Source organism: Paenibacillus septentrionalis, assembly GCF_042659865.1.
Classification (GTDB): Bacteria; Bacillota; Bacilli; order Paenibacillales; family Paenibacillaceae; genus Pristimantibacillus; species Pristimantibacillus septentrionalis.
Map to the genome: position 1 here is coordinate 478295 of NZ_JBHSTE010000002.1, position 57671 is coordinate 535965.

General features: G+C 44.8%; 53 protein-coding genes and 1 other RNA gene (2 of these 54 running past the window's edge). 2 read left to right on the plus strand and 52 right to left on the minus strand.

The annotated features are described in order from the left end of the window. The 5 genes from ACFP56_RS07270 to ACFP56_RS07290 all read right to left on the minus strand — a co-directional run. A protein-coding gene (locus tag ACFP56_RS07270; protein ID WP_379232769.1) for an ABC transporter ATP-binding protein crosses the window boundary here: on the minus strand, positions 1-80 show its start. 706 nt of this gene lie to the left of the window's left edge; 80 of the gene's 786 nt are visible here — the first part of the coding sequence; it begins with the start codon at positions 78-80; its stop codon lies beyond the left edge, outside the window. A 148-nt stretch (positions 81-228) separates the two neighbouring features. After that, a complete protein-coding gene (locus tag ACFP56_RS07275) occupies positions 229-2229 on the minus strand; it encodes a stalk domain-containing protein (RefSeq protein WP_379232771.1) in 2001 nt (666 codons plus the stop codon). Between the two features lie 151 nt (positions 2230-2380). Further along, positions 2381-2836 (minus strand): hypothetical protein, encoded by a 456-nt coding sequence (locus ACFP56_RS07280; protein WP_379232773.1) that lies wholly within the window; start codon positions 2834-2836, stop codon positions 2381-2383. A 5-nt stretch (positions 2837-2841) separates the two neighbouring features. Beyond that, positions 2842-3054 carry a DUF1540 domain-containing protein gene (locus tag ACFP56_RS07285; RefSeq protein WP_379232775.1) on the minus strand — a complete coding sequence of 71 codons (213 nt, stop codon included), beginning with the start codon at positions 3052-3054 and terminating at the stop codon, positions 2842-2844. A 53-nt stretch (positions 3055-3107) separates the two neighbouring features. After that, positions 3108-3611 carry a YpuI family protein gene (locus ACFP56_RS07290; protein ID WP_379232777.1) on the minus strand — a complete coding sequence of 168 codons (504 nt, stop codon included), beginning with the start codon at positions 3609-3611 and terminating at the stop codon, positions 3108-3110. Positions 3612-3760: 149 nt separating this feature from the next. Here ACFP56_RS07290 and ACFP56_RS07295 point away from each other — a divergent pair, with 149 nt between their 5' ends. Then, positions 3761-5620 carry a S8 family peptidase gene (locus ACFP56_RS07295; RefSeq protein WP_379232779.1) on the plus strand — a complete coding sequence of 620 codons (1860 nt, stop codon included), beginning with the start codon at positions 3761-3763 and terminating at the stop codon, positions 5618-5620. Between the two features lie 73 nt (positions 5621-5693). On the opposite strand, the gene rnpB is transcribed toward ACFP56_RS07295, so the two are convergent. The 35 genes from rnpB to ACFP56_RS07470 all read right to left on the minus strand — a co-directional run bounded on the left by rnpB (position 5694) and on the right by ACFP56_RS07470 (position 44865). Further along, positions 5694-6094: RNase P RNA component class A (rnpB, locus tag ACFP56_RS07300), an RNA gene on the minus strand. 102 nt (positions 6095-6196) lie between these two features. Then, positions 6197-7315 carry a Nif3-like dinuclear metal center hexameric protein gene (locus ACFP56_RS07305; RefSeq protein ID WP_379232782.1) on the minus strand — a complete coding sequence of 373 codons (1119 nt, stop codon included), beginning with the start codon at positions 7313-7315 and terminating at the stop codon, positions 6197-6199. Further along, the gene (locus ACFP56_RS07310; RefSeq protein ID WP_379232784.1) at positions 7291-8064 is read right to left on the minus strand and encodes a tRNA (adenine(22)-N(1))-methyltransferase; all 774 of its coding nucleotides are present in this window, start codon (positions 8062-8064) and stop codon (positions 7291-7293) included. Before ACFP56_RS07310 ends, ACFP56_RS07305 begins: the two co-directional genes overlap by 25 nt. After that, positions 8064-8912, minus strand: coding sequence for a hypothetical protein (locus ACFP56_RS07315; protein WP_379232786.1), 849 nt, complete (start codon positions 8910-8912; stop codon positions 8064-8066). Before ACFP56_RS07315 ends, ACFP56_RS07310 begins: the two co-directional genes overlap by 1 nt. A gap of 78 nt (positions 8913-8990) precedes the next feature. Next, a complete protein-coding gene (rpoD, locus tag ACFP56_RS07320) occupies positions 8991-10121 on the minus strand; it encodes an RNA polymerase sigma factor RpoD (protein ID WP_379232788.1) in 1131 nt (376 codons plus the stop codon). Between the two features lie 23 nt (positions 10122-10144). Further along, positions 10145-11995 (minus strand): DNA primase, encoded by a 1851-nt coding sequence (gene dnaG / locus ACFP56_RS07325; RefSeq protein ID WP_379232790.1) that lies wholly within the window; start codon positions 11993-11995, stop codon positions 10145-10147. Positions 11996-12034: 39 nt separating this feature from the next. Next, a complete protein-coding gene (locus ACFP56_RS07330; RefSeq protein ID WP_379232792.1) occupies positions 12035-12499 on the minus strand; it encodes a YaiI/YqxD family protein in 465 nt (154 codons plus the stop codon). Between the two features lie 72 nt (positions 12500-12571). After that, positions 12572-13384 carry a pyruvate, water dikinase regulatory protein gene (locus ACFP56_RS07335; RefSeq protein ID WP_379232794.1) on the minus strand — a complete coding sequence of 271 codons (813 nt, stop codon included), beginning with the start codon at positions 13382-13384 and terminating at the stop codon, positions 12572-12574. A 49-nt stretch (positions 13385-13433) separates the two neighbouring features. Next, positions 13434-15518 (minus strand): glycine--tRNA ligase subunit beta, encoded by a 2085-nt coding sequence (gene glyS, locus ACFP56_RS07340; protein ID WP_379232796.1) that lies wholly within the window; start codon positions 15516-15518, stop codon positions 13434-13436. Then, positions 15518-16399 (minus strand): glycine--tRNA ligase subunit alpha, encoded by an 882-nt coding sequence (gene glyQ, locus ACFP56_RS07345; RefSeq protein ID WP_379232798.1) that lies wholly within the window; start codon positions 16397-16399, stop codon positions 15518-15520. Before glyQ ends, glyS begins: the two co-directional genes overlap by 1 nt. Before the next feature lie 305 nt (positions 16400-16704). Further along, positions 16705-17448, minus strand: coding sequence for a DNA repair protein RecO (recO, locus tag ACFP56_RS07350; protein WP_379232801.1), 744 nt, complete (start codon positions 17446-17448; stop codon positions 16705-16707). A 40-nt stretch (positions 17449-17488) separates the two neighbouring features. Further along, the gene (locus tag ACFP56_RS07355; protein WP_379232803.1) at positions 17489-17647 is read right to left on the minus strand and encodes a YqzL family protein; all 159 of its coding nucleotides are present in this window, start codon (positions 17645-17647) and stop codon (positions 17489-17491) included. Between the two features lie 147 nt (positions 17648-17794). After that, complete coding sequence (gene era, locus ACFP56_RS07360; RefSeq protein ID WP_379232805.1) at positions 17795-18706, minus strand: GTPase Era; 912 nt, start codon at positions 18704-18706, stop codon at positions 17795-17797. Further along, on the minus strand, positions 18703-19125 hold the full coding sequence (cdd, locus tag ACFP56_RS07365) for a cytidine deaminase (RefSeq protein WP_379232807.1): 423 nt from the start codon (positions 19123-19125) through the stop codon (positions 18703-18705). Before cdd ends, era begins: the two co-directional genes overlap by 4 nt. A gap of 42 nt (positions 19126-19167) precedes the next feature. Then, a complete protein-coding gene (locus ACFP56_RS07370; protein ID WP_379232809.1) occupies positions 19168-19515 on the minus strand; it encodes a diacylglycerol kinase family protein in 348 nt (115 codons plus the stop codon). Beyond that, on the minus strand, positions 19515-20012 hold the full coding sequence (gene ybeY, locus ACFP56_RS07375) for an rRNA maturation RNase YbeY (protein WP_379232812.1): 498 nt from the start codon (positions 20010-20012) through the stop codon (positions 19515-19517). Before ybeY ends, ACFP56_RS07370 begins: the two co-directional genes overlap by 1 nt. A 1-nt stretch (position 20013) precedes the next feature. Further along, a complete protein-coding gene (locus tag ACFP56_RS07380; protein ID WP_379232814.1) occupies positions 20014-22266 on the minus strand; it encodes an HD family phosphohydrolase in 2253 nt (750 codons plus the stop codon). Between the two features lie 29 nt (positions 22267-22295). After that, entirely contained in the window at positions 22296-23255 is a 960-nt protein-coding gene (locus tag ACFP56_RS07385; RefSeq protein ID WP_379233304.1) for a PhoH family protein, read from the minus strand. A gap of 18 nt (positions 23256-23273) precedes the next feature. Beyond that, positions 23274-24467, minus strand: coding sequence for a sporulation protein YqfD (yqfD, locus tag ACFP56_RS07390; protein ID WP_379232817.1), 1194 nt, complete (start codon positions 24465-24467; stop codon positions 23274-23276). Positions 24468-24497: 30 nt separating this feature from the next. Then, on the minus strand, positions 24498-24776 hold the full coding sequence (gene yqfC / locus ACFP56_RS07395) for a sporulation protein YqfC (RefSeq protein ID WP_213513543.1): 279 nt from the start codon (positions 24774-24776) through the stop codon (positions 24498-24500). 442 nt (positions 24777-25218) lie between these two features. Beyond that, entirely contained in the window at positions 25219-26718 is a 1500-nt protein-coding gene (locus ACFP56_RS07400) for a glycoside hydrolase family 32 protein (RefSeq protein ID WP_379232820.1), read from the minus strand. A gap of 21 nt (positions 26719-26739) precedes the next feature. Next, positions 26740-27576, minus strand: a complete 837-nt coding sequence (locus ACFP56_RS07405) for a carbohydrate ABC transporter permease (protein WP_379232823.1) — start codon at positions 27574-27576, stop codon at positions 26740-26742. Continuing rightward, positions 27576-28460 carry a carbohydrate ABC transporter permease gene (locus ACFP56_RS07410; protein ID WP_379232825.1) on the minus strand — a complete coding sequence of 295 codons (885 nt, stop codon included), beginning with the start codon at positions 28458-28460 and terminating at the stop codon, positions 27576-27578. The genes ACFP56_RS07405 and ACFP56_RS07410 overlap by 1 nt, the downstream gene beginning before the upstream one ends. 81 nt (positions 28461-28541) lie before the next feature. Continuing rightward, complete coding sequence (locus ACFP56_RS07415) at positions 28542-29885, minus strand: ABC transporter substrate-binding protein (RefSeq protein ID WP_379232828.1); 1344 nt, start codon at positions 29883-29885, stop codon at positions 28542-28544. Positions 29886-30012: 127 nt separating this feature from the next. Further along, positions 30013-30987: a LacI family DNA-binding transcriptional regulator gene (locus tag ACFP56_RS07420; protein WP_379232830.1), complete on the minus strand. Its 975-nt coding sequence runs from the start codon at positions 30985-30987 to the stop codon at positions 30013-30015. A 245-nt stretch (positions 30988-31232) separates the two neighbouring features. Continuing rightward, positions 31233-31730, minus strand: a complete 498-nt coding sequence (locus ACFP56_RS07425; RefSeq protein WP_379232832.1) for a hypothetical protein — start codon at positions 31728-31730, stop codon at positions 31233-31235. Between the two features lie 50 nt (positions 31731-31780). Further along, a complete protein-coding gene (gene floA / locus ACFP56_RS07430; protein WP_379232834.1) occupies positions 31781-32764 on the minus strand; it encodes a flotillin-like protein FloA in 984 nt (327 codons plus the stop codon). 12 nt (positions 32765-32776) lie between these two features. After that, on the minus strand, positions 32777-34174 hold the full coding sequence (locus tag ACFP56_RS07435; RefSeq protein WP_379232836.1) for an NfeD family protein: 1398 nt from the start codon (positions 34172-34174) through the stop codon (positions 32777-32779). Positions 34175-34318: 144 nt separating this feature from the next. Beyond that, complete coding sequence (locus ACFP56_RS07440) at positions 34319-34762, minus strand: GatB/YqeY domain-containing protein (protein WP_379232838.1); 444 nt, start codon at positions 34760-34762, stop codon at positions 34319-34321. 15 nt (positions 34763-34777) lie between these two features. Next, on the minus strand, positions 34778-34951 hold the full coding sequence (gene rpsU, locus ACFP56_RS07445; RefSeq protein ID WP_251666757.1) for a 30S ribosomal protein S21: 174 nt from the start codon (positions 34949-34951) through the stop codon (positions 34778-34780). Positions 34952-35055: 104 nt separating this feature from the next. Continuing rightward, positions 35056-35400: a histidine triad nucleotide-binding protein gene (locus tag ACFP56_RS07450; protein WP_379232841.1), complete on the minus strand. Its 345-nt coding sequence runs from the start codon at positions 35398-35400 to the stop codon at positions 35056-35058. A 68-nt stretch (positions 35401-35468) separates the two neighbouring features. Beyond that, positions 35469-36104, minus strand: a complete 636-nt coding sequence (locus ACFP56_RS07455) for a hypothetical protein (RefSeq protein ID WP_379232843.1) — start codon at positions 36102-36104, stop codon at positions 35469-35471. A 31-nt stretch (positions 36105-36135) separates the two neighbouring features. After that, complete coding sequence (gene addA, locus ACFP56_RS07460; protein ID WP_379232846.1) at positions 36136-39966, minus strand: helicase-exonuclease AddAB subunit AddA; 3831 nt, start codon at positions 39964-39966, stop codon at positions 36136-36138. A gap of 4 nt (positions 39967-39970) precedes the next feature. Continuing rightward, positions 39971-43459, minus strand: a complete 3489-nt coding sequence (gene addB, locus ACFP56_RS07465; RefSeq protein ID WP_379232849.1) for a helicase-exonuclease AddAB subunit AddB — start codon at positions 43457-43459, stop codon at positions 39971-39973. Between the two features lie 50 nt (positions 43460-43509). Continuing rightward, a complete protein-coding gene (locus ACFP56_RS07470) occupies positions 43510-44865 on the minus strand; it encodes a class I SAM-dependent rRNA methyltransferase (RefSeq protein WP_379232851.1) in 1356 nt (451 codons plus the stop codon). A gap of 124 nt (positions 44866-44989) precedes the next feature. On the opposite strand from ACFP56_RS07470, the gene ACFP56_RS07475 reads away from it, so the two are divergent. Continuing rightward, on the plus strand, positions 44990-45961 hold the full coding sequence (locus ACFP56_RS07475; RefSeq protein ID WP_379232853.1) for a Na/Pi cotransporter family protein: 972 nt from the start codon (positions 44990-44992) through the stop codon (positions 45959-45961). Positions 45962-46053: 92 nt separating this feature from the next. Here the strand turns inward: ACFP56_RS07475 and mtaB are convergent, their stop codons facing one another. The 12 genes from mtaB to lepA all read right to left on the minus strand — a co-directional run. Continuing rightward, positions 46054-47430, minus strand: a complete 1377-nt coding sequence (gene mtaB, locus ACFP56_RS07480; protein ID WP_379232856.1) for a tRNA (N(6)-L-threonylcarbamoyladenosine(37)-C(2))-methylthiotransferase MtaB — start codon at positions 47428-47430, stop codon at positions 46054-46056. Between the two features lie 5 nt (positions 47431-47435). Then, on the minus strand, positions 47436-48212 hold the full coding sequence (locus ACFP56_RS07485) for a 16S rRNA (uracil(1498)-N(3))-methyltransferase (protein ID WP_379232858.1): 777 nt from the start codon (positions 48210-48212) through the stop codon (positions 47436-47438). Between the two features lie 33 nt (positions 48213-48245). Next, complete coding sequence (locus tag ACFP56_RS07490; RefSeq protein ID WP_379232860.1) at positions 48246-48911, minus strand: site-2 protease family protein; 666 nt, start codon at positions 48909-48911, stop codon at positions 48246-48248. Continuing rightward, positions 48912-49892 (minus strand): 50S ribosomal protein L11 methyltransferase, encoded by a 981-nt coding sequence (gene prmA, locus ACFP56_RS07495; RefSeq protein WP_379232862.1) that lies wholly within the window; start codon positions 49890-49892, stop codon positions 48912-48914. A 192-nt stretch (positions 49893-50084) separates the two neighbouring features. Further along, positions 50085-50258: a YfhD family protein gene (locus ACFP56_RS07500; RefSeq protein ID WP_379232865.1), complete on the minus strand. Its 174-nt coding sequence runs from the start codon at positions 50256-50258 to the stop codon at positions 50085-50087. Positions 50259-50487: 229 nt separating this feature from the next. Then, a complete protein-coding gene (gene dnaJ / locus ACFP56_RS07505; protein WP_379232867.1) occupies positions 50488-51615 on the minus strand; it encodes a molecular chaperone DnaJ in 1128 nt (375 codons plus the stop codon). 117 nt (positions 51616-51732) lie between these two features. Beyond that, positions 51733-53568, minus strand: a complete 1836-nt coding sequence (dnaK, locus tag ACFP56_RS07510) for a molecular chaperone DnaK (protein ID WP_379232869.1) — start codon at positions 53566-53568, stop codon at positions 51733-51735. Between the two features lie 109 nt (positions 53569-53677). Next, positions 53678-54244 (minus strand): nucleotide exchange factor GrpE, encoded by a 567-nt coding sequence (gene grpE, locus ACFP56_RS07515; protein WP_379232872.1) that lies wholly within the window; start codon positions 54242-54244, stop codon positions 53678-53680. A gap of 27 nt (positions 54245-54271) precedes the next feature. Beyond that, entirely contained in the window at positions 54272-55306 is a 1035-nt protein-coding gene (hrcA, locus tag ACFP56_RS07520) for a heat-inducible transcriptional repressor HrcA (RefSeq protein WP_379232874.1), read from the minus strand. Between the two features lie 131 nt (positions 55307-55437). Beyond that, the gene (locus ACFP56_RS07525) at positions 55438-55908 is read right to left on the minus strand and encodes an N-acetyltransferase (RefSeq protein WP_379232877.1); all 471 of its coding nucleotides are present in this window, start codon (positions 55906-55908) and stop codon (positions 55438-55440) included. Between the two features lie 96 nt (positions 55909-56004). Continuing rightward, a complete protein-coding gene (gene hemW / locus ACFP56_RS07530; protein WP_379232879.1) occupies positions 56005-57159 on the minus strand; it encodes a radical SAM family heme chaperone HemW in 1155 nt (384 codons plus the stop codon). A 123-nt stretch (positions 57160-57282) separates the two neighbouring features. Beyond that, positions 57283-57671 carry the final stretch of a translation elongation factor 4 gene (lepA, locus tag ACFP56_RS07535; RefSeq protein WP_379232882.1) on the minus strand. 1429 nt of this gene lie beyond the right edge of the window, so the window shows 389 of its 1818 coding nt (coding positions 1430-1818); the start codon falls outside the window, past its right edge; it ends in the stop codon at positions 57283-57285.

The window sequence follows — 57671 nt, forward strand, 5'->3', positions numbered from 1 at the left end:
TTTATCTGCCAATTAATATCATGAAGGATCGTGCGTTCTTCACGTTCCCAATGTACCTGCTGTATATCAACAATCATCATCTATATATGCCTCCTGTGAATCAAAGCTTTTCCCTATTTTACCACGTTCGGGGAGTCGTCACTACTTTTTGCGAAATGGAATAAAAGCAGCAGGCTAACCTCGAATTTCTCGGGGTTAGCCTGCTGTCTAAACTTTAATATTAAGCACCTATGACGTTGATACTATAATTCTGCCTTTTTTACTATCGTAGCTTACTTTCCCACCTAGCTTTTCATTGACAAAACGCAGTGGAACAAATGTTGTACCCTTAACGGTTACAGGTGCAACCTCCAATTGACTGCTAGTCCCATTAACCGTAACGGTTTTGCTACCCTCAGCAAGTACGATCGTGGAGTTTCCTTTAATTGTAATCGTTTTGTTCGTTCCATTCCATTTTACATCTGCTCCAAGAACATTGCTAATAAATCGCAGCGGTACTAATGTGCGCCCCTGACTTGTAAATGGCGCAACTGGAAGCTCCAGCTTGCCTTTTGAGGTGTACACGTACTTTTCATTCATATGCATTGCAATTTGATTAGCATTGAGCGCTTCTACCTCTGCACCAATTGTCAACGTTGCCTGTTTGGTAGAAGCGACTCTCCCCTTGGAATCATACACCGCGACCGTTAGTTTATGCTTGCCCTGCGTATAGTTTTTCGGGTCGATCTTGAATTGATACGGATATTGTTTCTTCTCAGCTACTTGCTTACCGTCAATTGAGAAGACAACCTTCCCAATATATGGATCATACGTTTTTATCCATGCCGTAATGGTTGCTTGCTTGCCACGAGCAGCTTGATCTTCAATGGATACAACACTTTGCTTCAAAGCAGCAGGTGCCGCATTTAGTGAAGGAACCTTGCTCAAGTAATAAGGGTCCTTTATCATCGCCTTATATGCATTCAGTACAGAGCTGTTTTCTGTTAGGCTGAAGTTATTAAGACTGCGCTCTGCACTATGAGAATCCGTTAACGTGTTCAAACTAAACCAGTTAATATTTTTCAGTCTCGGATATTTTAATTTTGCTCCATGATACATCATATTCATTTTCGTTATTGCAAAATTAACCGTAGACGTGTTGCCTGCCTTGCTAAAATGCGTTGCCCCATACTCGCTAACCATAATTGGTTTGCGGTCAGCATATGCGTTGTATACATAATCCAATGAATCAAGCGGATTCACTTGATCAGCTGGGCTCTTTACATCACCATTGAAAAACTTTACGGAATAAATGCTTAAACCGACCCAATCGACAACATCGTCACCAGGATAATAATCATGAATGTTTCGCTTCGGGTTAGCTGCTGGTGACCACACCATTGCAACGTTAGGTGCTTCCTCCTTCATTACCTTCGCTACTAACCGAAACTTTTCAATATACAATGCGGGATTGCCGTTCCATTTTACCCAGCTTCCATTCATTTCTGATGCAAATCGTAAAAAAATCGGCACACCTGCTGCTTGTGCATCACGCGCGAATTTCCGCAATACTGCGTCATCCTTAACTTCGCTCAGCCCTCCTTCAGGCTGAACTGCTAAGTGAATCGCGCCCCCTGCTTCCTTTACCTGTGAGGCCCAAATATGAGGGAAATTTGCTCCGTAACGATGATAGTTAAAATATATTGCATGCTGTTTTCCTGATAATTCGTTGAATGCTGCGAATTTCTCTCCCTTTTTACTTTCTACACCGCTGTCCTTCTCAATAAAAGCACCAATGTACATGCCAGTCTCAGGCTCAAACTTTGCCAGCTTGCCTGACTGCTCCATAATTGGAATCTGATCCTCAATATACAGCTCTACTTCAGTATTCAGCGCATCTGCCATTGCCATAACAGCAAAATATGTATTCATATCACCACTTTTTAAGCCCAGCTGATAATGAATGGACGCTTCCTCGTAATAGGTATTGGCTGCATTTTGGAATTGACCATCCTGTTCATAGGCTTCAGCCAGCTTTCTCAAATAGCTCGCATTTTTCGTTTGCTTTACTGCTTCTTTAAGCTGTGCGATAGCTTCTTTGTACTTGCCTTTGTTCATAAGGTCTACACCCTGGGTATAATGCTTCCAATGGTGGGTTGTTGCAGCTTGTACAGAATTAATCGGCACGTAGGCAGCAACTAATAATACAATTAAACATGTATTAACCAATAATTTCCAAGTGAGTTTCATGTATGCTCCTCCTTCTTAGGGCGTGTCTGAGAACTCTGAGGCCACTGAACGGGTTTCAGACATGTCCTAATCAAAATTATAAATTACTACATTAAATTAGCATAGAAAAAAATAATCCGCTTTAGCACAGAGGCTAAAACGGATTATTTCTCTACAAATTATAAAAGTAACCGAAAACTGACATTATAATAGCGATAACCGATAACGTACCCGATACCCATGCAATGGCGCGTGTTCCTTGTCTATAAGCCATTACGGAGAGCAGTAAACCCGACACCCCTGTCCAAAATGGCCATACAAACAATGCGATAAAGGATACGACTAGAGCAATTATTCCAACATACCAGCTTACTACAGATTGAGCATTTGCTGGACGTTCATCATGCCCATCATCATCATACCTTGACAAGCGGATGTTTTGATCGGCTCGCAGCTCCTCATAGGTCAAGTCTGCACCCATTTCAGTGTTGACACCGCCATGCTCTAACGGTGGAAGCGGCTTATGCTGAAGTACGATCTCATCGTTTTGAGCGAGCAGCGCTTTTTGATTCGTTACAGGTAGTTGATCACGATAAACTTTATTGCCGCGTGAAAAGCGTGGGCTCACCCTGATCACCCCTTCCGAACGAAGGTTAGGCAGCACGTTTCAGCAGATTGCTTGGCAACATCCTTATGACCCGGTTCTGCTAATTCTGCTGAAAATTCTTCCTTGTAGTTCATTTTAGAGTGCGCATCAATTTCAATTTGAATCTCTTCTGCAAAACAGCGATTGTTTTCTCCCCAAAACTTACAATTCGACACAGTACATGCTACGCCTTTTGGCATAAAAAATCACCTCCATCAACAGTTTGCCCTGCTGATAAGGTGACTTATTCTCGTTATTTTTTTCCCATCATGCGACGCTGTGTCATGTAGTCACTTTCATAATAAGCAAGCTCATCGCGTAGTTCTTCATAATATTTCGTAATATTCATAATAACATTTCTTGCCTCGCGTTTCGGTTTAAACCGGAAGCGAATCGCATCTTGACCCGTGTATGCATAACGTCCATCCTCAGAATAGCATTCATTTTTGGGATAGAAGAAAGCATTCACACAATTATGGTATACCTCATAAAGCGCACGCTCAGCAAAATCCGCATCAAAATTCGGTCTTCTTAAAAGTACGCCCAGCTTTTCATAAGAAACCTCAGAGAAAACCAGCAGATGACGCAAATCAGCTAAAAAGCCTTTGTAGAATTGCGCTTCATCCTCTTCTTTTTTCTCCTCACTTATAAGATGCTCCAATGAATGTGAATTAAGAAATGTTTCCAGAATCTCAATTGCATCTTTTAGCTTCTCACGAGTTGATTCACTAAGCGACTTCACATTAGTCGATGGCATGTTGGTAGATCCCCTTTCATTTTCCAAACCAAAAACTATATCAAGATACATCGTAACATAAATACGTCCAAAACGGTACTATTTCAACGTCCAAACTGTATAATTTCAATTCATTTACGACACAGTAAGTGGTAAAAGGAGTGGTGAACATGTCAAAAAAATGGCTGATACCGATTTGTGCAGCAGCAGGTATTTTTTTAGTGCTGCAATTACATCAGTCGAATACGAATAGAAACAATGGAAATGAGTCCTCAGAAATAGCTGAGCTTCAGCAGCAGCGCTCCATTCATGAAGTACTGAGCGCTACTATGGAAGAGGAACAAAAGCTCAATATTATGCAAAAGGATATGAACAATAGCGACCTGCTTGTTCTAAGCGAAATCGAAGCTGATATTGACAAGCTGGTTGAACTTACGGATGCAAAACGAGCAAGATCCTCGATCGAGAGACTTCGCTCCGACCATCCGCATTATGTGTATATGCGCTGGGAGCATGATAAGACGAAAATTCAAGTCGGAGACTATCCTGCACCTGAGGAAGAACAAGCGAAGTCTTATATGAGAGAAGCAGAGCGTTATTATGTGCCTGGAGACCGATATAGCTCCAAGCTCTATTATGGCAAGGACAACAATCAATATCGTGTCATTACAAAGGTTGGAAATGAGGTTAAAATTACGGCCGTAGTGAAGGCCTCCATCATCCCACAGGTTGAGGAGCATCAACGCAAAAATTTACGACTGGTGCCTTATCCAGCAGAAGGAACGATGAAGGTCGAGTCCGTTAAGCCTAACTCCACTGTTGATACTACCGTAACGACAGGCGAGGATAATGGCAATGTAAGCCATTATTACGAAAAGGAAGTTGTCGTTAAATTTACCACTCCTCTAACGGAAGCACAGTTATCGGAGCTTAAAGGGCAAATTAACTGCACAAGTGCAAAGAAAATGGGAGATACCTATATATTTGTATCGGAAAACATGCAAACTGAAGAGCTAATCGCTTATTTCCGTGAAAATTGGGATATCTCATTTATCGAGCCACATTATATCTACTTAACGAATGAAGAGGCTAATGCAACCTTCATCCCGAACGACTCTTTGTTTTCAAGATATCAATGGAACATTCCCAACATCCATGTTGAAACGGGCTGGAATATAAGCAGAGGCAGCGAGGATGTTGTAATTGCTGTGTTGGATTCTGGTGTTCAGCTTAATCATCCAGATTTGCAAGAACGCTTGCTACAGGGCTACAACGTGAACGACGGCTCTACCAATGCTGCAGATGAGCTTGGACATGGTACTCATGTCGCCGGCATTATCGGCGCAACCGTTGATAATCAGGAAGGAATCGCAGGGATTACTTGGTTCAACTCCGTATTGCCAGTTAAAGTACTAAACAACTCTGGTGCTGGCTCTACGTACAGTGTTGCTCAAGGTATTATTTGGGCTACCGATCAAGGAGCCAAAGTCATTAATATGAGCCTCGGCAACTACGCGTCAGGCGATTTCCTTCATGAGGCAATCAAATATGCCTATGAGAGAGACGTCGTGCTCGTAGCAGCAACTGGTAATGACAATACGAATCGACCAGGCTACCCAGCTGCCTATCCTGAAGTGTTTGCTGTTGGTGCAACAACCAGCTCAAAGGAGCGTGCAACCTTCTCCAATTATGGCGATTACGTAGACGTTGTCGCGCCTGGAGATTCGATCGCAAGCACATATACTGGCGGTCAATATGCGGCACTATCGGGTACCTCGATGGCTTCTCCACATGTGGCAGCACTTGCAGGGCTTATTCGATCGGTCAATCCATCGTTAACAAATGTTGAAGTAATGGAGATTATGCGTCAAACCGCTACCGATCTTGGTGAACCTGGCTACGATCAATATTATGGCTATGGCGAGATTGATGCGCAGAAGGCGTTAAGTACAGCGGTCAGCTATGCCGGCACGCTGCAAACGTATCCCAAAACAGTGAAAAACCGTCTGGAACAAATCATTAATCAATAAAAAGAAGAGCCCGCATTAGAACTTCTTATATCAGAAGCGCTAATGCGGGCTCTTATTATGTTGCCATGCTCGTTTGGAAAGCTTGCCGTAAGCCGGGTTCTGTACTCGTAGTGGTGATAACGGGAACGACCCTCCCACAATGAGCGACAATCATCTATCTAGGCTATATATTGCTATATAGCTCAAGCAACTCACCCGAACACGCCTCAGGCTAAGGCTGCAGCTAATACTGCTGTGTTCTCTCGGTTTTGCTCCAGATGGGGTTTACCAGGAACATAGTCACCCATGCTCCTCGTGGTCTCTTACACCACGGTTCCACCCTTGCCTGTGCTGATTGCTCAGCCATCGGCGGTCCATTTCTGTGGCACTATCCTTCGGCTCGCGCCGACTGGACGTTATCCAGCATCCTGCCTTGTGGAGCCCGGACTTTCCTCTCGCAGCATCAAGGCTGCCAGCGATTGTCTGTCAAACTTTCCGATGCAAATTACAGTATAACGAGTTTTGCGGCATAACTCAATAGTTAAACTTCTTCCATTTTCAAATGAGGGATCGGTTTTTATCCATTTTCAACCTGCATTACAGAAATGTAAATGGCTCCGTATGAACCTCGGAACCGATAATTTCTACACTTGCCTTCTCAGCCTTGCATTTATCAGTAAGCCAGTCCTTTACACCTTCTATCATTACTTTTTCAATGTGGTGTCCAGGATCGATAATACACATGCCATCAGCTAATGCATCCTGTGCTGTATGAAAATCTATATCTCCAGTTATAAGCACATCTGCACCTGCAAATTTGGCTGATTTCACATATTTTGCTCCCATGCCGCCAAGCACTGCTATTTTTTTAATCGGTTTCTGCATATCTCCAACTACTCGCAGCGCAGGGACGTTGTAAGCATGTTTTAGCTGCTGGGCAAGCTGACCCAATGTTGTCGGCTCTAGCAAGCGCCCTACACGTCCTAGGCCGTAATGGACGCCCTGCTGTTGCAACGGTATGAGATCATAAGCAACCTCTTCATATGGATGTGCCTTTACTATGCTGCTAACGACCTTGCGCTGCAAGCTGGCAGGGACGATGCATTCAAAGCGAATCTCCGGCTCTCGATGCAAGCTGTTAAGCTCTCCTACAAAAGGAGTTGCACCAGCCTCCGCCATGAACGTACCTGTGCCGGAGGACTGGAAGCTGCAATGGCTGTAATTGCCGATATGACCAGCCCCTGCACGCCATGCCGCCTGCTCTACCGCAGTTAATGCAGACTCTGGTACGTAAACAACGAGCTTGCTAAGCTGATCCACGTATACGGTATCGAGCGGTTTTCTGTCCTGCTCCATGCCTGCAAGATCAGCTAACAAGTCGTTGACACCGCCAATCGCGACATCCAAATTCGTATGTGAAATATATACCGCAATATCATGCTTAATTAATAGCTCATACAGCTTGCCTGCAGGAGTTGAAACATCAATACTGCCAATCGGTCTGAAAATGATAGCATGATGAGCAATGATCAGATCAATACTTTTCTCTATTGCTTCTTGTACAACCTCTAGAGTCACATCGAGTGTCACGAGGACACGATCAATCTTCTTATTAAGCGTTCCGAGCTGTAAGCCAATACGATCATGCTCAACCGCATAATGCTTGGGTGCGAATTGCTCCATATATTGAATTAAGGTTTGTCCGTGTATAGCCATCTCAGTACCTCCTTAATCAACGTTTGATCCTGCTTAACAGCTGCAAGCTTTGCTTTGGCGCTATCAAGCTGTGACTGGGACAGGGATGCGATAATATGGTCAAGCTTCTCCATTTCCGCTTCCCATTTTTTTAGAAGCACAGGTCCTTTCTTTTGCAGCAAATAAGGGCCCATGCGCATAAGTATCGCGTTGGTTACGGGTGCAGGATATGGCAGTCCTAACTCGCTGCCAGTATAAAGCTTCTGATTAAGTTCATCAGCTCGTTGCTCCTTCTTCGCATAAAGCACCTCATAAATTTTTCCCTCCTCTTCTACAATTGCTTCATCCTGCAGTACCCAATCATGTTCACGAAGCCATACACGTACCGCATCCTCACCGATATTAGGCTGAAGAATGAGCTCCTTCACGCCTTCTAATTTCCCCTGCTGATCGCCTTGCCCCAGTATCGTTGAGATCAAAGCTCCACCCATTCCGCAAATCGTTACCGTATCTACTTCATTAGGTTGAACGACCTCAAGTCCATTGCCTTTTCTAGCTGATATTTGCCTCGTTAGATTGGCATTCTCAATTTGCTTGCATGCTGCTTGCCAAGGTCCTTCATTTACTTCTCCTGCAACAGCGAATGCTGATTTTCCGCTTTGAATCAGGTACACAGGAAGCTGCGCATGATCAGAACCAATGTCAGCAACCCGATTCCCTGTCGTTATGTAATCTGCTACCGTTTGCAATCGTTTTGAAAGCTGAATCATTAAATTACCCACACCATCCATTGTTTTTTCAATCCAAATAATAAGCCGCCGCCAATTGCTACCTTGGCTATTAGCTGTAGCTGTAAATATACCACTTCTTCGATGAACATATTTTGAAAAAGCTCTGGCATAAACCATGTAATAATACCGATAACAAATAAAATTGCAGAAACAGGCTTGAACCACTTATGAATAAACCAGCTAATCCAAAAAAATAAAACAGATAAAGGAAGCCAATAAAGCTGAATTTCATACCATTGCTGACCTGTTGTCAGCTCATGCAACAGCATCGCATATGCCATTAGAAATGCAAGCCAGCCGCATAGATGCAATAAACTTAGTTTACGCTTAATTCCATATATTACCCAGAATAGAGAGCATGCCGTGATTAAAAAGAAATTCCAATACCAGGCTGTAAGCTCATGCTGAATGATTAAATATAAACCGCCAGATAATAGCAATAAATGCCCTAGAAAAATGCTTAAAAAGCCTATAGGAGCATAGCTGGAGCGCATTTTTTCACCGAATCGCAATAAAATGATGGTACCTAACAGTAGTGTACCGATTTGCATTACAGGATGAAAAACGCTAAAATAAAGCACAACAAACGAAATTAAGGTTAATATTCCAATTGTTAGGAACCATTGTTTTCCTGTCGCTCGGGATACAGCCATCATTGCCTTGCCGACAAGATGCTGCGGCTGATTGTCAGGTTCTGCAGATTTCGGTGCGAGTACAGGGTCCGCATACAAATTTAACAGAAAATCACAATAATGATCAGGCAGCAGCTTCGATCTTCGCCAGTGCTCGATTTCGCGAACAATAATTGTTCTACGTTCTGCTTTCATAGACAGCTTCCTTTCTTATTTAGCTCTTGATAAAAATGACCTTACTGCAAGGCAGAAAGGTCATCCAAATCGTACTAATTATTCAAGGAAATCTTTAAGACGTTTACTTCTGCTTGGGTGACGAAGCTTTCTCAGTGCTTTTGCTTCAATCTGACGAATACGCTCACGTGTTACGCCAAACACCTTGCCTACTTCCTCCAACGTGCGAGTGCGGCCGTCATCAAGACCAAATCGCAAGCGAAGCACATTTTCTTCACGTTCAGTCAGCGTATCCAGCACATCCTCAAGCTGCTCCTTCAACAATTCATAAGCAGCGGCATCAGCAGGAGCAAGAGCTTCCTGATCCTCGATAAAATCGCCAAGATGAGAGTCATCCTCTTCACCGATCGGTGTTTCAAGAGACACAGGCTCTTGCGCAATCTTCATGATCTCGCGAACTTTTTCTGTGCTTAGCTCCATCTCTGCAGCAATTTCCTCTGGCGTTGGTTCGCGTCCAAGCTCTTGCAGCAATTGACGAGAAACACGAATCAGCTTGTTAATCGTCTCGACCATATGAACCGGAATACGAATTGTACGTGCCTGGTCTGCAATCGCACGCGTAATGGCTTGACGAATCCACCAAGTTGCATACGTACTAAACTTAAATCCTTTTTGGTAATCGAATTTTTCAACAGCCTTCAGCAAGCCCATATTGCCCTCTTGAATCAAGTCAAGGAATAGCATGCCGCGTCCAACATAACGTTTTGCAATGCTGACAACTAGACGAAGGTTTGCTTCGGCAAGACGTTTTTTCGCTTCTTCATCGCCATTTTCAATACGGATCGCCAGTTCGATTTCATCCTCAGATGAAAGAAGTGGAACACGTCCAATCTCTTTTAAGTACATACGAACAGGATCATTAATTTTAATGCCGGGCGGCAAAGCCAAGTCATCATCAAAATTAAAGTCATCCCCGTCTCGCTCCTGATCATCTCCTGTAGGCGAAAGTGGATTATCATCGTCAGTTTCGTTCAATACCTCAATGCCAAGATCATCGAGCTGCTCGAAAAACTCATCGATTTGTTCAGGATCCTGATCAAAAGGGGACAGCTTCTCCATTATTTCTTTATACGTAAGAGAAGACCTTTTCTTCCCTAGCTCAATCAATTGATCCTTCGCAAGATCCAACTTTTGCTCAGTATCCAATTCAGTATGCTGATCATTCGCCATTTTGCGACTCCCTCCTCCCTAGATCATTGAAGATAATTCTTCAGTTCTCTCTCTAGGGAATTAATCTCTTGCAGCAAACGCGCTGCCATTATCGGATCTCCAGCACGTTCAGCACGTACTGCTTCTTCCTTTTTTCTCTCAATTTCCTGCAGTTTTGGGACCTTAACAATATCTTGTATCCAAGCATCCATTATGTCCTCATCAAAGGGAAAGCCTCCATCCATCATAAGCAGCTCCGTAGCTGTACGCTCCAGCTCCTCGTCTTCCAACGTAGCAACGAAGCGAGCGGCATCAGCTTCATACCCCGATGCATAGTAAGCATACAAATATGCTGCAATTGCGATATGATTGGCAATATTAAAGGCATCACCTAATTTATCATGAACAGCCAAAGCTACATCTCTGTTTCTCATCATGACATGCAGAAGACGTCGCTCAGCATTTACATAGGCAGGCAACACAGTTGAGCTTCTTGAATTTCTTTCGCTTTTCCTTTTTTCATTCCTACCATTATTCCACGAAAATTGGTTATTATCCCTTTGCTGCTTGAAATTTTGCTGCTGAATCCGAAATTCATGGCAATCCTGCTTCAATGCATCCAAAGAAATATCAAATTCCTTGGACAATTCCTTGAGCTGGATTTCTCTCTCTGTTGATGAATCCAATTCAGCAATAATTTTAACCGCCTCAACGATGTATTGATTCCGGCCCTCTTCTCTTGAAAGTATATGGTTTTTCCGCAAATATATAAGCTTGAATTTTGTAACAGATACGGCCTGTTCGATCACTCCGTGTCGAAACGCATCGCCGCCATATGTCTTAATATATTCATCAGGGTCCATACCTTTCGGAAGAAGTGCAACAAGCACCTTTATTCCAACATGCTCTAGCATAGGAATCGATTTGTAAGCTGCGGCTTGACCTGCGCTATCACCATCGTAGCAAATAATCGCTTCATCACAATGTCGCTTAAGCAGCAGGCAATGCTCCTCGGTCAATGCCGTTCCCATCGTCGCTACCCCATTATGCACCTCTGCTGACCATGCCTTAATGACATCCATATAGCCCTCGAAAAGCACAATTTGCTTTACCTTTTTTATGGCAGATCTTGCGAGATCCATATTGTATAGCATGCGACTTTTAGTAAACAGCATCGTCTCAGGCGAATTTAAGTATTTGGGTTGGCCTTCGCCGATTATTCTGCCTGCAAAGGCTACAGGCTTGCCGTTCCGATCTCGGAGTAAAAACATAATTCGATTTCGAAAACGGTCATAATAGCCCTCACCATCATTTTTGACAGAAATTAAGCCACCCTTCTCCAACAGCTTAGGGTCAAAACCCCGATTCATTAAGAACCGAGTTAGAACATCCCAATTAACAGGCGCATAACCAATCATAAATTGATCAATCAGCTTATCCGTCAATCCTCGCTCAATCAAATAGCGCTTTGCTTCTTCACCCTGCACCGTATTGTTCAATATATGATGATAGAACTTAGCTGCGAGTTCATGTGCTTCTATGATTTTATTGCGAACATTGTCCTGTTCTTGAGAGTGACCACCAGTGTTGGAAGTCCAGGTGACTGGAATTCCAGCATCCTCCGCAAGCATTTTAATTGCTTCCGGAAATGTATATCCCTCCATTTCTTCGACGAATCGAATAACATTACCGCCCTTGCCACAGCCATAGCAATGATAAATTTGCAACTCTGGCGTAACGGTGAATGAAGGAGTCTTTTCAGAATGAAAAGGGCATAACCCCTTCATATATTTTCCATGCTTAGTCAGATGGACATATTTACCGACTACCTCTACGATGTCATGGTGATTTCTGACTGCATCTATTACTTCATCTGGTATTAAATCTCCAGCCATAGCATATCACCTTCAATTTGTTGCCTTTAATAATATTCGCTAAACTTCATGTTTCTCCTGCTTTTCAAGTAAAAGTTTTGTCAGGTTTTGTTGAAATTTTTTGCGATCCTCGTCGGTTAATGCTCTAGGGCCCTTTGTTCTCAATCCTTGTCGCCGCCTTTTAGCTGATTCAGCACGACGTTCAAGTAAGTGATCTATGTTGTCATTCGTATAAGCTTCGCCGCGAAACGACAGGGTAAGGGCATGCTTCGCAATAGCTAAGCAAGCTAGCCCAAAATCTTGTGTAATAACAAGGTCGCCTGCTTTTACCTTGTTGGCAATAAACATATCGGCAGACTGACTGCTTCGGTCAACCTGAACCATTTCAACATCCTCGATTTGAGGCAAACGATGATCGAAAGAAGCAACCATGCATACTGGAACAGCATACATTCGCGCAATTGTAATGATTTCGTTTTTAACCGGACATGCGTCGCCATCCACGATAATCTTCACTGCGGCCACCTCTTCCTTAGCAGACTTGTTATTAGGTACTAAGTATTATATACGCTATATGTGTAAAAAATCCTTTTATTATTACTCTTTCTTCACTTTCTCCATAATGAGGCTCGCTGTTTCTTCCACTGCACGGTGTGACACATCAATTACGGTGCATTGCAGCTTATCCATAATGGATTTGGCATAATTCAATTCGTATTCGATTCGATCTGTTGATGCATAGGAAGCTGTGTCTGGCAGCCCTAAAGCCTTCAGTCGCTCTTTACGTATCACATTCAAGTAGTTCAAATCAATCGTTAAACCGATAATTTTTGCTTTCGGTACTTGAAATAACTCAACTGGAGGCTTTATCTCCGGCACTAGCGGGACATTTGCTACTTTATATTTTTGATGCGCTAAGTACATCGACAGTGGCGTTTTAGATGTGCGAGATACGCCCACAAGCACGATATCTGCTTTTTTAACACCAGAGGTATCGCGTGCATCATCATAACGAACAGCAAATTCTACCGCTTCGACCTTTTTAAAGTAATCCGCATCAAGAACATGGTTTAACCCAGGTTCCTGACGTGACTTTCTTCCTGTTCTATGTTCCAGCATTTCGATAAGGGAGCCCAATAGATCAATCGCCTGAACCTCGTACTGTTCTGCCAGCTGCCGCATATACTCTCGCAGCTCAGGCTTTACCAATGTGTACATCACAATAGCATCAAGCCGTTTCGCTTTAGCGGTCACGTCCTCCAGCACCGTTTTGTTCGTAACGAATGGCGCTCTGCGAATATCTGGATGAATCGGATGAAATTGTGCAATAGCGGCACGAACAACATATTCACCTGTATCTCCTGCAGCATCCGAAACTACATATACGATAACGTCCGAGTCTTTAGTCATATTGTACTCCCTTCTCTACTTTGCATATATTCTTATCTAGCAGCTTTAACTATGCCCAAACAATTTTGGACAGATCGGCAATTGCTTGAATATCCTCCGCAATTACTGCCAGCGTAGCTAGTCGGTTACGCTTAGTCGCTTCATCCTCTGCCATAACCATAACCGAATCAAAGTAAGCAACGATACGATCTCTCAAGCTCGCCAACTGCTCGTAAGCTTGCGCTATGTCTCGGTCCGCCATCGCTGAATGAAAAGCTGGATGAACAGCTTGCCATGCTTGATACAGCTCGCTTTCCGTTGACTCCTGGAACAATGCTGGATTTACGTCCTTGCTTTCTGCTTTGGATGCCAGATTGCAGACGCGGTTAAAGGCTTCAACATTGCTCTTGAAGCTTGCTTTGTTTTGCTCTTCAAGCTGAACAGCAAGCAGCTCTGCACGCTTCTTTGTTAGAAGAAGATCGCTAAAGCCCGCTTCCATCACTGCATCGATCACATCATATTTTGCACCTTGCTCAGACAACCAGTTTTTCACACGAAGTGCAAAGAAATCGTTCAAGTCCTTGGCGATTTCTTCAGCAGTGCGTTTAGTGCCGCGATCAACATGTACAGACAAGCTCAGCTCAAACAGCTCAGTTAACGACATCTGCAGATCATGGGCAAGCAAAATTTGCACGATACCAGCTGCTTGTCGGCGCAGTGCATACGGATCCTGTGAGCCTGTTGGTACGATACCGATCGAGAAGCAGCCAACAATTGTATCGATTTTGTCTGCTAGAGACACAATCGCTCCAACGAGTTGTGACGGTACCGCATCGCCTGAGAAGCGTGGCTGATAGTGCTCATTAATCGCCTTTGCTACTTCAGCATCCTCACCAAGACGTGTTGCATAGTCTTCGCCCATAATCCCTTGAAGCTCTGGGAACTCGTATACCATTTGCGATACAAGATCGAATTTGCAAATAGCTGCAGCACGTTCAACCTTCGCTTTTGTATCTGAAGCAGTACTTAGCTTATTAGCAATTAGAGCAGCTGTACGTGTTACACGACGTACCTTGTCACCAACAGAACCAAGCTCCTCATGATAGACAATGTTCTCAAGTTTCGCAAGCGCAGCCTCAATTGACAGCTTATGGTCTTCCTCGTAGAAAAACTTCGCATCGGACAAGCGTGCACGAAGTACTTTTTCATTCCCTTTTGCTACAACATCAAGTGATCGTTGATCACCATTGCGAACGGTAACGAAATATGGCAACAGCTTTCCTTCCTGATCCAATACAGGGAAGTAACGCTGATGCTCACGCATTGACGTTATCAGTACTTCCTGCGGGATATTCAGGAACGATTCCTCAAACGTACCGAACAATGTGCTTGGATATTCTACTAGGAACAGTACTTCCTCCAGCAAGTCATCCTTAATTGCAATTTCCCAGCCCTTTTCAGAAGCAAGTGCCTCGATCTGCTGTACAATAAGCGCCTGGCGCTCATTCACATCTACCAGCACATGCTGCTCACGAAGCTTTTCTACGTATTGCGCTGCTTGATCAATGACAGCTTCCTCACCTAAGAATCGGTGACCGCGAGAGGTGCGTCCAGCAGCAACACCAGCTAGTTCGAACGAAACGATGTCACTGTCATACAACCCAACCAGCCAACGGATTGGACGGACAAAGCGCATATCATAGCTGCCCCAACGCATATTTTTCGGGAAGGACATGGATGTAATAACATCAACAAACCCCTGCGGCAATAAAGAGGCGGTCTCAACACCAATGCTGCTTTTTTTTGCGTATACGTACTCTACGCCGGACAATTCTTGAAAATACAAAGCCTCTGGCTCAACACCCTGACTGCGTGCAAAGCCTAGTGCCGCTTTGCTCCAGTTTCCGTTCTCGTCTTGAGCAATTTTACGGGATGGTCCCTTTGCTTCTTCTTCAATATCAGTCTGCTTTTCTGCCACAGCTGTAACAAGCAAAGCTAAACGACGCGGTGTTGCAAAAGCTTGAATAGCATCATACGCGATACGATGCTCCTGCAGCCACTTTTCAAATTTAAGCTGAAGCTGATTCATTGCATCGCGAACAAAACGTGCAGGAACCTCTTCTAAGCCGATTTCTAGCAATAGGTCTTTAGCCATTATTCGTTCTCTCCTTTCTTCAATAGAGGGAAGCCTAAGCGCTCGCGTTCCTCCAGGTAAGTAGTAGCTACGGAGCGAGCCAGATTACGTACACGACTAATGTAGCCTGTGCGTTCCGTTACGCTGATTGCCCCACGCGCATCAAGCAAATTGAACGTATGAGAGCATTTCAGCACATAATCATACGCCGGGAATACAAGACTTTGCTCCATCGTTTTCTTCGCTTCTTCCTCGTACATATTGAAGAGAGAGAACAGCATCGCAGTATCTGATGTTTCGAACGTATATTTTGAGTGTTCAAATTCTGGCTGGTGGAACACATCACCGTACGTGACACCATCTACCCACTCCAGATCGTACACATTTTCCTTTTGTTGAATGTAGGAAGCCAATCGCTCCATACCATACGTAATTTCTACCGCAATCGGATTCATATCAATTCCGCCTACCTGCTGGAAATACGTAAACTGTGTAATCTCCATACCATCGAGCCAAACTTCCCATCCTAGGCCCCAAGCACCAAGTGTTGGTGATTCCCAGTTATCCTCTACAAAGCGGATATCATGATCCTTGGCATCTATCCCAAGACGCTTCAGACTTTCAAGATACAGCTCCTGAATATTGTCTGGAGAAGGCTTAAGAATAACTTGAAATTGATGATGCTGATATAGACGGTTTGGATTCTCGCCATATCGTCCATCTGCAGGACGACGAGACGGCTCAACATAGGCTACATTCCATGGTTCAGGACCGATAGAACGTAAAAATGTCATTGGATTCATCGTACCTGCGCCTTTTTCTACATCATATGGCTGCACGAGAATACAATTTTGCTCAGCCCAAAACTGCTGAAGCGTTAAAATCATGCCTTGAAAATTCATTTCAACACAACTCCTATCAATTTATTATGAACAGGCTGATGCTGCTTCGGCATACTAAAAAGCTCTCGCCGCTACGCCTGCTCGCAGACGTAGGGACGAGAGCTATTCCCGCGGTTCCACCCTACTTGATTACTCTTGATCGAATAATCCTCTTTCACTCGTTTCAGCTCCAGAGCGCCATGCTGCATGTCCAACACCGTCAGGCTTTCACCATCCCCAACTCGCTCATAGGCTGAACCACGCGCACTTCTCTTTCATCGCTTCATATTTATATTCTCATATTCTATTCAAGTATTGAACAATTGTCAAACTAAATTCCCTAAATTATCTAGAAAATTTCTCGTCTTGAACTTTATCCCGAGCTGCCCATCTACTAATTGTCGAATAAGCAGTGAAATTTCTTTTTTCACATCGTTGGAAAGATTAATATTGCCTACTTGTCGCAGGTCAAGACGCTTGAATAAGCGAAGCAGCTTTAAAGCTGTATCGCTTATCGGCGTTAATGAAGCATCTTGTGCTGAGCATCTGGAGCACAGAATCCCTCCTGCGTAGCCTGACAATTTAAATGGGCCAACATGATTGCCACAATGTATACATTCTTCAACAATTGGACTATAGCCGCTCATGATAAGCACCCTCATCTCAAAAATCGAGGTTAGAACGACAACATCCTTGCCCTCGGCCATTCCGCTAAAGCATGCTTTCAACTGTTCAAAATGCAATAGTCCCACCTCTTCATCTTGAATGCCGCGGTCCATTAGCTCAGCGACATAGGAAGCATGTGCCGTAATATCAAGGTCTGCCCGCAGCAAATGGTTGGAAGCGATTAACTCACCATGCTGCAGCGTGCCTAGTCCAGTGTTTTTTATGAAGTTGTACTCACCGTATGTAAAAGGCTGAGCAAGCGAGGCGTGCTTGCTCCTTACCTTTCGCGCACCACGTACAAGAACTCCCACTTTTCCGCTATTATTCGTAATTAATGTTACAATTTTATGATTTTCACCATAATCAACAGTTCGAACGACGATACCTTCAACGCGATACAGCATGTTTAATCCTCCAGCGGATCATGATGAAGGAAGCAATCAGCTATAACTCGATACCTTCGATCGGTAGCTCTTCTTCATCATCACCCATACCTATAGCTTCGGTATCGATCGAATCTCTATTCCGCTCTACTTCCTTGTAGAGCAAATAAGACTCGACATCCCCGGTTAACGCAAAATATTTCCACGAAAAATCCTTCATTCGTATCCATCCTTTCCGCCTCGGAAATGCTGCTCCAGATGGTTATAGGATGAACACTACGATAAAATCTATCCGTAGCAAAAATTACTGTTTCGGTTTTACTTGACTTCTTCAGAAAGCTCTGAATGTACGATACTGTCAAAGCAATTATTCGTTTTTGAAACCAAGATCGTTCAAGACTCGATCTTGATTGCGCCAATCTTTTTTCACCTTAACCCAAAGCTCCATAAAAACCTTCGAGCCAAGCAAATTTTCAATGTCAATGCGCGCCGTCTTCCCTACCTCTTTTAGCAGCGCACCACGTTTTCCGATAATAATTCCCTTCTGGGAGTCTCGTTCAACAAATATGACTGCTCCAATGTATACAACACCATTATCTTGTACACGCATGTCCTCGATCTGTACAGCGATAGAGTGTGGAATTTCTTCTCGAGTTAGATGCAGGATTTTCTCACGAATCATCTCTGCGCACACAAATTGCTCAGGATGATCCGTTACTTGATCTGCCGGATAATATTGCGGCCCTTCTGGCAAATACTTGCCTATTTGCTCCAGCAGCGTCGAAACATTATTCCCCTTCATAGCGGAAATTGGCACGATTTCAGTAAACGGGTATAAATCCTTGTATTCAATAATTTTGTTAAGCAATGCTTCAGGATCGATTTTATCGATTTTATTGACAACAAGAAAGACAGGTGTTTTCACTTTGCCAAGCTGCTCAATAATATAGCGGTCTCCGCCTCCAAGATCCTCAGAAGCATCAATTAAAAACAATACCGCTTCAACTTCTTTCAGTGCACTTTCCGCAGATTTCATCATGTAATTGCCGAGCTTGGAGTTCGGCTTATGAATGCCAGGCGTATCAAGAAATACAATCTGCATATTGTCGCCAGTGTACACACCGTGAATTTTATTACGTGTCGTTTGCGGCTTGTCCGACATAATCGCGATTTTCTGACCAATTAAATGATTCATTAATGTAGACTTCCCTACATTAGGACGTCCAATAATCGCAACAAATCCAGAACGGAACTTGCTGCTGCTTTCTGGTTGATTCATTCTTGTTCCTCCTTTGCGAGTGATGTTGGGGTAAATGCTCCTGGTAATAGCTCGGCAACCGTCATCACTGCATACTTTCCTTTTGTATTTCCCATAATGACCTTCATATCTGGTGGGCATAACTCGACCAACACCTGTCTGCAAACGCCGCATGGGGTTATTGGCTCGGTTGTATGACCAATAACTGCTATTGCGGAAAAGCTTCCAGGCTTTGCTCCCTGAGCAATCGCGCTGAACAATGCAGTCCGTTCAGCACAATTCGTAGGTCCGTAAGCTGCATTTTCGATATTGCAGCCACGATATATTGTACCTGATTCATGCAGCAATGCTGCACCGACGCGAAAATGAGAGTAAGGCACATAAGCTTGCTCCATTGCCATCTCCGCTTCCTTCAGCAAGGAAAGCTCGTTTTCATTCATAGTTAGATTTCACTCCTGTCATCAATCTGTTAGCTATGATCGCTAGAACAGCTTCGGCCAAAAAATTATCAACCCAATAATCGCAGCTCCAATTGACATGACCAGTACTGCCCCTGCAGCTGTATCTTTAGCTAATTTAGCTAGTGGATGCCATTCAGAGCCATGCAAATCTATCGCTGCTTCTATGGCTGTATTAAGCAGTTCCAAGCTAATGACGGAACAGATAACAATTATGATAATCGTCCATTCCAGCCAACTAAGCGAAACGATGGCACCTAGTACAATTACTAATAGTGCCACCGCTACATGAATTTTCATATTTCGTTGTGTGCTTATGCCCTGACAAATGCCTTCAAACGCATAACCAAAGCTTCTAAGCAGCTTCCTCATTAGCGCGTTAACCCTACCTGCTGCAGAACAGCCTCTTGCTTTGCTGTCATAACAACCTCAGATTGTTCATCCTGATGATCATAACCGAGCAAATGCAGAAAACCATGAACGAATAGAAATCCAATTTCCCGCTCCAAGCTGTGTCCATATTCAACGCGCTGCTCTTCAGCACGCTCAACTGAAATAATAATATCACCCAGCATGCCCGATATCGGATCAACCTCATCTTCGCTCTCTACCTCGAATATAATGTCCAGCTCGTCCACACCATCATCATTCATTGCAAATGACAAAACATCTGTCGGGCGATCAATGCCGCGATAGGTTTTATTCAGTTCATGAATCTCTTCATTGTCTGTAAAGGTAAGCGTAACCTCGCCAGACGTAAGTCCTTCGTTCGCAGCTGCAAGTGATAATAGCTGATTTAACATGCTGATCCAGCTGTCCGGGATGTCAAATTTGCTTTGGTTGTTGTTCCAATCTAGTACTAGACTCATGTTAAGACTCCTTATCATTATCTTTTGCTTTTGCATCCTCTGGGTATTCAATTCGAGAATGGAAAATGCCGATTAAGCTTTCTTTAAGTGATTGCGCGATTTTATCCAATTCTTTCATCGTTAAATCACATTCATTGTATTGGTTGTCATCGACACGGCTTTTGATGATTTTATGGATCATATCCTCGACCTGAGTAATCGTAGGATTGCGCAGGCTTCGTACAGCAGCTTCAATACAATCGGCTATACCAACTACAGCTGCCTCTTTGGATTGAGCCTTAGGACCAGGATAGCGGAAATCATCCTCTGTAAAGTCCGGCTCCACACCTGCTTCTTCTGCCTGCTTAAGCGCCTTGTAGTAGAAAAACTTCAACGATGTTGTACCGTGATGCTGCTCCGCAATATCTCTTAGCGGCTTCGGAATATTGTACGCTTTTAGCATATCGGCACCATCTTTGGCATGTGCTACAATGATCGATTTGCTAAGCATCGGATCAATCGTATCGTGAGGATTTTCCATATTGTTCTGATTTTCTATAAAATAACTTGGCCGTTTTGTTTTACCGATATCATGATAAAACGCGCCTACTCTGCACAGCAGTCCATTAGCACCAATTGCCTCCGCTGCAGCTTCCGCCAAATTCCCAACCATTACGCTATGGTGATACGTACCTGGCGTTTCCGTAAGCAGCTTGCGTAGCAACGGATGATTCGGACTCGATAACTCTACTAGCTTCAGCGCGGACAATATGCCGAACGATACTTCAAAGAATGGCATAACACCTATTACAAGTACGGAAGTTAATAGACCGCCACCAAATGCTAGGCCAACCGAATAAATAAGCGGCATGCGATCGAGCTGCTCCATCATCAGATAAAGGGTCAGTACGCTAATTGCTCCCAAAATACTTACCATTATACCTGCCTTCAAAATCGCAGAGCGTTGAGAGGCATGTTTAATGGAATAAATAGCAGCTAGTGAAATTACGACTATATAAAAGCCGAACCTAAAGTCGAACAGTCCACTAGTTGTGTTAAGAATGACAGCACCGCTCATGCCTGAAATAAATGTGGTAGCTAGCGCCAAGTGCTCATCGATTAACAATGTAATCAGCATAGCGCCAAGAGCTGCTGGCACCAAATATCCTGCTATATTGGAAGTTTCACCTTGAATCAATGAAACAATTTGCATAATTGCAAGATTTAATAGCGTAATAAGCAATAACATAAGCAGCTGTGAGTTGTTGTACTTCACATTTTGTAAATGGGCGCCTGCCGATTGTGTGAAGTAAATATACAAAAACGCAGCTAATAGCAGCGATAAGAGAACAACCCCAAGCTTTGCCCATCTATGCTCGGTGTTATGCAATAGATTAGCTTCAACAAGCAAATTATATGTATCTTCTGTGATCAACTCGCCTTTTCGTACAATCACTTCATTTTCCTTATAAACGACTGGCTGAGTATTAAGTCTTGCCTCTTCGCGTGCCTCATCAGTAGCCGTACGATCAAAAAACTTGTTTGGCGATATGGCAAATCGCGCTATTTCAGAAACAATTTCACGCGCAGTGCGGTTTGAAATCGAGCTTGAATTTACAAGCTCGGCTACCTGCATGCGTGCCGTTTCTGCATCGCGCAGCGGTTCAAGCGTCAATTTGCGAACAATATCTCTTGCCACAACACGCATTTCTACAAGCTCCTCCTGCTTCAAATTCGGGAGCTTGTAGAAGGTTTCCTCTGGGATAGTGTATTTCTGTTCAGCAGTTACTTTGGAAATCTCCTCAAGCAGAAGCTCATTGTACGTTTCATTGGCTAAGCTTGTTTTAACAAAATTAGCAATATGCTTGTCGTAGCTGCTAGGTATTTCTGTGCGGTAAATATCAATTTTGTTTTGCAGGGTCACCTGATCGTCTGCATTCAGACCTTCAATGCGCAAAAAGATCGATTCAACAAGCTGCTGGTTTTGCAGTCCAATAGTAGGATAAATGTCCTCGATCGCATTAGCAGCCTGCTCCTCTGCAGCCTTTGTTGCTTTCTCATCTCGAATCTGCGCCGGCGCCTTAATATCTTTATCACTAATTGTATTTTCAGTAATATTATAAGTTTCAGGGATGATATGCGGAGCAAGGTTCAAGTAGAAAAGAATGACGAATAACGCCATGAACACCCATTTCATAGCCGTGCTTTGTCTCCAGCCAGCGGCTGCCCTCAAGCGGCTTGATTTTAATTGAGGCAGGTCATTCTTAGTAGTCATCGCTATCAATCCTTTCCTTATTCATTGAACTACGTTTTTGCTTCCGCATCCCGATCATACGCCATAATGATTTTTTGGACGAGTGTATGACGAACGACATCCTGCTCGGAGAAGATCATCATGCCAATTTCCTCAATATCACTTAAAATACGCTTGGCTTCAATCAAGCCGGAGTTTTTGCCTCTCGGCAAGTCAATTTGCGTTACATCGCCTGTAATCACCATTTTTGAGCCAAAGCCCAAACGGGTCAGAAACATTTTCATTTGCTCTGGCGTTGTATTTTGCGCCTCATCCAATATAATAAACGCATCGTCCAAGGTTCGTCCACGCATATAGGCAAGCGGAGCTATTTCAATCATGCCTCGTTCAATTGCCTTTACCGTCTGCTCAGGCCCTAGCACGTCGTGCAAGGCGTCATACAGCGGTCTCAAATACGGATCCACCTTCTCCTGTAGATCGCCTGGCAAAAAGCCTAGATTTTCACCTGCTTCTACAGCCGGTCGCGTTAAAATAATACGCTTTACGATATTTTCCTTAAGTGCTGTTACAGCAAGCACAACAGCCAGGTAGGTTTTACCTGTACCTGCAGGACCTATTCCGAATACGATATCATGCTTGCGGATCAGCTTGACATAATGGCGCTGACCAATCGTTTTCACAAGAATTTTCTTGCCCCGATAAGTCGTAGCAATTGGCTTCTTGAATAGATCCAGAAGCTCCTCTGCCTGCATCTTCAACGCTAAGTCCAGCGCGTACGTAATATCACGCTCAGAAGGTGTATATCCTTCTCTAACAAGCTGCAGCAATACCTGATACAGCTGTTCAAGCGAATCGACCTGCTGTGCGGGTCCATTAATTGAAATCTCTGCATCTCGTGAGCTGATTTTCGCATCAACTCGTTCCTCAATCATACGAAGAAACTTGTCTTGTGGTCCGAGAACTGCTAAAGCCTCAGCCGAATTTAGGACTGGAATTTTAACTGTTTTCATTTCATTTTGCAACAATACTCAATCTCCCTGCATATGGACTATTGGTTGTTCTTTTGTAATTGACTGATTCACTTCGTAAAGTACTTTCATAACCACTTTACCATTGTCTGTCGCTTCATGCAAAACAATTTCACTAACAATTTCCGCTTCTTTCCCAGCTTTCGCCAAAACCCGCAGTCTGGCTTGCTCTAAACTTTCCGCCTTCGCTTCCTCGACGGTTAACTCTCGCTCCTCAAAAGTTGCCTCCTGCTCAAGCTCTTTCATTTTACCAATTGGAAGCGTGTATTTTCCAATCGAGAGCATATCAGTTGTCGTTGTCGTTTCCGACTTCTCATATGGCTCTTGCTTAAACCCGCTTATTTGCAAGGCGCGGTCGCCTAATACGATATAGGAACGCGATTGCCGTTCTCCAGTTAACACACGATATTTTTGCACGAGAGGAGCCGACACTTCATATTCGTACCAAACCAACCCCTTCACAGTGCCTTGAGCTATAACGATTTGTGAATGCGCCTCACTGCCAATAATGCCAGAAATCAGCACATCCCCTTTTTTTACTCGTGTGTTTTTTCGCACTAACGGCTTACCCTGCTCTGCTATAATGTACGTAATCACCGCATCATTGGATGCAACAAGATGACGAGGACTATGCAATTCTCTTTGATCTGGAATCGTCGACTCCACAATTTGAATTTTAACTTTTGTTCCAACCTTTTCGACTCCAATCCATGTCGTACCCGGAATTGCGTTAACCAGCTTCTTGGAAAGCACATCGGTGTCCTGAAGCTTAAACGACCATTGATAGCGGTATAATCCCTCCTCCTTGGCAGCTGCGATAATGACGTCACTTGGAATACGCTTATTGCCTGCTACTTCAATTGACCATACAAGGGAGGCCAACAAAAAGATAATTGCAAAAAACGCCGTAATGCCAACCGCGAACCATAATCGTTTTTCCATTAATGCAAGTAAAAAAGGAAAGCCTTTTTTACCTACAAGCTTTAGTTTGCCACCAGAGGCTCGTACATATTTCCGCAATAAAAAATACTGCTCCACACTAATTTCAAAACGTACGCATTCAGAGCCTATTAAACGAATATTGAACAACTCCAGCTTGTCTACTGTAGCTTGGTTGAGAAACTGAGCGACCTGTGCGCTCCGCAGCTCAACCTCCACTGTACCCTTTAACCATTCAACCAGTGATTGACGCATTGCGATCTCCTCCTCAGGAATAAATAAATGTTACGGGAATAGCTCAATTCCCGTAATGATGCCTTCAACGAACACCTCATCTGTCCAAATGGTACGAATAATCAGCTCACGGCCGCGAACCTCCAGCTCCCCCTTGCTCAGAGACAAACGAAGTACCTCGTCTGTAAAATTTATAACTCCACGATGATTTTCAATATACAACTGGCGATCGCCAATCAATGTTAATCTTGGCAGCTCAAATACAACATCCTGCGGCATATCTAGCCAGGACGCAGTCAGCTTGTGCAGTTTGCGTTTCATACGACCCATTGATGCAGCTCCCCTTTCTAGAACCAGTGACACCCCTGCCGCAACACAGTTTGATACTCTACCAAAGTATGCGGTAAAGGTAACATTTATGAGAAAATCACAGCATCAATCTGTTCCTCTTCGGTTTATATGTAAGTCATCAGGCAGTATCGCTGGTTGAGCGGATTTTAGTTAAATCGTAATGAATGGCTTGCACCAATGACTGCAATGAAAATTAACGCGTGTCACTGATGGATATACGACCGAAGCTCACACATGATGGGTCCGCTATAACAGGTACAATACATCTCATTGGGGGTGGTTACTCCTGAGCCTGCGGTTCATAAATCTAGCAAATCGCAAAAAGGCCTAGCATAATCTGCTAGACCTGTAATATTAGATTCCATTCATTCCAATGTAATAATAGGACACCTCATCTAAGCCTCAGCTAAGCATCGTTTTGTTACTTGTTTAACTCTAGCTGATATAGCTTAAGCTGCTCTACGTGCACAAAACCATCCTTGGCAAACAACGAAATATCCTTGCTTTCCAAGTCAGGAAACATTAACGCGCTAAAGACAAATTCACCGTCATTTACAAACACTTCTACTGTAGAGTGGTCTAATAGGAGCTGAAGTGTTAGCTTCTTCTGCCTCTGATCGCCCAGTACGAACATTTTTCTAGCATACGAGGAGGCCGACATACCGCCAAAGTCAATAAAAAGCGAATTTGCTTCGACTTCGTAGCCGAGCACAGCTTGCTCTTTTGCAGAAGCAAAAAAGTTGATGCCTATCTGCTTGGCCGTCAGCTCTTCTAGATCAAATGTCACGAGGAGCTCCATTGCCGAGCTACTATAAATGTATCGTTCTTCATTATTCAACATAGGCTTCCCATTAAAGCAACTCTCTGAATCAATCTCTACCTTTGGCTCCGCATCTACTCTCAGCTTGGAAATCTCCTTTACCGGTGTGATCAACAGACGTTGATCGCTTCCTAACGCAAGCTCTCTAGGGAAAGTCATGCTGCCAGACCAAGTCTTATTCAGCTGCGCTCCCTTCATCGGCATCCAGCCGATCAGAATGCGGCGACCGCTTGGATCCTGGAACGTTTGCGGCGCATAAAAATGATAGCCATGATCCAGCAGGTGAAATTCTCCGTGCTCATATATACCCGTTTCATAGTTAAGCCTGCCTACATAATAACCTGAAACAGGGTAATCTAGCATTCCCTCTGGCGAGAGCAGTAAGATATCGTAGCCGTCTAGCGTAAACAGATCAGGACACTCATACATATGCCCCATACTACCGTCGCTTTCCACAAGCACACTCTTATAGGTCCAATCCAGCAAGTTGGCAGATTGATATAATAGAACTCTTCCTTTGCCGTCCTTTTTTGTTCCGACAACCATATACCACAGCTCATCATGCTTCCACACTTTCGGATCTCGAAAATGATTATTGTCCCCCGCTTCAGCAGGAGGCGAGCTTATAAGCGGATTACCAGCATATTTGATAAAGGTATTCCCTCCATCCTCCGACACAGCTAAGCATTGCTGCTGCAGCAGATCATCAGGCAATCCTTGCGGCGATGTAAATATATTCGAAGTATAGAACAAATATAGCTTGCCATTATGCTCAATAGCACTGCCAGAAAAGCAGCCATCCCTGTCATAGGCTTCGCTTGGTGCAAGTGCAATCGGAAGATGCTCCCAATCAATCAAGTTTTCACTTTTCATATGTGCCCAGTGAATATTGCCCCATTCTGCCGAAAAAGGATTGTGTTGATAAAACAAATGATACGCTTGGTTATAATATATAAGTCCATTTGGATCGTTCATCCAATTGACTTTAGGTACAGCATGAAAAACTGGACGATGCTCATCCTGGACTATTGTTTCCAACATATGTTGTAAAGAGCGCTCAGCTTTTGCTATAGCCTGCTTATGTTGAAGCGTTGACGTCAAAAAACTCACCTGCATTCTTTGTTATTTCACTGATCCCTGAGTAACACCCTGTATAATAAAACGTTGTGCAAATAGATAAATGATCATAATAGGAATGACAACCATAACAACGGCTGGCAAATATTTTTCATAGTCAGAGGAATACGTACCTTTAAATACCTGTATCGCTAACGGCAATGTATAGTTATCCGAGCCTGCATTCTGCAAAATAAGTAGAGGCAGCAGGAAGTCGTTCCACATCCACAAAACATGTAATATTCCAATGGTCACTGAGGTCGGCAGCAAAATGGGCATAACAATCTTGAAGAAGGATTGTACGCGACTGCAGCCATCAATATATGAGGCCTCCTCCAACTCTAGTGGAATGCTCTTAATGAAGCCATGATAGATAAAAACAGCCAATGAGCTACCAAAGCCTACATACATAAACATGAGTGTAAGATGCGGCATACTTTGAATCCAGCCCAGCTTCGCTCCGTATATCGAGACGAGCGGTATCATAATCGATTGAAATGGAATAATCATCGAAGCAACCATTGCCAAAAACAAAATATTATTGCCCTTAGTCTTATTCCGTACAAAATAATGTGCAGTCATTGCCGAGCACAGCAAAATAATGAATAAACTTCCGAATGTTATAACTGCTGAATTCTTAAATGAGGTCCAATATTTCATTTGCTCCATTGCTAGGCCGAATTGAGTAAAGCTTAGACTAGTAGGCAGTGCAAAAGGAGACGAAATAATTTCCGAATTACTTTTAAATGCATTGATTAACAAGATGCCAAATGGAACGATAAAAAAGATTAACGCTACGATTAACACGACATAGGATAGAATTTTAGAAATGGTAGAATTCATTACGCCTCCACCTCCATCTTCTTCGTCATGTAAACCTGAGTAATCGTAATGCTTGCTACGATGAAGAACAGTACGAAAGCCTCTGCCTGACCAACACCATAGTCAAAGCGTTGGAAGGCTTTATCGTAAACGTGCATAGAGGCCATTACTGTGCTGCCAAACGGACCTCCACCTGTTAAGGCATAATTGACATCGTAAACCATAAAGCTGCGCTGCAGCGATAAGAATACCGTTACAATAAAGGATGGCACCATTAACGGCAGAATCATGTAAATAATTTGCTTCAATCCGCTAGTCCCGTCAATTTTGGCCGCTTCCAAAATGTCCTTGGGCACACTCATCAAGCCTGCGATAAAAATAACCATCATGTATCCAGCATATTGCCACACCGTAACGATGACGAGCGCCCAAAATGCCTTTGTCTCATCGCCAAGCCATGTTTTCGTAAAGAGAGACCAGTTGTTGCTTTCCCCGATAGAAGGAAGAAACACATTAAACATAAACTGCCAAATAAAACCAAGAACCAATCCACCAATCAGATTGGGCGAAAAAAAGGAGGTACGAAAAAAGTTCTGCCCGCGAATTCCTGCTGTTACGAGATAGGCAAGAAAAAAGGCTAGCACATTGATTAATATGACACTCGCCGCTACATACTTAATCGTTAGCCAGACAGATGTCCAAAACTTATTATCCTGAAAGACAGCGACATAGTTATCAAAGCCGATAAATGGCATCGTTGAGGATATGCCGTCCCATTTGTAAAAGGTCATATATATGCCGTAAATAAAGGGAACGATAATCACGGAGATAAATGCGATAAGAGTCGGCCCAGTAAACAGCAGTTGATTGCCTAGTCTTTTTGAAAGTTTTTTTTCTGTAAGCATATAGTCCCTCCAAGCAGCGATTTAAAGCAGAAAGCCGATAACATAGCGTTAATCGACTTTCTGACAAATGCAGCCTAAACCTTATTGAATGCTTTTCCAATACTCTTCAATTTCTGTTGCTAGAGCTGAACGATCTGCTCTGTCTGCAAGATATTTTTGCATGGATGCTCCAAGCACCTTCCAGTGATCTCCTGGTACAAAATTCCCTGCAAATTCAATCGATTTACCAGCCAGGTTATATTCATTAATAGCTATCGCTAGCGAGTTGTTCAGTTCTAGTTCAATATTTTTAAAGGCAGGAATAACATTTGCTTTATTAACAAGGAAATCCTGTCCCTCAGCCTCGTACACTAGCCAATTCAGGAATTGCTTAGCAGCTTCCTGCTGCGCAGGTGTGCTTTTTTCAGCATCCACGAAGAACTGCTTCGTAGCACCAACAGCTACAGATGAGTTGGCATGATCGCCTTCATTGTTGGAAATCGGCACTGGAATGAAGCCATATTCACCTTCTGGATTGGATTTTAATAGCTCGGTAATCAACCAGTTTCCGTTGAATGTCATTGCCGCTTCGCCTTTTGCGACAGCTGCTGTGCTCTGTTCATAGATAACGGCCATTGGATCCGCTTTACCACCGTTGTAGTTTTTCATTACATCAAAAGTATCAAGCAAACCATTGAAAGAAGAATTATTGATTAGATCCGCATTCCCTTGCTTTAAGACTTCAATAAATCCCTTTACATCTGTGTCACCTTGGGTCGCATAGCTTATTGCCAAGAAATGATTTCCTAAAGACCAATCCATGCTGCCGATATATAGCGGCACAATTCCCGCTTGCTCTATGCTTTGAAATAACTTCTCTAGCTTAGCAGTCGTATTAATTGTTGCTGGATCAAAGGATCCGCCACTCACATTGTCAAGTACTTCCTTATTGTAAATTAAGCCGTAGCCTTCAACTGCGAATGGGAAGGAAATAGTTTTCCCATCAATGAGGAATTGCTGTGCCTGCTCCGAAACCCACTGTTCATTCGATAGATCTAATGCTTTATCTGCAAATTTTTCAATGTCACCTGTGTCCAGCATCGTAATAGTTGCTGGATTTCCAGATGCGTATAGTGAAGATGCTCGTTCAACTGGAGATTGATCTTGGGTAGTAGAGATGACTTCAACCTCGATATGAGGAAAAGCGCTTGAGAATTGTTGCCCCGCTTCTGTCATTTGGGTATGTATTTCTGATTTAGAGTTAAGAATTGTAATTTTAACTTCCTCGTTGTCACTACCGCTTTGAGCAGCATTTTGATCACCTTGGTTATTCGTAGGCGTTGAATCATTCTTTGCATTGCTGCCATTGTTAGTGCTGTTGCTGCCACATGCACTAACTACAAGCGAGAAAACTAAAACTAGCATAACCCATGATAGCTTTTTCATCGTAATTCCCCCTAGTAATGAATTTTAAAGTGCTTACATTAGCTATTATATATGTCAATCGGTTAACATGTCAACCGCTTGACATATAATGAATATAAAATGCCGAACTCTTCACATTCGGCGGGTACTACGTTGAGGCTCGTTCTATAAGCGTAACGGGCAGTGTATGCTCATTTGCAACGATCTCGCCATTAATTTGCTTGTCTAACAGTTCAACAGCTAGCTTACTCATTTCTTCAATAGGCTGTTTAATTGTTGTTAGCGCAGGATTGCTTAACTCAGCGAATGCAATATCATCATAGCCGATCAGCTTCAAATCCTTTGGAATGGATATATTTCTTGCTGAAGCGTATTTTATAATATTCATCGCGACAATATCACTCGAAGCAAAAATGCCATCAAATTTAGTATAGTTGTCAAATAAAGAATTAAAAATAGAGCTGTACGACGATCGGTCAAAGCTATCGGTTTCTAGCTGAAGGATGACAGGTTCTATATGATGCCGGCGTAACGTGTCGATAAAGCCCTCTGTTCTCTTATTACTCAATAGATCAAGACTCAAATCACCACAAATATGAGCAATAGATGTACAGCCTTTTTTAATGAGCAGCTCAGCAGCAAGCCTACCGCCCTGATAGTTATCTGAAGAAACGTAAGGGATATCGGCTATTTTTCGATCAAATGTAATAATTGGCTTCTTGAGATTAAAATACTCCTCTATCTCCAGTGTATGACTTCCCATAATTACACCGTCAACACGGTTGCTTTTAAGCATATCAATATATTCTTTTTCTTTCGTTTGCTCCAATCTAGAGTTGCAAATTAATAGCTTATAGCCAAATGAAAAAGCGTAATTTTCAATAGCATTCGCCATTTCACTGAAGAAAGGGTGAGCAATCGTAGGTATAATCATGCCTAGCATCATCGAACGCTTTCTCGATAATGAACGTGCAATCTCGTTGGGCTGGTAATTCAATTCCTCCATCGCAAGCTTCACTTTCTTTCGCGTAAGCTCACTAATGTAGCCTCGATTATTGAGGACTCGTGAAACTGTCGTAACGGTCACCCCTGCTTTTTCAGCAACGTCTTTAATAGTAGGCAATCTCCGTCCTCCTTTCTGTAAAATATCTTCAAAATTATATCACATATAACATGAACAAACAAAACTGTAAGTACGGCTGGTATATAGATCTAGAACTATAAATATGTCCCGCGACAACATTTGTAATCAGGCAAAACTAAAAAGCCAGTTCCCGATAGAAGAGCGAGAACTGGCTTTTTGACATGTTTTGATCCCTGTCACAAAAACAGGGGCCAGTGCCGTTATTGTCGACACTGGCACTTTGTTTACTGATTTCGTTTTGAGAACTGTGAGTGCGGTCTTTTGGCTCTAGGTTGGCCCAAGATTTCACTCCAAATCACAGCCTCCTGCAAATCCTTCGCACCGAGCTGCGAGGCTTGAGCAGAACGCTCCACCTTCTGTGCAGCCAGCAGACGCTGCTTCGTCCGTTCTTGTCGTGTACGCAGCTCCTGCATCCGCTCTTCATAGGTAGGCGCAGCTGGTACAATGTTCTGTGCAGGCTGAAAAACTCGATCGTTCCCCACCTGCGGTGATGGAGAATAAACCTCCCGTGCTCGATCCTCTTCTCGAGATGATTGAGCTACAGGTCGATCGTAAGTCTCCTCTTCTTCGTCGAACCATCTCTTTTGCGGCTCGTCTCCTCCAAATGTTGGCGTGCCTGTCGGCTTTTTATTGCCAGAGAAGCTGCCAATCAGCTTGAAAACAACGAACAAGAAAATGACGACAAAGTAAATATTATCAAATATCAGATCAATGATACCCATTGCGCTCACCTCCTAATGGCATAGAATCGTTGATCTTGCCAATGGAGAAATTATTTATTTGGGTTGTCATTTGGATCACCAATTGATTTGCGCATATCGGTATCCGCCTCAATGTTTTTCATGTTCAAATAATCCATTACTCCCAGCTTGCCACTGCGAAGCGCTTCTGCCATTGCAAGTGGAACCTGAGACTCAGCTTCAACAACAAGTGCTTCCATCTCAACGACCTTCGCTTTGTTTTCTTGCTCTTTCGCAACAGCCATTGCGCGACGCTCTTCAGCTTTCGCTTGTGCAATGTTTTTATCAGCTTCAGCTTGCTCTGTTTGCAGATGTGCACCGATGTTTTTGCCTACATCTACGTCAGCAATATCGATTGATAGAATTTCGAATGCTGTACCCGCATCAAGACCTTTTTCTAGGACAGTACGAGAAATCAAGTCCGGATTCTCAAGTACATCCTTATGAGAAGCGGAGCTACCCACTGTTGATACAATACCTTCACCGATACGGGCGATAATCGTATCTTCACCAGCACCACCGACTAGGCGATCCAGGTTGGCACGAACCGTTACGCGCGCTCTAACTTTAACCTCGATACCATCTTTTGCCACCGCTGAAACAGAGCTTGTTTCAATGACACGAGGGTTTACACTCATTTGTACCGCTTGCAATACGTCACGTCCTGCAAGATCAATCGCAGCAGCACGCTCAAACAACAACGGGATATTCGCACGTTGCGCGGCAATTAGCGCATTGACAACTCTGTCTACATTACCACCTGCTAGATAATGCGTTTCCAGCTGGTTGATTGAAACACCTAGACCTGCTTTTGTCGCCTTAATAAGCGGGTTAACAATTCGACTTGGCGTAACACGACGAAGTTTCATTGCGAACAATGTAATAATACTGATTTTAACACCTGAAGCTATTGCTGAAATCCACAGCATAACTGGGAAGAAACTCAGCAATACAAAAAATAAAATTACGGCTAATACGATTACAACAATAGTAACCAACGAAGGATCAAATGGCATTAAAAAACCTCCCTATTCTTTTTCATTGTTTGAAATTTCTCTTACAACTACCCATGTCCCTTCAGCCTTAACGACTTCCACAAGACGATTAATCTCAATAAAACCGCCTTCTGTTACAACATCAACACGTTGATTGTTAATGAGTACTGAACCTGCCGGTCTAAGCGGTGTAGCCGTAACCCCTCTCTCGCCTACAAGCGAGGATTTCGAATCTGCTGAAATAAAGCCTTCTTCTGTAGTCAGCTTCTCGCGCAGTACGAATTTGCTCCACACCGTTCTCCCTTTTTTCGTTCGGGAGAAAATAATAATGATAATGGTGGCAATCACCAGTGCAATAACTATTGCAGTTAAACCGGATTGCCAATCTGGAGCAGCCAATATTATGCCCGTAATAACGGCACCTCCTCCCAATATTCCAAGTATACCAAATGCAGGCACAAACAATTCTAAAATAATCAACAGAATACCAACTATAAACAAAATAGCAGACTCCATACCGGCAAGACCTCCTAAATAGGAACCGAAGAAATATAACCCCATAGCCAGCACACCTATAATACCAGGCAATCCAAAGCCAGGCACAAACAGCTCAATTCCAATACCAGCAAAGCCAATAATAAGCAAAAGGACGGAAACAGCAGGATGAAGAATAAATCGTGACAGCTGTTCAGCAAAACTCATGCTAACATCGATCAAATCGCGATCGTTAAGTCCCAGCCAAGCTACGACCTCCTCAAGATTCGATGCTGTATGCTCTGAATAGCCAATGCGAAGTGCATCTGAAGCCGATATCGCCAGCACATCTCCAACCGCTACAACCTTGCCTAATGTTTCAGACAAATCAACCTCAATGCGTGGATCGACCATCGCGATCGCAACATTCGGATCACGGCCATTCAGCTTAGCGGCCTCGCTCATCTGGTCAACCCAAAAGCTAATCGTTTTAGGGTTATCAATTAACTTGCCTGAGCCATCGACTACTGCAGCGCTCCCCATCGTGCTGCCTTCCTGCATCACAATTGTATCAGCATTAAGTGCAATATAGGTTCCTGCTGACACCGCTTTCCCTTCGATAAATGCAGTTATCGGGATTTTAGTCGAGCGCAGCATTTCGCCAATCTCTGCGGCAGAATCTGTACGACCTCCATATGTATTTAATGTAATGATAATATGCTCCGCATGAGCCTCCTCTGCCTCAGTAAGTGCACGCTTAAGAAATTGCGCCATGGCAGGCTCAACATCACCTTTTAAAGGAATATGATAAACCGCTGGTCCATATTTATCTACAGATTGCTTGCTTTGGGCAAATGCAATTGACGGAAACACCATAACTACAAGCGCTAACATCATCATGAGTCGGACAAGCCACTTCGTAGCAGCTGTATTTTTCATCTTATCTGTTGCTTTCATCTAGTTCAACCTCCTTTCCGCTTTATTATTATACGTATGTGAAGACTGCTTGTTTCAATTATTATAACATAAGGTTCTACAGGAAAGGGGCTTCTTAATCAACAAAAAAACACCCCAACGGGGTGTTTTGTGTCCGCACGTATTCTATTGCAGAAATTGTTGCACAACTTGGTTTACTAGTTTACCGTCTGCGCGACCTTTTGTCTTCGGCATAAGGGCGCCCATCACTTTCCCCATGTCGGCTTTCGAAGAAGCACCGAGTTCTTGGATGGTCTGCCTTACTATCTCTTGAATCTCTTCTTCAGTGAGCTGTTCGGGAAGGTATTTACTAATAATATCAATTTCTGCTGCAAGATTTTCGGCTAGGTCTTCGCGACCAGCCTTTTTAAATTCTTGGAGGGAATCTTTACGTTGTTTGATTTCTCGACTAAATATGTCAAGCAACTCATCATCGTTCAGTGAACGGTGAAGATCTAATTCTAAGTTCTGTATTGAAGAACGTACCATGCGAATGGTGGATAATCTTAACTTATCCTTGTCCTTCATTGCTTGCTTCATATCGTCGGTCAATCTTTCGCTCAGGTTCATTATGGAATTATCCTCCTAAAACTTTCTCTTACGCGCAGCCTCGGACTTTTTCTTGCGCTTTACACTAGGCTTCTCATAGTGCTTGCGTTTCTTAACCTCTGCCAAGATACCATCTTTTGCAGTGGAACGCTTAAAGCGGCGAAGCGCAGCATCAATAGTTTCATTTTTACGAACTTTAATTTCAGACACCAGTTTTCCCTCCCTCCGAAACAGACCGTCCAGAGTTAATACACGGTTAATCAATCTTAATTATAAGTCAACCAATACTTCTGTGTCAACTTGAACAATAAGTTTTATTCAGAGAGTAGAGGACCTAGTTTTTTTCCGGATAATAAGTGAAAATGAAGATGATATACAACCTGTCCCCCATCTGAATTACAGTTGTTGATTAAACGATATCCAGCTTCATCAAAACCTTGCTCCTTCGCGATATGTCTAGCAGCAGCAAAGATCTCGGCAATGACTGCATCATCTTCGCGCGTTACGTCATTCATCGTCGCGATGTGCTTTTTCGGAATAATTAAAATATGTGTCGGTGCAGCAGGTGCTATGTCTTGAAAAGCAAGCACGTGCTCATTCTCATATACCTTTGTAGAAGGAACCGTGCCTTCTACGATTTTGCAAAATAAACAATCCATCTGCAATTACCTCCCAAATTTACGCTTATAATCAACTTAGCTTGCACAACTATTATGCAAAGCAAAGTCTACTGCGCTTCATTAAAAATAATGTCATCCATCTGCTTTGCAAGCTCGATCCAGTCAAAGCCCGAGGACAATCGAATCATTGCATTTCTATTGCCTTCCAGCCTGAAATTGAACTGCTGAACAATACTGTGAAGCTGCTGCAATTGTTGCTGTGCCGCCTGCAACTGCTCCTCTAAACGGTCAGCAGGCAAATCAGTCCGTGAGAAACTTTCAAGCAGCTGCTGCTGCTTTTTTATCTCGTCTTGAGAAGCACTCTGTCCATCAACATTAGCGAATGCTTCATTGTCTATAGCTGCTCCAATGTGAAAAAGCTCAGCCAAATGATAATCAATATCCTCCAGCAAATAACTCGCTTGCAAGCTCAACAATGCAGCATCCTCATTCCAGCTTCCAGCCCTTGTTGATAACGCTGCTATACTCAAATCTGCATAGCCAAGCTTTTTGTCCAGCGCTTTAAAATGCTCTACAATTTCTTTTCCTGTCGCTATTTGAATTTCTTGTTGATAGCCAATACTTTTTGATGCAAACAAAACTACGAAGATTAAGCTAGCTACGAGCATAACGAGAACGACTGCCAGTGCAATTGGCTTTTTCCCTTGTTCAGGCTCTAGCTTGCCTTTAACCTGCTCTGTCACATTTTCCCCTCCAGCGATGAAATTATTACCATTATAACCGAACTGCACGTCCTCCATCAAAAAAGAATACGTAAATTTCATCAACTTTGCGATTCAATATCATTTCAAGTCCTCTAGCATACATCTCCAATTGAAAACGATGCTTTTCGGCTTGCTCCTGCCAATTCTGCTTATATATACGATCGGTCTTATAATCGACCAGAACAAGTCCCTCTGAATCCTCAAACAAGCAATCGATAACCCCTTGGACAAAGACAGATTCGTCTGCACTGTAGCCTGCTTCCTCACGATAAACATCCCCAGCTGAGAGCAAAAATGCAAATGGAAGCTCTCGCTTCAGCCATGCTGCTAGCTGCATACGCTGACCAAGCTCCGACTGAAACAGCTGCGCGATGGCCTGAACGTTTATCGCGCGAGTTTGGAATGGCGTAATTAATTTACGGGTTACCATTCCTTCGATCGTACTCGAAACAACCTCTTCATTAATCTCGCTTCCAAGCGGTATATGCTGCATAACCAAATGATTGACGGACCCCTTCTCAGTAGGCGTGAGCTGCTTTTCCTCCATGAACGCAGGCCGCTGCAGGTGCAGCGTAAATTCGTGCGAGACAGTCTCCTCGTCAGAGCGTTCCTTCATATTGACCTCGTCTGCAGCAGTCTGAGCTGCTGCTGAATAGAATGCAGCGTCTTCCTCTTCTGCAAATGCCGCCTGTATTCGTTTCATTTCGGTTATCGAGGCTTTAGAGCCTAGACGAGTCGCTTCCTCATAAGGATAACGAAACGCTAGCTGATCGTGCAACTGCTTATCTTCCTCAACCCCATCCAACAGAGCAAGCGCTTGAATTGCTCGCAAACGATCCTGTCGCTCACGCAGACACTCTTCTGATGGTAGAGTTTCGGCTCCAGCTTCTACAGTAGAAAGCTCATCTGCGGGAATCGCCTCTACCACCCAATCTGTCCAAGCGACATGCTGCCGTTCTTCTGGCGAAGCTGCCATCGACTGTTCGAGGCTTTCTGCAATTAGCGGGCCAATCCAATCCATGTAGGACGAGGCCGATGCAATGCCGGATTCAGTCAATGTCCCGTCTTCTGCTAATGAAAATTTCCACTTCATAAGCTTTTTGCTCAGCTTAGGCGCTGTACCGATTAGATACAGCTTTTCCTTAGGCCGCGTTAGAGCAACATACAGAATCCGCATTTCCTCTGCCAGAAGCTCCATTTTAATGGCGCGGCGGATTGCTATATGAGCAAGAGACGGATAGCTCGTACGAAGCTGCAGATCTACGTATTTCGGGCCGAATCCTAGCTCCTTGTGATAGAGAAAGCTCGAGGACAAATCCTGCTCATTAAACTTCTTGCCAAGCCCTGCGACAAATACGACTGGAAACTCTAGTCCTTTACTGGCATGTGTCGTCATAATGCGAACAACATCCTCGCCTTCGCCAATCGCAAGCGCTGTTCCTAGATCGTTGCCATTCTCGCGCATACGCTCGATAAATTTCAAGAAACGAAACAAACCTCGAAATGATGTTGCCTCGTACTGTCTGGCGCGATCATGCAGCGCCCGCAAATTCGCCTGACGTTGTACTCCAGCAGGCAAACCGCCAACGAAGTCATAATACCCCGTTTCTTCATAGATTCGCCATAGCAAATCAGCCATCGCACCTTCACGTGCAGCGTTTCGCCACTGGTCAAGCATATTTAGAAAATAAGAAAGCTTCACTCTACCCTCATAGGCAAAATCCTCGCTGCCCGCTGCATGTACAACAGCATCATAAAAACTTGCGTCCATAGACAAAATGCGAATATGCGACAACTCTTCAGCGCTAAGCTTGAATAGCGGGGAACGCAGTGCGCTTGCTAGCGGAATATCCTGATACGGATTGTCGATAATTTGCAGCACGCTCAGCATCGTTTGTACCTCGACTGCTTCAAAATACCCGCTTCCGATGCTGGAGTAAGCAGGGATGTTAACTTGCTGAAGCTCCTCGAGAAAAACAGGCGCCCACGTCGACGTTGCACGTAACAGGATAACGCAGTCGCGCCACTGTATCGGGCGATAGCGCGCTTCTCTCACATCATAGACAAGAGCTTGCTCACTTTTTAATCGCTGAAGCTCCTGCACGATGGCTTTCGCTTCAAGCTGGGCTGCATTCAGCTCCTCGCGCAGCTGCTGAGCCTGTGAGGCCTGCTCCTCAGCCTGTCCATCCTCTGCTTCCGCACTGGGCTCAATTTCCCGCTCTTCACGATCAATCACAATTGCATGAACCTTGCACTGCGCCAATGACTCAGGAGGCGGAAAATATGCCGCTCCGTGAACAAGCTCCGCCGATGCATCATAGGTCAGCTCAGCTACCTTTTCTTTCATAATGGCGCGGAATACGATGTTAACCGCATCAACGACTTGGAGGCGGCTACGAAAATTGCGAGCCAAGTCGATACGTTTGCCCTCATGTGGATCAGCATTGACTTCTCGTCCGTAGCGCTTGTATTTATCGAGAAACAGCTTTGGCTCAGCCAGACGGAACCGATAGATGCTTTGCTTTACATCCCCTACCATAAACCGATTGCCATGCTCTGGCTTGCTAATAAGCGACACGATCGTTTCCTGCACAAGATTCGTGTCTTGATATTCATCCAGCAATATTTCTTCAAATTGCTGCTGGTATTCCCTCGCCGCCTGCGAAGGCACAATAAGCTCTGGCGTAGAGCTTGGGTCGAGCAAAATCGCAAGACAATAATGCTCCAGATCGCCAAAATCAAGCAAGCCCTTCGAGCGCTTATGCTGCTCGAACGCTTTAGAAAAATCAAGAATTAATGAAACGAGCGCATCCATCATAGGCGCCAATGACATCAGCTCCTGCGCATACTGCTCGGGCGATCTCCCGAAATAATCTGCCGCGAGACCGAGAACGGCTGCTTTCCCCTGCTCCCGATAATCCTTAGCTAGCTCCTGCAGCTCTTTATCATGCTCCTTACCGCGCAATGCGGCTAGCTTGGCAAACTCGAGCTTGTCAAAGCAAGCCCCCCACTCACGCCATGGAAGCTCTCGCAGCTGTCTAATGAGACGCTGCACGACCTCGATATCGCTTTCGAAGGTGGAGGCGTAGGCATAAGGCCCCGCGGGCTTGCGCGTCAGCTCCAGCGCCTGCTGAAAGCTGGCAATTGCCCCCTCCAGCTTCAGCTCAACATCTGCCATAAGCTGGGCAACCCAAGGCGACTGCTCCAGTTCGTCAACGCCGCTAATTCGAAAGACATCTGCCGTTTCCTTAAGCCATTGCTCTGGCCAAGGATGCGAGCGTGAAAATAAATATAATCGTTCGACCAGCGCGAATACGGGATCGTCCCCGCGTTCCCCGCCAAACGCATTTACGAGCTGCAGAAACGGTCCGTACTCATCGAGCTTCTCATATCTTGCCTCGAACAGCTCAGATAGCACGTCGCTTCGGATCAGTTCAATTTCAGTTTCGTTCGCTATTCGAAAACCTGGGTCCAAGCCAATCAACGAGTAATACTTGCGAATAACCTCCATACAGAAGGAATGCAGCGTCGTAATGGACGCTTTCCCCATAAGCGCCAGCTGTTTGCGCAAATGCTCAGAATCCGGCTCTTCCTCCAGCTTGCGTTCAAGCGCAATCTTAATGCGATCCTTCATCTCCGCAGCTGCTGCATTCGTAAATGTTGCAACGAGCAAGCGATCCACATCAGTATTCGACGCAATTTTTCGAATGATGCGTTCAACAAGCACCGCCGTTTTCCCAGAACCAGCTGCTGCTGCAACGAGCAAATTGGAGCCTTCGGAAACGATCGCGTCCAGCTGCTCGTCACTCCATTTCGGTGCTGCTCCTGATTGTCCACTCATTTCCTCACTCTCCTAACTGCTGCCATACTTCCTGTTCTGATGTTTTCGACAGCTTGCGGTATTGATTGCCCTCAAGACTTGCATCAAATTGGCAAACGGCCTTGTAATCACAATATTGACATGGGGTGCGATCGCCTTGCTGATACGGCTCTATCGATACGCAGCCCTCTTGAATTTGTTCACTAATGTGCTTGATTTTGCTTCGTACAAAGCCGCGCAGCTGCTCCCATTGCTCATGACTGACAACAGACGCATTGGAATAAAAGCTGTCATCCTTTTTCACGGCTACTGGAATGATCTGAGAATAACCCGTTTCCAGCTCTCCATCCATCATACGCACAACCGTCGTATCTGCAGTTAGAAGACCTTTCATCTTATAGCGCTTAAGCATCAAATTAGCAGCCTCTTCACGATCAATCCCGTTTTTCACCTGAAGCAGCGGATTGTGCACATGGAAATAAAGCACGCCTGCAGGTGTAACCTTCTCCTTCAGCCAGTGCTCACCATGTGTCATCAGCACATCCAAATACGTCAGCATTTGCAGGGACAGCCCTTCAATGACTTCCTCCAACTTCAACGCTTTGCTGCTAGATTTATAGTCTAGAATGCGCAGCAGCAGCCCATCCTCGGTCGACGCCGCATCTACACGGTCAATACGACCAACAATTTCTACCGTATTGCCATTATCCAGCGTTAGCTGTAAACCAGGCATCACGCCATTGGGTCCAAAATCAATCTCTGTGCCGACTGGATTAAACGTTGCGCGAGCTGCATGCTCGCCCAAAATAACGGAAGCCTGCAATATAATTTCCTTTAGCTTGCGGGCAATATAGCGAAACCGCTCACTGCTGAGCAAGATTTCCGATTGCAGCCGTGGAATCAACTCGTCGACAATCGCATTGACTTCCTGCTTAACTTTATCATGCGATAGACGACCCCAGCCTTCTCCCAGCTTGTTGGCAAGCTTGCCAAGTGCAGCATGAAACAGCTGCCCCATATCTGGAGCTTCCAGCTTGTATTGCTTTCTCTCCTTCAAGCGCAGGCCATAAATTGCAAAATGCTGAAACGGACAGGAAACAAAACGCTCTACGCGTGAAACACTCATCCGCATATTGACGCCATACAAGCCCATCGCCGTTTCCAGTCTCAACGGCTGCTCTACATTGCTGTAATCAAGAGACAGGAGCAGCGATTCCAGCTTGGGATGATATTCCGCTCTTGCCGCATACCAATTAAACAGATCCCACCAAAGCTCAGGCAGCTCAGCGCCTGACTGCCACTGCCGCAGCATGCTGATTAAATACGTGAGCGCAGGTTTTGGATGGGCGAGAAACTGCCGCTGTTCCTCAACCGGCATGTCCAGCCTAGGCTCGATTGCTATCGTGTGAAGCTGAAGATGAGGAAGCTGATAACGCAGCTGCCGAATGATCTCTGAAGGCAGCAAGCCCTTCCCTTCTTCATCCGCAAGCGGATAGCTAAGCCATAGCCGCTCCGATGCTTTTGTCAGCATTTGATAGATAATAAATCGCTCATCGAGCAGCTTGCGGCGCGCGCTCGGAGCCATCTTAATGCCTTGCTCCTGCAGCATTTCGCGCTCATCCTCTGACAGCAGACCATCCTCGCTCATCCGCATAGGCAGCACGCCGTCGGATACACCAAGCACGAATACCGCTTTTACATTTGAGAGTCTGGAACGCTCGAGCGTCCCTACCACAACTCCGTCCAGACCTGGCGGAATAGAAGCTAGCGACAACGCATCCAGCCCCGCCTCAAGCATCCCCATAAACAGCTCTGGCGTGACCGATTCTTCTCCTGCAAGCTCGACCAGCTCGTCCAGCACACTCATTACGTTGGACCATAGCTGTCGATGAGTACGCGCCATTAGCAAATTGCCGCGCTCCTGCTCGTTGATGCTCCATGCCTCCAGACGCTGTCCTGCTGCCGTTTGATCCAGCAGCTCATACAGCGCGATGCACATCTGCTTCACATTGACTGCTTTCAACAGCTTTTTGCCAAATGCCTCAAGCGAAGGTACGATAGCGCCTCTTGCAGCAAGTGCAATTGCGAGCTGCTCCTTCGCCTTATCCGTTACGTGATAGGCTGTGTCCTCCTCTTCATCAAGTGAAACCTGAGCCATCGGACGCCATGAGCGTTCATCGAGCCACTTCCATCCATTGATGCCAGTTGCCAGCACATAGTTCTCCAGCATATCAAACCATTCGCGCGGCATGGAGCCGTCCAGCGGGAATAGCATCTCGGTTTTGATGAGGCGAAACACAGCATCATACTGCCAGCCATGCACCGTGGTCTCCAGTGCAGCACGAATAAACTCTATGAAGGGATGATAGAGTGTTTTTTGCTTTTGATCCATAAACACCGGAATCTCGTACTGCTTGAAAATATATTCAATATAATCGCTATAGCTTGCCAAATTGCGCACAAGAATAGCCATATCCCTCCAACGATAGCCATGCTCACGCACCTGCTCCAGCATTTCTCTAGCAAGTGATTCTACTTCTACTCGGCGATTGGCCGCTGCATGCAGCGTGATGCTGCTTTGCTCGCCTTCCCCCATTCCATAGCGCTTGCGCTTGCCATAGTGCTGCTCAATAAAGGCCAGCTCGCGATTTGCTGCAAAGCGTCCTGCCGCTCCGTCCAGCAGCACTGGGGGCTCTACCTCTACCTGATAATGCTGAGCGAGCTGCAATATCGTTTGATAGGTTTCAGCGGTTTGATAGAATAGATTCAGCTCATCCAGCGGCTCATCGATGTCATAATGACGGTCAAGCGTCAACGCTATCGTAATGTCGTCACAATGCGCAATTAATGACCCAAGCGCTTCATATTCCGTTGGGGTCAAGCCATGGAAGCCATCAACCCATATTTTACAGCCCTTCATCGATTGTGCATCAGGCAGTCCGCTTACAAGCAAGGACAAATAATCCTCGGCATCAACATATTGATGAGCCAGCTCCTGCTCCATCATGCTGTACAGCAGACTCAAGTCTGACAGCTTCTTCTGCAAAATGTCGCTTTTCTGGTCTGGTAGTGACAGATCGTCAGCCAGCTCAGCTAGCTGATTTGCTGTTACGCCATATCTTTTCCACTCGGTCAGCATGCTGTTCAACCGTTCGATGAAGCCCGATTGAAGCTCGCTTGAACGAAACAGCTGCAGCTCATCGGCATAGCGATGAACCAGCTTGTAGAGCAGCATCTGTTTTCCTGTATCTGTAATCGGAACAAGTGCAGTTCCGCCAGTCTCCTGCATCACGCGAAACGCTAAACGTCGAAAGCTGAGCGCTTGCGCCCTCAGCATCCCGTTTAACTCGCTTTGCGTTAACAGTTCATACTCCATTTGGAATGAAGCCTGCTCTGGAGTGAGCAGGATCAGGGGAGCGCCAAGCGGCGCACTGCGAAGCTCTTGTCGAATTTGCTCCAGGCAGGTGTGTGTTTTTCCACTCCCAGCTCGTCCCAGTATAAATTTGATTGCCATACGCCGTCCCCTTTCTATCCGAGCCTCTCCTCAAGGTTTTTTTGCCTTATCTATCGTTTCGATGTCACTTCGAAGATTGCAAATTTCAAATAATGACTTTCATTGACGCCAAGAATTTGCGGATGATCCTTGCCCGCTGCACGCCATTCAATAAGTCGAAGCTGCTTACCGGCATCCTTCGCCGCTTCTCCGATTGCCTCCAAAAACAGCTCTGGTCGCATATGATAGGAGCAGCTTGCTGTTACGAGATAGCCACCCTCATTAACGAGCTTTAAGCCCTGCAGATTAATATCCTTGTAGCCGCGCTTGGCACCTTCAACAGCTGAGCGTGTTTTGGCAAAGGCAGGCGGGTCCAGTATGACAACGTCCCACGTACGTCCCTCTTGCTCAAGCGGCTTGGATGTATCCACGCCTCCAGCAGCACGCTGCTTGCGCTCCTCCAGCCCCTTTACTTGATCACGCAAATACTGAAAGGCATCCGCGACGACAAACTCTACGCGATCTTGAAAGCCGTTGCGCTCTACGTTGCGTTTTGCCGTTTCTATCGCATGAGCCGATACATCGAGACAGGTGACCTTTTTCGCGCCGAATTTGCAGGCATGCAAGGTGAAGCTGCCCGTATGCGCAAAGCATTCCAGCACCGTTGCACCATCCCAATAAGGAAAAGTCACTTCCTTGCCATTACGGTTAAATGGCGCCAGGCGTCCATCCTCAGCTTCCTTTAACTCAATCCCGCTGCGTCTTCCCCAGCCCGTCATTAGCGGCTTTATCGAGGCGCGATTTTCGCGCTGATCGAAGAAATAGCCCGTTTTCTGCCCTTGTACAATATCGACTTCCATCTGCAAACCGTTTTCCGTAATTTTCACGATCGGTGAGCAGCTGCCGTACAGCGCGCCTGTGCGCTCCTCCAGCCCTTCCAGCTTGCGCACACTCACATCACTTCGCTCATAAATGCCTACTGGCTGGAACACCTCAATTAGTGCTTCCAGCAGCGCCTCGCGATGCTTTTCCATGCCTAGCGTTAAAATTTGCAGCACGAGTACATCGGCAAATCGGTCTACAATCAAACCTGGCAGAAAATCTGCTTCGCCATAGACGAGACGACAATCACGATCTGCAACAAATCGCTCGCGATGCTGCTTGCAGCGCTGTAATCGCTCAACGAAAAATGCCTTGTCCATCGTTGCAATCGGCGTATAGCTTACAATTCTTACTGTAATTTGCGAGGCAGGATTCCAATAGCCCGATGCAAGATATTTTCCGCTATGCGTCACAACATCAACGATTGAGCCCGGCTCGGTATCTGCTTTGTCGATGCCTTGAATTTCACTCGCATATACCCAAGGGTGGCTCTCTTCAATTCTCTTTTTTCTAGCTTTTATTAAGGTCACTTTCGCATTTTCCATGTTTGTACCTTCCTTTTCATTGTCGCTTTCCTTGTAGGTTGATCGATCTTCATACTTCTTTAATCATGCTCGTCCCAATTGCTGCATAGCAATAGATAAGGATCACCTGAAAGGAGAAGCGATCATGATTGCATCAATCCTACTGCCAAGCATGCTCGGCTTTATTATTTTTCTATGCGGCATGAAGCTGATGGAGCTTGCTTTATTCCGTATGGGCGGCCCCGCTTTTCTCCGACTGCTGGAGCGCTCTACACAGACTCCGCTGCATGGGTTAATACTAGGTACAGCGAGCACTGCATTTTTGCAAAGCAGCACCGCAGTAACCGCTCTATCCATCAGCCTCGTCAACAGCCGATTGCTACCCTTCTCACGTACACTAGGCATTATACTAGGTACGAACATCGGCACCTGCTTAACGACAGAGCTAATCGGGCTTAATATTTTTCATTGGGCGAAGCCTATTATTGGCTTTTCATTTGTATTATGGACGGTATCCACGCTGCTTATTGAATATCGTCTCGTTCCTAAGCTGGCAGCATGGCCGGGCAGTGAATATCTGCGCTCCGCCTCAGTCGTGCTTTTCGGCTTTGGCATGCTGCTGTTCGGCATTACCGTTATGCAGAGCATTGGTCCAAGCCTTCAGCAGACAGACATGTACAGCTGGTTTTTGCAGCAAGCGCAAACGACACTGCTATGGGGGGTTCTGACAGGAGCTGTATTAACAGCATGCTTCCACAGCAGCTCAGCGGTTATCGCCATGATAATGGGTATTGCAGCACTTGATACCCTGCCGCTTGAGCTATGTATTGCAATAGTACTTGGCAGCAATATCGGAACATGCTTTACAGCGATTCTAGCCTCTATTGGCGGCACAAAGGGCGGACAATTTGTTGCGATTTCTCATCTGCTGCTTAACATCGGCGGTGCTGCGCTGTTCTACCCTTTTATTAATCTGCTTGCTTCTGCAGTACTACTTACTACAGATTCGATCCCTACTGCAATCGCTCATTCGCAGACGATATTTAACGTTTTATGTTCATTTATTGCCCTGCCGATCTGTTATTTAAAATGGTTTTCTCGACTAGATCAAGTGTAGCATATCTCATTTGAAAACTGGAGTGTGAAAACAGGAGAGGATTCTGCTGCATGCCGTAGCACTGCAACAGAATCCTCCAGTAACGCTCCACCTTATGCTTGAGCTGCAATACGTGGAATTTGAACCTTATTCAATGCAGGCGATTGACTGTCCAGCACCCGGACTAGCTGTCCACGGCATTCATTGACACCCGCTTCTGTAATTTTCACTCGACAAATTTGTCCAATCAGTTCCTCGGAACCCTCAAATACGATCGAAATATAATTGTCTGAGTAGCCCATAATTAGACCTTTGCCTTCGTTGCCCTTTTGCTCACGCTCAGGGATCACATCCAGCACCTCGCCAACATAGCGCTGCGCATAATCAAGCTGCATGCTTTCAGAAAGCTCAATCAGCTTGTGAACACGCTCATGCTTCACTTCCTCATCGACCTGGTCTGTCATGCGTGCAGCAGGCGTTCCAGTTCGGCGGGAATATGGGAAAACGTGCATTTCAGCAAAGCCGATTTCCTTCATAAAGCGATAGCCTTCCTCGAACATTTCATCCGTTTCGCCCGGGAAGCCAACAATTACGTCTGTCGTGATCGCAACGCCCGGCATTGCTTCCTTAATACGTCTAATTTTCTCTGCATACTGCTCAGTCGTATATTTGCGTCTCATGCGCTTCAATACGCTATTTTCGCCAGCTTGAAGCGGAATGTGCAGATGACGACACATTTTTGAGGACTTATTCAATACGTCAATCATCTCATCGTCAATTTGACTCGCTTCAATTGAGCTGATGCGAATGCGCTCCAGCCCTTCAACCTTATCAAGATCCCATAACAGACGAGTCAGATTGTAGTCTTCCATGTCGTCCCCGTATCCGCCAGTATGAATCCCTGTTAATACGATTTCCTTATAGCCAGAGGCAACAAGCTGCTTCGCTTGCTCTACAACCGTAAGCGGATCACGACTACGTGACAGACCGCGCGACCAAGGAATGATGCAAAACGTACAGAAATTGTTGCAGCCCTCTTGAATTTTCAAAAACGCACGTGTGCGCTCGGTGAAGCTAGGCACATTCAGCTCTTCAAAGGTGCGCGTCTTCATAATGTTGCGCACTGCATTGACAGGTTGACGCTCGTCCTGAATTTGCTTCACATACGTCATAATTTTATCTCGATCCTGTGTTCCAATGACAAGATCGACACCTTCAATTGCTATAATTTCAGCTGGTGAGGTTTGTGCATAGCAACCCGTTACTGCAATAATCGCATCAGGATTGCGGCGAATTGCGCGCCTAATAATTTGGCGGCTTTTTTTATCACCTGTATTCGTTACCGTACAGGTATTAATTAAGTATACATCAGCAGAACTGGATTCGAAGTCTACCTGCTCATATCCAGCCTCCTTGAAAACTTGCCATATTGCTTCTGTATCATAGAAGTTAACTTTACATCCAACTGTGTAAAATGCGACCGTAGACATTGTGGTCACACGCCTCCCATCTCGCCTGATTCATATAGTATGCAGGATAATGCAGCGATTCCTGCTGTTTCAGCTCGTAATATTCGTTTGCCAAGTCCAACCAGTACTGCGCCAGCAGCTTCAGCCTCTGTCGCTTCACGCTCAGAAAATCCACCCTCTGGTCCTGCTATAAGCAACACTGAGGGGTTGTCCTTAGATTGCTTGGAATGTTTAAACTTTTGCAGCGCATCCTTCAAGCCGATGCCATGTCCTTCGTCGCCTGCGCGCTCGTAGCAAAACAGTGTCAAGTCATAGTCGGCAATATGCGCGAGCAGTTGTTTCCAGCTCTTAGGCTCAGCTACGTGCGGAATCGCATCGCGATGGCTTTGCTCTGCCGCTTCCTTAATGATCTTGCTCCAGCGCTCCAAACGCTTCGCTTCTTTTTTTTGGTCATACTGCACAATAACGCGCTCGGATTGAAAGGGTACGAATGCAGCTGCGCCTATCTCGGTGCACTTCTGCATAATGAGCTCCATCTTATCACCCTTCGGCAGCCCCTGTGCAATCGTCACTCGCCATGTCGGTTCTGCCTGCTGCTCCAGCTCTTCAGCTACGGTAAGGTGGACCACTTTTCCTGCAAGCTCTGTAATGACTGCTCGAACCGTTCGATCAACCCCATTGCTGACTATAACCTCGGAGCCCTCCGTCATTCGCATGACACGCATAATATGATGAGCATCGTCATGCTCAATAACGATGTGCTCGCCAACAAACTGCTCCGGCTTTACAAAATATCTTTGCATCGTCTTCATCCTTCGTATCTGTTTCCTAACAGATTAAAATAATACCATGAAAAAGTTTAATATGTCATACGATAATTTTTGGCCCCATAGTAAAATTGGCGTTAGCGTATAACGGCGCAGCGGCTCAATAAATACGAGCAGCAGGAAGATAATCGTTCCCCAATGCGCGTTCTGATCCAGCTTATAGCGCGTGTGAAAAGGAAGCAGCTCAGAAACAATACGATAGCCGTCAAGCGGCGGTAACGGTATAAGATTAAACACAAATAATAGAAAACTAAAATGGATCATATACGTAAAAAACACTTCGATTGCGCTTGCCACGCCTTCTGAGCCAGCAAAAATCCAGCCAGTCTTAATCAATATAACGAAAATGATAATTGACAGAATTCCCAGAAGCAGATTACTTAACGGACCTACTAACGATACGATAATGCTCATTGCCCTTGGATTTTTAAAGCGGCTAGAACGAACCGGAACCGGCTTCGCCCAACCAAATCCTGCAACGAGAATAAGAATAAACCCTAATATATCCAAATGCACGAATGGATTTAGCGTGACACGCCCTTCACGATAAGCCGTGTCATCACCAAATTTATAAGCTGCATACGCATGGGCAAATTCATGCACCGTAAATTGGATCAGCAACACTAAGACGATAAACGGTAAGACATCTATCGGAAATGCTAAAAAATTACCCATTTACTCACCCTTTGGCTTACGCGCAACGAATGCCAGCCAATCCTCATCTCTAAATTTATCCTCGATGATAAATCCTGATGCGATTAACGCCTGCTCGACAACTTCTTCTTTGTTTTTCCATATTCCAGAAGCGATATATGTACCGCCTGGCTTCAATGCCTCATACACATCATCAATAAACAGCATAATGATCTCGGCCAATATGTTGGCAACGACAAGGTCTACTGGAGGCTTAACCATTAGCGACTCTCGTTGTTCGCTATCTTGGCGCAGCACCCCTAATAAATCGCTCAAGCGAATATCCACTTGCTCAGAAAGTCCGTTCAGACTGACATTTTCAGTAGCGCTTGATACGGCAACCGGATCCAGATCGAGTGCAAGGACGGCTTTGGCGCCAAGCTTCATAGCTCCAATTGCAAGCACACCAGAGCCTGTTCCAACGTCGATCACTTCCTCGCCGCCTTGAATGACGCTTTCCAATGTTTTAAGACATAACGATGTTGTCGGATGCGTACCTGTTCCAAATGCCATGCCTGGATCAAGTTCAATTATCAGCTCATTAGCTTCTGGCTGATAATCCTCCCAGGTCGGCTTTATTGTAATTCGGTCAGTAATGCGAATCGGATGAAAATAATCCTTCCATGCCGTAGCCCAATCCTCATCATCAACCTCTATATAGGAGTATTCTACGTTGCCCGGATCAATGCCAAATTCGTGTAGCCCCTCTACGCGAGGCTTCAGAGCCTGCACAAGCTGCTCCATATCCGTCTCTTCCGGAAAATATCCCTTAATAATTGCCTGACCCTCCGGAATGTCATTAAGCGGAGTATCATACCATTGTCCATATGATGTATCTCTTGGTTTGTTCAATGTTCCGGATTCTTCAATTGATACGCCACCCGCACCAAACTCATGTAAAAAATTCGATATCATTTCCGTTGCAACCTCTGTCGTTGCAATCGTGATTTCATACCATTTCATTGCTAACCCTCCGTTACTAACGTACACTTTCAACAAGCCTAACTTCTATTGTACAACAGCTGCACAGTAATGACAAAGGAAAGCGCAATTAAAACGGAAAAAACAGCATATAAAAATACCGAACGAGTTTTCGTTCGGTAAGAATGGATTTAGTCGTTTCCGAGAACTTTGAAGCCCTTGATCAGACACAACCTAGTCTTCGAATTGTTGTTTTTTCATTCTGCTGCCTTTGCGGGAAGGGGTTTTACTTTTTGACTTGCTCTCCTCTTGAGGCTCATCGTAAAACTCCTCAGCAAACTCGCCATCCCAATCAGCTGGCAAGTCGCCAAAGTTCACCTTCTCCATCTCATTCTTTTCGTTGTACACACCGTCACCTCCAAAAAAATTGATGCACAAACGGTAGTATTAGGAAAAGAAAGCTGTTGTATACCCGTTTAACGTGAACAGTTGTAAAAACAATCAAATTACATAAAAGCCGAGCGTCGCAGCGATACCTTTGTCTGAATACATAGGTATCGCTGTATGACGCCCGGCTCTGCTTAAAATCAAGCATACAAGCTTGATCAATTATAGATTCTATCGTACAAGCTCAACGTTATTCACCGCGGAATGCTTTTTTCATGCGCTCAAAAATAGACTCATGATGCTCTTCGGAGCTTGTGACAGCTTGACTGCTCAAGCCGCCGAATTGTCTTAGCAGTTCCTTTTGCTCATCGCTAAGATTCGTTGGCGTAACAACGGTCACTTTTATGTGTTGATCACCGTTGCCGATGCCTCTTAGCTTCGGCACACCCTTCCCTTTTAAGCGGAAGTACTTTCCTGTTTGCGTACCTGCAGGAATTTTCATTTTCACACGCTCTGTTAACGTTGGCACTTCGATTTCGTCACCTAACGCAGCCTGTGCAAATGTAATTGGCACCTCCAGGTAAATATCGTCGCCCTCACGGTCGAAGTACTCATGCGATTTCACGCGAAGCACAATGTACAGATCTCCTGCTGGTCCTCCGTTTTTACCGCCTTCGCCTTCACCGCTAATGCGAATTTGCTGACCATCATCTACACCTGCAGGGATAGTCACTTTAATGCGGCGCTGCTTTCTTACGCGTCCATTTCCATGACAGGTTCCACATTTGTCCACAATGATTTTTCCGGTACCGCGGCACGTTTGACAAACACGACGGTTGGCAATACGTCCAAACGGTGTATTTTGCACCACTTCCTGCTGACCTGTACCGTGACATGTTGTACATACCTTAGGCGAGGTTCCTGGCTTGGCACCGGACCCATGACACGTATCGCAGCTTTCCTCGCGAGGGATGGTGACCTCAGTTTCTTTACCGAATACCGCTTCAACAAATTCAACGGTCATCGTGTACTGAAGATCATTGCCTCGTTGTGGCGCATTAGGATCACGTTGGCGTCCACCGCCACCAAAGAACATATCGAATATATCTCCAAATCCACCAAAGTCAGCGCCGCCTGCGCCGCCCATTCCTTGATTCGGATCAACATGGCCAAATTGGTCGTAAGTAGAACGTTTGCCATCATCACTTAGCACATCATAAGCTTCTTTTACTTCTTTGAATTTTTCCTCTGCATCCGCTGCTTTATTAACATCGGGATGATATTGTCGAGCGAGCTTACGGTAGGCCTTTTTAATATCGTCTGTTGACGCATCCTTGCCTACTCCCAGCACTTCATAATAATCTCGCTTTCCAGCCAATTGATCTCACCTCCCATTTTCAAGTAGCTATTATACCATCAATCCTGATACGGTACTATACAATGACAAGCGAAAGGTCAAAGATCGGCAAGCCGCTTTGACCTTTCATCGCCAATATTACTTCTTGTTGTCATCCACAACTTCGTAATCAGCATCAACTACATCATCTTTACCGCCTGCTGCTCCAGCATCAGTGCCTTGCGCACCTGCTTCAGCTTGTTGAGCTTGCTCATACAGCTTCGTAGAAAGCTGTTGAACAATTGCCATAAGCTCATCTGTTGCAGTCTTGATTTGATCTGCATCATCTGTAGCAATCGCAGCTTTCACTTTTTCTTTCGCTTCATTAGCTTTAGCTACTTCAGACTCGTCTACTTTTCCTTCAAGGTCTTTCAACGTTTTTTCAGTTTGGTATACAAGCTGGTCTGCGTTGTTTTTCGCCTCTACTAGCTCTTTACGCTTCGCATCCTGCTCAGCATGAAGCTCAGCTTCCTTCATCATTTTTTCAATTTCTTCATCGCTCAGACCGCTTGAAGAAGTGATCGTGATGTTTTGGCTCTTGCCTGTACCTTTATCCATTGCAGATACGTTAACGATACCGTTGGCATCGATGTCGAACTTAACTTCGATTTGCGGTACGCCGCGTGGAGCTGGTGGAATATCATTCAACTGGAAGCGACCCAATGTTTTGTTGTCCGCTGCCATTGGACGCTCACCCTGCAATACATGAATTTCTACACCAGGCTGGTTGTCAGCATACGTAGAGAAAATTTGAGATTTGCTTGTTGGGATCGTTGTGTTGCGCTCGATCATTTTCGTAAATACGCCGCCAGCTGTTTCGATACCAAGAGATAGTGGCGTTACGTCTAGTAGAACGACATCCTTCACATCACCTGTAAGCACGCCCGCTTGAACAGCAGCGCCCAGTGCAACAACCTCATCCGGGTTAACGCCTTTGTGAGGGTCTTTACCAGTAAGCTTTTTAACAGCCTCTTGTACAGCTGGAATACGAGTAGAGCCACCAACTAGTACAATTTTGTCGATTTCGTTCGTAGACAAGCCTGCGTCTTTCAATGCTTGACGAGCAGGTATCATCGTACGCTCTACTAGATCAGCAGATAGCTCTTCGAATTTCGCACGAGTAAGATTCATTTCCAAATGGGCAGGTACACTGTCTACCATTGTAATGAACGGCAAGGAAATCGTAGTTGTTAGAACGCCGGAAAGCTCTTTTTTCGCTTTTTCAGCAGCATCCTTCAATCGCTGAACCGCTGCTTTATCCTTGGAAAGATCAATGCCATGCTCTTTCTTGAATTCTGCTACAAGATAATCAATGATGACTTGGTCAAAATCGTCACCGCCCAGCTGGTTGTCGCCGCTCGTTGCTTTAACTTCGAAGAAGCCATCGCCAAGCTCAAGAATCGATACGTCAAATGTACCGCCACCAAGGTCATAGACAAGAATCGTTTGATCCTCTGATTTTTCCAAACCATAAGCGAGTGCCGCAGCTGTTGGCTCGTTGACAATACGAAGTACTTCTAAGCCTGCAATTTTACCAGCATCTTTAGTCGCTTGACGCTGGCTGTCATTGAAGTAAGCAGGAACGGTAATAACCGCTTGCGTTACAGGCTGACCAAGATAAGCCTCTGCGTCAGCTTTAAGCTTTTGCAGAATAATCGCAGAAATTTCCTGCGGAGAGTATTCTTTACCGTCAATCACTTCTTTGTGGTTCGTACCCATATGACGCTTGATCGAAATAATGGTACGGTCTGGATTCGTAATAGCTTGACGTTTTGCTGTCTCACCAACAATACGCTCACCGTCTTTTTTGAAACCTACAACAGATGGTGTTGTACGTCCACCCTCAGGGTTAGGAATAACAACTGCCTCGCCGCCTTCCATAACGGCAACACAGGAGTTTGTAGTACCAAGGTCAATACCAATAACTTTACTCATTTGCAAATCCTCCTAAATAGTCTAAATCTAACTATGCATTGTTCGAATTGAACATTGCGTGGTTTTCATTAAGTAAGTGAATCTATTGTTATATATAGAAGCAAGCAGCTTAGCCGCTCACTTTAACCATTGCTGGTCGGATAACTTTATCCTTAAGCATGTAGCCTTTTTGTAATTCCTCAACTACAATGCCTTCCTCATACTCATCTGTTTCAACGGTCATAACGGCCTGATGAAACTCAGGATTGAACGGCGTGCCTACTGCATTCATAACGGTAAGGCCCTCTGCTTCCATCGTACTCATTAGCTGACGGAAGATCATGTCCAGCCCCTTCGCAAGCGCCACATAGTCGCCTGATTCGGCAGCTACAGACAATGCACGGTCGAAGTTATCAACCGCAGGCAGCAAGTTTTCCACTAGCTTAGCAGATGCGTATTTGGCAAGCTCCTCTTTCTCTCGCTGTGTTCTTTTTCTGAAGTTGTCATAATCTGCTTGAACACGCAGCAGCTTGTTGTTTGCTTCCTCAAGCTGTTTTTTCAGTTGTTCAGCTTCTAGATTTCCTTGCTCAACTTCTTCTTCATTTAGGGTTGTCTCATTTGCTTCCTCTTGAATAGTGTCTGCAAGATTTTGCTCCTCTTGCTCGACAAATTCATTGTTTTGCTCTTTCGTACTCACCCTGTCACCTCCTAATATTAGTGCGGCTTATTTGTTGAACCATCGCCCCATAATGGTGGTCATATCTTTGGATATTACATCAAGATATCGGATTACCTTGCCGTACTCCATGCGAGTTGGACCAAGAATTCCAATCGTACCAAGCACATTGCCATCAATTGCATACGTTGCAGTAATTAAACTGCAGTCTGCAATCGCCTGATGCGCATTTTCAGTACCAATACGAACTCGAATACCTTGTGGTTGCGAAGAAAACAGTTGCATAACCGTATGTGTTTCCTCTAGCATATCCAATATCGTTTTAACTTTATCGACATCCTTAAATTCAGGCTGGATTAACATGTTGGTTGTACCACTCATGTAGACGCGATGCTCGTCTCCCTGCTTTAATGCATCATCGATCACATTAATCAAACCTTCAAAGTGTCCGACATAACGTTCCAGCTCCTGCGCAACCTCGGAATAAAGCTTGGACTTCAAATGAATGAGCGGAACACCAGCAAGCTTCGTATTCAATATATTCGTAACCTTTTGCAGCTGATCCATCGATAGCCCCGAAGGAATCGTAACCGTACGATTTTCAACATGTCCCGTATCCGTCACGATAATCGCAACTGCAGTATGCTCATTAATTGGAACAAGCCCAAAGTGCTTCAAGGCATTGCTGAACGTCTCCGGTCCAAGCAGAATAGATGTATAGTTCGTCAGATTGGACAGCACAAGCGCAGCATGCTGAATAACCTGCTCCATCCGATTTAATTCCTCTGTTAAAAAGGAACGAATTTTCACCTTATCAATATCCAAATCTGTCTGATCAGTTTGCTTCAATAAATGATCGACATAATAGCGATATCCTAGTGTAGAAGGAATTCGACCAGCGGAAGTATGAGGCTGCTCGAGATAGCCGAGATCCTCTAAATCTGCCATTTCATTTCGGATCGTTGCCGGACTGAAGCTGACATCATCTCGCTTGGAAATGCTTCGAGATCCGACAGGTTCTGCTGATCGAATATAGTCGTCTACAATTGCTTTTAGTATTAACCTTTGTCGCTCTGTTAGCATTTCATCATCCTCCGTTTCAAAAGGTTAAATCGTACTCTGCTTGCCGTTAGCACTCGTTAACCTTGAGTGCTAATCATTAATACAAAAATACCAAATCGGCCTGAGCATTGTCAAGTGATTTGGTATTGAACTTATTGGAGCTTTTTCAACACTGCAATTTCATCACATGCGTGACGCTTTGGACAATTCATGCAATCTGTCCATACCTTCTCAGGAAAAATTTCTTTATCGACAACTTCAAAGCCATTTTTCACAAAAAATGATACAGCATAGGTTAGCGCCATAATTTTGCTAATCCCTTGATTTTTTGCATTGCTGATTAATTGCTCTACAATCAATCCGCCTATTCCGTAACCCTTATAGCCTTCGGACATCCCGAGCGAGCGAATCTCAACAAGATCATCACCAAGCTTAGTCAATGCACCGCATCCAACAAACTTGCCTTCGATTTCAGCTATAACGAACGTATCTATACTTCTAAGCAGTGCTTCACGCGAGCGAGGCAGCATAATTCCTTTCTCAGCATAGCCATTAATAAGTTGATACAAGGAATCTACATCCTCATTTGTTGCATTTCTACATAAAACATGCAGGGTTTGCATAGCTGCCTCCACCTCCGAGTGAGCACAAGAATTAATAAATATTCAATCAATATGAATGAATATACATCAATCCGCAACAATTTGCAATGCAAAACATTAAAAATCCGCTAAAAACGCTGCAAATACCTCATTTCCTAGAAGCAGCCCTTTACCAGTTAAACGATAGATTGTATCCTGGCCGGAGGCTACTCGCTCCATAAGCCCCTGCTCGACCTGGCGATCAATTTTGTCCCCGAAATCAGCCTCAAGGTCCGCATTCGGAAACTGCTCGGCATAACGCGAAGCAGTAACTCCTTCAAGCAGTCTTAAACCAACCATCATATAATCTTCTTTGGCTTCCTGCTCGGTAATTTCATACTCCTCCAAACGAGGCAGCTTTGTTTTGCAGGCATCAATATACGGTTGAACCCCTTTAATATTCATGTGGCGCTTGCGATCGACATAGCCATGGGCTCCAGTGCCAAGACCATAATATGATTCATTGCGCCAATAGGTGCTATTATGACGGCTTTCAAAGCCAGGCTTGGCAAAATTGCTTATTTCATAATGCTTGTACCCTGCCTTCGTAATGCGATCAATCAGCAGTAAGTACATATTGTATTCATCCTCTTCAGGCGGCAAAACAAGCTCACTGCGTTCATACAGCTTGTGGAACAATGTATTCTCTTCAATCTTCAGGCTATAGAGCGAATAATGCGGCAGTTCAAGCTCCAATGCCTTTCTTACGCTATCCTCAAGCAGCTCGACGGTTTGACCGGGAAGCCCGAACATCAGATCAATCGACATATTGGTAAAGCCAACCGCTCGCGCATTTTCCAAGCTGCGGTAAACGTCCTCCACCTCATGGATTCGACCTATGCGCTTCAACAGCTCGTTATCGAACGACTGTACACCGAAGCTGATCCGATTCACGCCGCCGTCCTTCATCGCTTGAAGCTTGTCGCGATCGGTTGTGCCGGGATTCGCCTCCATAGAGAACTCTACATCATCTGCAAGCGGGAACCAGCGGTGCACAGAAGCTAGAAACTTTTCCATTTGAGGAGGCGTTAACACCGTTGGTGTTCCTCCGCCTACAAATACAGTTTTGATTCGCTTTGGTGTCCAGCGTTCTACCGTTTGCTGCATTTCAAGCTCCAGTGCATCCAAATAAGCATCCACAGGCTGCCCCTTTAATATATAGGAAGTAAAATCACAGTAATGGCATTTATTCGTACAAAACGGGATATGAATATAAAGCGCTTCTGGCTGCATTCATACTCCTCCTTTCCAAGAGCAAAAGGGCTGCCTCGTTCCCGATTGCAGCATCGACAACTACGCCAGCCCTTTCTTCACATAACACTTATTTCGATATCTTATATGAGAAGCTTAGACAGCTTAATCCTCGTCGATTTTCAGTACCGCCATAAATGCTTCCTGCGGTACCTCAACACTGCCGACCTGCTTCATTCGTTTTTTACCTTCTTTTTGCTTCTCTAGCAGCTTACGCTTACGGCTGATGTCACCGCCATAGCATTTGGCAAGTACGTTTTTACGCATCGCCTTAACGGTTTCACGCGCAATAATTTTTGTACCTACTGAAGCTTGGATCGGCACCTCGAACATTTGACGAGGAATAAGACCTCTTAATTTTTCGCAAATGATACGGCCGCGATGATAAGCTCGATCTCGGTGAACAATGACGGACAATGCATCGACTTGCTCGCCGTTCAGCATTATATCCATCTTCACGAGATTCGAACGACGATAGCCAATTAGCTCGTAAT

Coding starts and splice junctions, on each gene's coding strand:
- ACFP56_RS07485 (WP_379232858.1), bottom strand. CDS start 48,212: ATGCAAAGATATTTTGTAAAGCCGGAGCAGTTTGTTGGCGAGCACATC.
- mtaB (WP_379232856.1), bottom strand. CDS start 47,430: ATGTCTACGGTCGCATTTTACACAGTTGGATGTAAAGTTAACTTCTAT.
- ACFP56_RS07295 (WP_379232779.1), top strand. CDS start 3,761: ATGTCAAAAAAATGGCTGATACCGATTTGTGCAGCAGCAGGTATTTTT.
- ACFP56_RS07275 (WP_379232771.1), bottom strand. CDS start 2,229: ATGAAACTCACTTGGAAATTATTGGTTAATACATGTTTAATTGTATTA.
- recO (WP_379232801.1), bottom strand. CDS start 17,448: ATGCTGTATCGCGTTGAAGGTATCGTCGTTCGAACTGTTGATTATGGT.
- ACFP56_RS07335 (WP_379232794.1), bottom strand. CDS start 13,384: ATGACTAAAGACTCGGACGTTATCGTATATGTAGTTTCGGATGCTGCA.
- ACFP56_RS07405 (WP_379232823.1), bottom strand. CDS start 27,576: ATGAATTCTACCATTTCTAAAATTCTATCCTATGTCGTGTTAATCGTA.
- ACFP56_RS07450 (WP_379232841.1), bottom strand. CDS start 35,400: ATGGATTGTTTATTTTGCAAAATCGTAGAAGGCACGGTTCCTTCTACA.
- prmA (WP_379232862.1), bottom strand. CDS start 49,892: ATGAAATGGTATGAAATCACGATTGCAACGACAGAGGTTGCAACGGAA.
- ACFP56_RS07305 (WP_379232782.1), bottom strand. CDS start 7,315: ATGGCTATACACGGACAAACCTTAATTCAATATATGGAGCAATTCGCA.
- ybeY (WP_379232812.1), bottom strand. CDS start 20,012: ATGAGTCTAGTACTAGATTGGAACAACAACCAAAGCAAATTTGACATC.
- ACFP56_RS07285 (WP_379232775.1), bottom strand. CDS start 3,054: ATGCCAAAAGGCGTAGCATGTACTGTGTCGAATTGTAAGTTTTGGGGA.
- yqfC (WP_213513543.1), bottom strand. CDS start 24,776: ATGGGTCGTATGAAACGCAAACTGCACAAGCTGACTGCGTCCTGGCTA.
- ACFP56_RS07435 (WP_379232836.1), bottom strand. CDS start 34,174: ATGAAAGCAACAGATAAGATGAAAAATACAGCTGCTACGAAGTGGCTT.
- hrcA (WP_379232874.1), bottom strand. CDS start 55,306: ATGCTAACAGAGCGACAAAGGTTAATACTAAAAGCAATTGTAGACGAC.
- ACFP56_RS07525 (WP_379232877.1), bottom strand. CDS start 55,908: ATGCAAACCCTGCATGTTTTATGTAGAAATGCAACAAATGAGGATGTA.
- ACFP56_RS07355 (WP_379232803.1), bottom strand. CDS start 17,647: ATGAAGGATTTTTCGTGGAAATATTTTGCGTTAACCGGGGATGTCGAG.
- ACFP56_RS07470 (WP_379232851.1), bottom strand. CDS start 44,865: ATGGAAAATGCGAAAGTGACCTTAATAAAAGCTAGAAAAAAGAGAATT.
- ACFP56_RS07410 (WP_379232825.1), bottom strand. CDS start 28,460: ATGCTTACAGAAAAAAAACTTTCAAAAAGACTAGGCAATCAACTGCTG.
- ACFP56_RS07475 (WP_379232853.1), top strand. CDS start 44,990: ATGATTGCATCAATCCTACTGCCAAGCATGCTCGGCTTTATTATTTTT.
- ACFP56_RS07385 (WP_379233304.1), bottom strand. CDS start 23,255: ATGAAAACAGTTAAAATTCCAGTCCTAAATTCGGCTGAGGCTTTAGCA.
- ACFP56_RS07370 (WP_379232809.1), bottom strand. CDS start 19,515: ATGAGGAAGCTGCTTAGAAGCTTTGGTTATGCGTTTGAAGGCATTTGT.
- cdd (WP_379232807.1), bottom strand. CDS start 19,125: ATGAATGAAAACGAGCTTTCCTTGCTGAAGGAAGCGGAGATGGCAATG.
- dnaK (WP_379232869.1), bottom strand. CDS start 53,568: ATGAGTAAAGTTATTGGTATTGACCTTGGTACTACAAACTCCTGTGTT.
- hemW (WP_379232879.1), bottom strand. CDS start 57,159: ATGCAGCCAGAAGCGCTTTATATTCATATCCCGTTTTGTACGAATAAA.
- addA (WP_379232846.1), bottom strand. CDS start 39,966: ATGAGTGGACAATCAGGAGCAGCACCGAAATGGAGTGACGAGCAGCTG.
- floA (WP_379232834.1), bottom strand. CDS start 32,764: ATGCCATTTGATCCTTCGTTGGTTACTATTGTTGTAATCGTATTAGCC.
- ACFP56_RS07415 (WP_379232828.1), bottom strand. CDS start 29,885: ATGAAAAAGCTATCATGGGTTATGCTAGTTTTAGTTTTCTCGCTTGTA.
- ACFP56_RS07290 (WP_379232777.1), bottom strand. CDS start 3,611: ATGCCATCGACTAATGTGAAGTCGCTTAGTGAATCAACTCGTGAGAAG.
- glyQ (WP_379232798.1), bottom strand. CDS start 16,399: ATGAATTTTCAAGGCATGATTTTAACGCTTCAGCAGTTTTGGGCTGAG.
- ACFP56_RS07380 (WP_379232814.1), bottom strand. CDS start 22,266: ATGACTACTAAGAATGACCTGCCTCAATTAAAATCAAGCCGCTTGAGG.
- ACFP56_RS07490 (WP_379232860.1), bottom strand. CDS start 48,911: ATGGGTAATTTTTTAGCATTTCCGATAGATGTCTTACCGTTTATCGTC.
- ACFP56_RS07315 (WP_379232786.1), bottom strand. CDS start 8,912: ATGAAAGCAGAACGTAGAACAATTATTGTTCGCGAAATCGAGCACTGG.
- dnaG (WP_379232790.1), bottom strand. CDS start 11,995: ATGGCTGGAGATTTAATACCAGATGAAGTAATAGATGCAGTCAGAAAT.
- ACFP56_RS07310 (WP_379232784.1), bottom strand. CDS start 8,064: ATGATTCAGCTTTCAAAACGATTGCAAACGGTAGCAGATTACATAACG.
- rpoD (WP_379232788.1), bottom strand. CDS start 10,121: ATGGCGAATGATCAGCATACTGAATTGGATACTGAGCAAAAGTTGGAT.
- ACFP56_RS07440 (WP_379232838.1), bottom strand. CDS start 34,762: ATGAACCTGAGCGAAAGATTGACCGACGATATGAAGCAAGCAATGAAG.
- glyS (WP_379232796.1), bottom strand. CDS start 15,518: ATGGCTAAAGACCTATTGCTAGAAATCGGCTTAGAAGAGGTTCCTGCA.
- ACFP56_RS07425 (WP_379232832.1), bottom strand. CDS start 31,730: ATGGGTATCATTGATCTGATATTTGATAATATTTACTTTGTCGTCATT.
- addB (WP_379232849.1), bottom strand. CDS start 43,459: ATGGCAATCAAATTTATACTGGGACGAGCTGGGAGTGGAAAAACACAC.
- era (WP_379232805.1), bottom strand. CDS start 18,706: ATGAATCAACCAGAAAGCAGCAGCAAGTTCCGTTCTGGATTTGTTGCG.
- yqfD (WP_379232817.1), bottom strand. CDS start 24,467: ATGCGTCAATCACTGGTTGAATGGTTAAAGGGTACAGTGGAGGTTGAG.